The organism is Clostridium sp. K13, from assembly GCF_019734195.1.
GTDB lineage: Bacteria > Bacillota > Clostridia > Clostridiales > Clostridiaceae > Clostridium.
This window is the reverse complement of the sequence record NZ_JAASHM010000016.1, coordinates 1-57,671: the sequence shown is the minus strand read 5'-3', so window position 1 is coordinate 57,671 and position 57,671 is coordinate 1. Positions and strand designations below refer to the sequence as shown.

Below are 57,671 nucleotides of genomic sequence, written 5' to 3'. Positions count from 1 at the left end.
ATTTATTTTGGTAAATACTTATCTCAATTTTTCTATGCACTTTTAGTTCCAGTAACATTATTTATATTTATGAGCTTTATATCATTTAAAGCAGCTTTAGTATTTATACTATGTGTACCACTTATACCAGTATCAATAATTGCAATAATGAAAATTGCAAAAAGAATATTAAAAGATTATTGGAGTTCTTATGCAGATTTAGGTGGAACATTCCTAGAAAATCTTCAAGGATTAACTACTTTAAAGGTATTTAATATCGATGAAGAAAGACATGAAAAAATGAATGTTGAAGCTGAAAAGTTTAGAAAAATAACAATGAAGGTTTTAAGCATGCAGCTTAACTCTATAACAATAATGGATTTAGTAGCTTTTGGTGGAGCAGCGGCAGGAACAATAGTTGCATTAATTCAATTTAAAAATGGACAGATTCCAGTAGGAAGCTTACTTATAATAATATTACTTTCATCTGAATTCTTTATACCACTAAGACTTTTAGGATCTTACTTCCATATTGCTATGAATGGTATGGCTGCAAGTGATAGAATGTTTAGTATTTTAGATGCAGAAGAAAAGCAAAAAGAGGTTATAACTAAGGAAGAAGTTAAATTTGATGATGTAAGAGTTAAATTAAACAATGTAGATTTTAGTTATGATGGAGAAAGACAAGTATTAAAGAATATAAATATGGATCTTACTCCAGGGGGATTAGTTGCAATAGTAGGGGAAAGTGGTTCAGGTAAGAGTACAGTTGCATCACTTATATTGAATAATCATGAAGTGACTAATGGAGAAATAAAAGTTAATGATGTAAATATAGAAAATATATCATTAGATAATATATATGGAAATATAGCTTTAGTTTCTACTAATAGTTATATATTTAATGGAACAATTTTAGATAATCTATTAATGGCTAAGAAGGATGCTACAGAAGAAGAAATAAATAGTGCCTTAAAGACAGCAAGATTATATGACTTTGTTAAGGGATTAAAAGATGGACTATTAACAGATGTTGGTCAAGCAGGTAGTGCATTATCAGGTGGACAAAAACAAAGGTTAGCATTAGCTAGGGTTATTTTAGCTGATAGACCAATGATAATATTTGATGAAGCTACTTCTAATATAGATGTAGAAAGTGAAGAAAGTATTTGGGAAGCTATTTATGAGCTTTCAAAAGATAAGACTATATTAGTAATATCTCATAGATTAGCTAATGTAAAAGATGCTAAAAATATTTACGTTATGAATAAAGGACTTTTAGTTGAAAGTGGAACTCATGAAGAGTTAATGAATAAAGAAAGTCATTATTACAATATGGTTAATAAACAAAATGAATTAGAAATGATTAGGGAGGTTTGCTAATATGAAAAGAAGATCAGGCTTCCAAATAATGAAGAGATTAATAGTTGAATTGAAACCTTTAGCACCAATTATGGCAATAACTATAAGCATGGGGGTTATAGGATTTTTAGCAGCTATAGCAATAGCAAGTTTTGGTGCAATAGCAATTGGTGCAGCAATAGGTGATATTACATTTATTAGTTTTACTGGGGCTATGATAGTTATGGCAGTTAGTGCACTTTTAAGAGGATTTTTAAGATATGCAGAGCAATTATCAGGTCATTATATTGCATTTAAAATTCTTTATATATTAAGAGATAAGATATTTGGAAAATTAAGAAAGTTAGCACCAGCTAAATTAGAAGGACAAGAAAAAGGGAATCTTATTTCTTTAATAACTTCTGATATTGAGCTTTTAGAAGTATTTTATGCTCATACGATAGCGCCAATATCAATTGCAATAATAACAAATACTATAATTTCAATAATTTTATTTATAATAAATCCATGGTTTGGAATTTTATCAGTAATATTTTTCTTAATAGTTGGATTTGTAATACCTTATGCTTCTTCAGGTTTAGGAAAAGCAGCTGGTGTTGAGTATAGAAATATGTTTGGTGAATGTAATAACTATATACTTGATTCTTTAAGGGGACTAAAGGAAGTATTATTATTTAAATCAGGTAATGAAAGAGTAAATGAAATTAATTCAAAATCACATAGAATAAATAAAAGCCTTGATAAGATTAAAGAACATGAGGGTATAATAAGAGCTATTACAGATTTAACAATTATGATTGCTATATTAACTTTTGTTGGAGTAGGATTCTATCAATATTCAATGGGCGATATTTCATTCACTTGGATGCTTGTTGGAATAGTAGTAATTGCATCATCATTTGGTCCAGTTGTTGCATTAAGTAATCTTTCAAATACATTATTACAAACTTTTGCTTGTGCAGAAAGATTATTTGATTTAATTGACGAAGAACCACATGTTGAAGAAGTACTAGAAGGACATGAGGTAAATGGAGAGTCAATAGCATATGATAATGTAACATTCTCTTATCCAAATAGAAAAGAAAAAATCTTTGATAATACATCAGTTCACATAAAAAGAGGGGATAAGGTTGCTCTTATTGGTGAAAGTGGAATTGGTAAAAGTACATTTGTTAAACTAATGATGAGATTTTGGGATGTTAATGAAGGAAAAATAAACCTTGATAATAAAAATATTAAGGAAGTTAATACTGTTTCACTTAGAGGTAGCCAAACTTTAGTTAGTCAAGAAACATATCTGTTTAATGAAAGTATAATGGATAATATAAGAATAGGTAATTCTAAAGCAAGCAAAAATGAAGTAATAGAAGCTGCTAAAATGGCATCTATTCATGAATTTATAGAAACTTTACCTAAAGGATATGAAACTAAGGTTGGAGAACTTGGAGGGAACCTTTCTTCAGGTGAAAAGCAAAGAATAGGACTTGCTAGAGCATTCTTAAGTAAAGGTGATATTTTAATATTAGATGAGCCAACAAGTAATTTAGATACTTTAAATGAAGGTGAAATATTAAAATCAATTAAGGAAAACTGTGAAGATAAGACAATAGTTTTAATATCTCACAGAAAATCAACTACAGCTGTTTGTAATAAAACTTACAAATTAGAAAGAAGTAAAATAGTAGAAGTATAAAAGAAAGGTAATTAAGAGGATTAATGTAGAAATCCTCTTAATTAATAATAATTATTGATAATGATTATCATTAATAAACTTAAGGTGGGAGTTATTTAGATATGGGAAGAATTGAAAGAGAAAAAAAGACTATTACATTAATGATAGATATTTATTGTCAAAAGAAACATGGAAATAAAAAAGGTGAATTATGTGATGAATGTAAAGAATTATTAGAGTATGCACATAAAAGATTAAGTTTTTGTAAGTTTGGTGAGAATAAATCTACTTGTTCAAGATGTCCAATACATTGTTATAAAAAGGATATGAAAGAAAAGGTAAAGGAAGTAATGAAGTTTTCAGGACCAAGATTAATGATTTATAATCCAATTGAATTAGTTAGACATGCATTAAATAAATAAAATGGCTTTAAAACTTATTAGGGAGATATATTTTAATTAAGGGAGATGTAAGTATGAATAAAATAAAGAAGTGTATATATATAACTATTGGATTAATAGCTTTTGCATTAGGAGCTATAGGAGTAGTATTGCCTATATTACCAACAACACCATTTTTATTATTAGCATCAGTATGTTTTGCTAAAGGATCAGATAGATTTAATAATTGGTTTACAAATACAAAAATTTACAAAGAACATTTGGAGAATTTTGTGCAGGAAAGAGCAATGACATTAAAGCAAAAGGTATGTTTATTAGCATTTGCAGATACTATGTTAGCATTTCCGCTAATATTGGTAGATGTACTTGCTATGAGAATAATAATTATACTATTAATGGTATTTAAGTTCTATTATTTTATTTTTAGAATAAAAACAATTTCTGCAGAAGAAAAAGCTGAACTTAATGCAAAAAGAGCAAGATCTAAAATGAATTTAGCATAAAAATATAAATAGAGTTTTACAAAGGAAAAGGTAAAGTATTATGGAAAGAATATCGTCAACACTTTTTATGGTAGCATTAATTTTATATTATGTTCCAAAAGCTTTTAAAATGAAAAAGAAGAAATATTTAAAGGCACATATTATAATTGGGGGAATATCAATAGTAGCCATGATTTTAGCCCTTATTGAAAGAATTGGACAAGTAGATTTTATTAAATATATAGGGTTCACTATTATAATGATTTTAATAGGATTAAGTGGGTATTTGATTAATAAAAATCCAAAGTTATATAGAAAAGTGCATATAGTTTTCACTATATTATTTTTTGTATATTTATTTACTACTATAATGATTTTTTAACATAACAAAGGAAGCAAGATGGAAGATATAGATGAAAAGAAGTTTACTATCATTAATTATAGCATCTAGTAGTATTATTGGATATATCCCAGTAAATGTTGAGGCAGAAACTATAACAAATATTAATTAGAAGTTTCAACAACTATAAATTTAGGCTTTGTTAAAATGAATGTTTCTTTTAGAGTGAAGTTTGATACTACAGAAATACCAACTATATCAGGAGGAAGTTCTGATAATAATCCAACTCCTCCAGAAGAAACACCAGAAGAAGTTCCGCCAACAACAACTCCAGGAGAGGATAATAATACAGGTAATGAAGAAATAGTTAATGATGGTAAATATACTATAGAAAATGATGCTTTACATATAAATAAATATGAAGAATCATTAGCTAGAAAATACTTAGAATCTATTAGTGATGTAGAGTATAAAGATGAAAAAATTTATTTAACATTAAAGTTTACAGGGAAATCAATGATGGCAAATCATATTATTGAAGTTAATGGAACTGCAACTAACTTTGATGTAGTTGATGAAAGTGGAGAAAATTTTTATATTAGATTTGAAATAGGTTCTTTAAGTGATAACACAATAGTAAATACTAAGGTTTTAGGAACTATGGATGTTGAGTTTAGAGTTAAACTTAAGGCTGATACTTTAAAATTATATACTTAAGGTGAGAACGTTCAAAAGCCAAATAACAATAATGGTGGTAATGGAGGGCAACAAGGGCCAACAGAATCTACTGATAAGGAAGAAACACAAACACCAAGTGTTTCAGAAAATGAAAATTCAACTGTATATAAAGTAAAAAATGAAATTATAACTGATAGTGCTATAGGATATACAGCTGCTAGAGCTGCAGTTAATAGTACATCATATATTGAAGATATAGATGGTGTAAAGTATATTACAGTAGGATTATCACAACTTGATGTAATGAGCAATATTAGAGTAGCTGTAAATGGTTCTAATATTAATTATGAAGTTGTTCGTAAGAGTAGTAGTATCAATACTATGGATATTAGATTTAAAGTTCCTAGTGTAAATTCAAGTATTAAAATTACTGCTTTTATAAAAAAAATAATAAATCATATTTAAATTAGAATATGATTTATATAATATAAAATTGGCAAAACTTATTTAATGAGGTGTTGCCTAGGTGAATGTTAGAAGTGATAAAAGTTTTAATAATCCATTAATATATATTTTTATTATATTTATATTATCTTCTTTTATATATGAACTATATAGCAAAAATAAACTACTGGCAATTTTTTATGTCTGTAGTTTTTTTGCTTTTTTATTATATTTTAAAGGAAAATATATAACCTTAATATTAATGTTATTTTTTATTGTAGCTTTAAATAATAATATATGTTTTTATAGATATATTCCTAATGGATTTGAAGAGTTAAGAATAATTGAAGTGAATAATTATTATGGAAAAGGTGATGTTAAAGGAAGAATAGTTAATTTATCTAATGTAGATTCAAATCTAGAAGTTGGAAATAAGTTAATAGTTAAAGGTAAGTTTAGTGAAAATCATAATAAAACTAAAGGGATAATTGGAGATTATAAAATAGAAGAGTATAGAGTTTTAAAATCAGATTTTATTGATAAACTTTATAAAAGAAGAAGGTACATATATGAAAGGATAGAAAATAAGCTAGGGAAAAGAAAAGCAGCATTAATTACATCAGTATCATTTGGCTATAAAAATGATCTAGATAAGGATCATAGAGAGTTGATGAGTAGTCTAGGGATATCCCATGCTATTTCTATTTCAGGATTACATTTAGTTTTAATATATAGTGTATTAAAATTATTATTAGGAAGTAAATTAAGCTTAATTGTAGCATTAATATATGTTATGTTCTCAGGGGCCTCAGCACCCGCTGTAAGAGCTTATATAATGATAGTTATATTAAACCTAGGGAATGTAGTGAAACGTAATTATAATCCATTAGCGGCCTTGTCATTAGCAGGAATAGTGTTATTGCTAATGAAACCTTATTATATTTATAACCTAGGATTTGTTTTATCCTTTTTAGCTACACTAGGAATAATTTTATTTAATAAAAATTTAAATAAAAAGTTATATAGATTTCCGAATCTTATAAGAAGCACTATAGCAATTTCAATAAGCGCTCAAGTGCTTACTTTACCTATAATAATTTTATATTTTAATGAAATATCCTTAAATTTTATAATTGGAAATATTATAATAATTCCGTTTATAAATATTTTAGTGGTTTTAGGAAATGTATTAATATTTATAGTAGATATGACAGGGGTATTTAATTATATTATGTATTTATGTCATTATATTATTAAGTATATAGATATTATTATGTATAAGATAGAATATATGGCATTTGATTTAATATATTTTCATTATACTGTGGCATATTTTTATATAGCTTTATTAACAACATATTATTTTTATAAAAAGGGATTTAAGCAATTTATATATTATCCATTGATTATTGGGATGTATATAATAATTTTAGTGTATTCACCATTTCCTAAGATAAGATATTATAATGAAGGTGCTCTTTTTATAAGTTATAGAGGAGAGAAGTTTATTATTCAAACGAAAGACGTAATTGATAAAGAAAAGATTATGAATATTACATTATCAAATAACTTAATAGATGAGATTAATGAAATTAATATTGGAGCAGAAGTAAAATTAAAAAAAGAAGGTCAAAATTATATCTTACAAACAGCCAATAATCAGTATTTACTGTTTGTAAATTATGAAAAAATTGATAATGAGTATGATATAATAGATTTCAGAAAAGGTGATATAAAAGAAGTTATCGTATTTAATGATAATATAATAAACTATTAGTTAGGAGTGCAGTATAGATTGATTAACATAGATGTGCTAGAAACGGAAATTAAAAAAAATGATATATCAAATGGATATATATTTTGTGGATTAGATGAGGAGCTTATAAAAATAAGTGTTGAAGCTATTATAAATAAGGTTGTTGAAAAAGATTTTTTAGATTTAAATCTTATAAAGTTAGATGGATTAACAACTACATTTGAAGAAATTGAAAATGCATGTGAAACAATGCCCTTCTTTGGAGAAAAAAAAGTTGTTTTAGTATATAGAGCTAATTTTTTAAAAGAAAAGCCAGATAAAGATGGAGTTAAAACTTATAGCGAGATTTCAAAATATATAAAGGATTTGCCATCACATACAGTTCTTATTATGTATTATTTATTTAATGATAAGAGAGATACACCTAAGAAAAATAAAAAGCTAACTACACTTGATAAGTATGTTAAAGTAGTTCATTGTGATAAGCTTAAAAAAGATAGATATTATAAAAAAGTAGATGATTTATTTAAAGAAAAAGGAAGAACAATTGGAAAGATACAACTTAGATATTTTGCAGATAAGGTTCAAAATAATTTTGATATTATAAAAAGAGAAGTTGATAAATTGGATTGTTATGCACTTGGAAGAGAAATAACTAAGGAAGATATTGATAAATTAATTCAAAATAAGAGTGAAGATGATATATTTGATCTTGTAGAATATATTTCTGTAAGAAAGGTTGAAAAGGCTTTAGATTTATTAGATGAATTGTTATTTAAAGCGGATCAGCATATGCTAATAGTATCATCTATAGAGAATCATTTTAAAAGATTATATGAAATTAAGGTATATTTATTAAAGGGAAAAAAAATAGACTTTTTTATGTCTAAATATAGATTACCTCAATTTGTTTGTGAAAAACTAGCAAATCAAGCATCTAAATTTAATGTAAAGCAGTTAAGTGAGCTTATTAGAATTTGTGTGGATACTGAATTAAAATTAAAATCTTCAGCTTCAGAAAAGCAAATGGAGATGGAGCTTATGTTATTTAAAACCTTTATGGTTAAATAAATTGGTTTTAAAAAAAATTTAATTTAATAAAAAAATACTAATAAAATATAAGAAAGTTCATAATTAAAAAAATGTTAAATAATAGCCGGTGATAAAATCACCGGCTTCTTATTTATTACGCCATAGCGTTTAATTTTGCAGCTAATCTTGACTTCTTTCTAGCAGCCATGTTTTGGTGAACTACACCTTTTTGAGCAGCCATGTCTAAAGACTTAGTAGCTTTAACGAATAAAGCCTTAGCTTCTTCAGCGTTGTTAGCAGCTACAGCAGCTTCAAACTTCTTTATAGCAGTTTTTAAAGCTGATTTAACCATTTTGTTTTGTAAAGTTTTCTTTTCAGTAACTTTAATTCTCTTTTTTGCTGATTTAATATTTGCCATTCAATTCACCCCCTTGATATTTTATAGGGCCTCTGCAGTTTTTTGGGGAAATCTGCGTACGAGTTCATTTTCAACAAATCATATTATAACACCTAAAGTTTTTAAGTTCAAGTATGAAATTAAAACTTATTTGGGAAAATAAATTTGATTAGTAATAAAACTTAGGAGGAATATCATGATAAGCGTTAGAACAGACCTTGCAATAGAAGCAAAACAGGCATATACAGAGGAAAATAAAAGAGAACTTGATGGAGTAAAAGTTGATGAAGAAATGGAAGGAGAGGTTAAAATTACTACCGTAACCATTGAAAGTGATGAGGCTGGGAAGGAATTAGGTAAACCAAAAGGACATTATATTACTATAGATTTTCCAGAATTTACACCGTATGATGGCGAATCAATGGATAATTTATCACTAGTTGTAGGAAAAGTTTTAAAAAAACTTGTAGATATTGACGAAAGTAAACTTGTTTTAGTTGTTGGACTTGGAAACTGGAATGTTACTCCAGATGCACTTGGACCAAAGGTAACAGAAAAAATTATGATAACAAGACATTTAAAACAAGTAATGCCTGATGTAATAGATGATTCAGTAAGGCCAGTATGTGCAATAGCCCCAGGTGTTTTAGGTATTACAGGAATAGAAACAGGAGAAGTTATAAAATCATTAGTAGATAAAATAAAACCAGATTTAGTTATATGTGTTGATGCATTAGGTTCTAGAAGATTAGAAAGAGTAAATAGAACTATTCAAATTGGGGATACAGGAATTTCACCAGGAGCTGGAGTAGGAAATCATAGAATGCAAATAAATGAAAAAAGCTTAGGTGTAAAAGTTTTAGCAGTAGGTGTTCCGACTGTTGTTGATGCAGCAACTATAGCAAATGATACTATGGATTTATTATTAGATGATTTATGTAGCAAGGCACAAAAAGGAAAAGAGTTTTATAACATGTTGAAAAGTGTTGATAGAAATGAAAAGAATATGCTTATTAGAGAAATATTAAATCCAGCCTTTGGAGATTTAATGGTTACTCCAAAAGATGTAGATACAATTATAGAATCATTATCAAAAATAATTGCAAATGGAATAAATATTGCAGTTCAACCTAATATGGACATGGAAGAGATTAATAAGTTTATGAACTAGTGAATAATATTGCGAAGGAAAATAAAAGTTAAGATAATTTATAAAACTATTAATAATTATGTAAAACCTCCCATATATATAGAAAGAGTAGGGAGGGATAAAAATGCAGTGGGTTAATAGAAGTAATAATGTTAAGAAGAAAAGACATGGTATTAGTATTGGATATATAGTTCTATTGGCTATTATGATAATTTTTTTTGTAAGAGCTGGTAGTGTTATTAATAGTTATAGAGAACGTGGTGGATTAGCATATGTGCAATTGCTTAATTATTCCATGCCAGTAGTAGAAACGCAAATATATGATAGTACAGCATATAGAGAAAATAAAGTAAGTATTCAAAGAGTAATAGTTGAAGCTTTAGGCCTTAATAAAATAACTACTTATGGAATAGTAGGCAATGAAGTATCTTTTTTTAGTGGTATAAATAGAGCTAATAATCAAGGAAACATAGATAATTCTGCTAAATCAACATTTGGACTTTTTGAACCATATGTTGTTAAAGAAGAGAGTATAGCTAGAGTTACAGAGGAGGATTTAGCAGAACTTAATAAGACTAGTGCAGCTTATGATCCTTCGCTTAAGAAAACCCTAGATGATTCTAATGTGGAAATATTAATTTATCATACACATACTCATGAGGGATATGCAGAAGCAGGATCAGATACAGATCAAGAAGATTTTAGTGTTGTTGGGGTAGGAGATGTATTAGCTCAAGAGTTAGAAGAAGGATATGGAATATCAGTAGTGCACGATAAAACTATACATGATACTAGTCCATATAATCAATCTTATTATAGATCAGAACCTACTGTGCAAAGTTATTTAAATCAATTTCCAAACTTAAAATTAGTAATAGATTTGCATAGAAATAGTGGTCCAAGTAAAGAACAAACAACTACTGTAATAAATGACCAGAGCTTAGCAAGAGTGATGTTTGTAACATCAAAAGCATCGCCTAATTATTCTGAAATGATGAAGGCTGTAAATGAAATGATTGGGATATCTGAAAGTCTTTTTCCAGGATTAATGGCAGATGCTAAAGATGGAATAGGACTACATGAATTTAATCATGGATCAAATAACTTTAATCAGGATTTGAGCCCAGCATGTATATTAACAGAGTTTGGAACGGAACTTAATACAGCTCAAGAATCTAAGTTAAGTGCAAAATATTTAGCAAGAATAATTGCAGAATATTTGAAGGGTAAAGAGTAAATTGAATAAAAGTTTAAAAAGTGAGCATCCTTATAGCTAATAAGCAGGGAGCTCATTTTTTTATTTATATATTAGATATTAAGTTAAAGAGGAGATGTTATTTTGAAAATTATTAAGAATTTTCTTATACCGATATTGGCAGTAATTTTACTTCTTATAGGATGTATAAAAATAAATATAATAAATACTGAGTCTTTATCACCATTAGGAAATACTGATGATAATTTTAAAATAGTAAGCGAAGAGTTTGGTGAGGACTTCCAGGAGTTCATTAAAGACAATAGTGTAGTTAAAATTTATGTTGGAGAAAAAAATGATGGTTTAGCTACAGTAAAGATATACAATAAGGAAATTAAATTAACTAATGATAATTTATTTATGAATTCTATAAAAAAGGTAGGTGGATATTTTAATAGGATTTTTATAAATGTAAAGGATAAAATAAATAAAACAACAAAAACTAATAGTGAATATTATGAAAATAATAAAGTTATAAATGAAGATAGTAAGAGCGAATTTGATAAAAATGTAGATGATTTTATAGAAAACATTAATAATAAATAAAATACTATTAATGTTAATATTATTTCCACGTTAATATTCTTGACACTTACTCTATACTCTATGTTATAATTTAGCTTGATTTAACAATATGGGGGTGAAGAAGCTACTAATATAATTAGTAGTTAAGATATATGCAAAGTAATAGACAATCAAAGATTAGAAACTTTTCAATCGTAGCACATATAGACCACGGTAAGTCAACCCTAGCGGATAGATTATTAGAAATTACAGGGACTCTTACTAAAAGAGAAATGGAAGAGCAAGTTCTTGATAATATGGAAATAGAAAGAGAAAGAGGGATTACAATAAAATCCCAAGCTGCAAGACTTGTTTACAGACGTGATGATGGTGAAGAATATATATTAAATTTAATTGATACACCAGGACACGTAGACTTTACATATGAAGTTTCAAGAAGTTTAGCTGCTTGTGAAGGAGCACTATTAGTAGTAGATGCAACTCAAGGTATTGAAGCCCAAACTTTAGCTAACTGTTATCTTGCTTTAGACAATGACTTAGAAATAGCACCAGTTATTAATAAGATTGATTTGCCATCTGCAAGAGCTGATGAAGTTAAAGAAGAAATTGAAGATGTTATAGGAATTGAAGCAGAAGATGCTCCAATGATATCAGCAAAAACAGGCTTAAATGTTGAGGATGTGCTTGAAACTATAATAGAAAAGATACCAGCACCAAGTGGAGATGAGGAAGCACCGCTTAAAGCTTTAATATTTGATTCATACTATGACAGTTATAAAGGTGTTGTATGTTATGTAAGAATACTTGATGGTAAAGTTAAAGCTGGAACTAAGATAAAGCTTATGAATACAAATAAGGTTTATGATATTGTAGAGGTAGGGGTGTTTACACCAAAGTTATTACCAATAGGTGAACTTATGGCTGGTGATGTTGGATATATAACAGCATCTATAAAAAATGTTGCTGATGCCAGAGTTGGGGATACTATCACAGAAGCTGATAGACCAACAGCAGAAGCTCTTCCAGGATATAAAAAAGCAGTACCTATGGTTTACTCAGGTATTTATCCAGTTGATGGAGCTAAATATGATGAATTAAGAGAAGCATTAGAAAAATTACAAATAAATGATGCTGCATTAGATTTTGAACCAGAAACATCTATAGCATTAGGATTTGGATTTAGATGTGGATTCCTTGGATTACTTCATATGGAAATAATTCAAGAAAGAATAGAAAGAGAATTTAATTTAGATATTATAACAACTGCTCCTTCTGTTATATATAAGGTTACAAAGACTAATGGTGAAACTTTAGATTTAACAAACCCAACTAATTTACCAGAACCAACAGAAATAGAATCTATGGAAGAACCTATAGTTAAAGCATCTGTAATTGCACCAACAGAGTATGTTGGAGCTATAATGGATTTATGTCAAGAAAGAAGAGGCGTATATATAGATATGCAATACTTAGAAGAAACAAGAGTATGCATAAATTATGATATTCCATTAAATGAAATTGTTTATGACTTCTTTGATACTTTAAAGTCAAGAACAAGAGGTTATGCTTCATTTGACTATGAATTCAAAGGATATACGAAGACAGAACTTGTTAAGCTTGATATATTATTAAATGGAGATATAGTTGATGCTTTATCAATGATAGTTCCAAAAGAAAGAGCTTACCATAAAGGAAGAGGAATTGCAGAAAAGCTTAAGGAAATCATTCCAAGACAAATGTTCGAAGTTCCAATTCAAGCAGCAGTAGGATCTAAGGTTATAGCAAGAGAAACAGTTAAGGCTATGAGAAAAGACGTACTTGCTAAGTGTTACGGTGGAGATATTTCAAGAAAGAAGAAGCTTCTTGAAAAGCAAAAAGAAGGTAAGAAGAGAATGAGACAGGTGGGATCTGTAGAAGTACCACAAGAAGCATTCATGGCTGTTCTTAAAGTAGACTAAGAAGCTTAATAAAAAGACATTGCAGTAGCAATGTCTTTTTTCATAATTAAGCTAAATTATAAATATAAAATTTAGAGGAGAAAAATATGAAAGAGATAAGTTTATATATACATATACCATTTTGTAAGCAAAGATGTTTTTATTGTGATTTTCCTACTTTTTCAGGAAAAGAACAATTTAGAGAAGCATATGTTGATGCTTTAATTAAAGAAATAAAAGAAAAATGTACTAATTATTTGATTAGGACAATATTTATTGGTGGTGGAACACCATCACATCTTGAGAAAAAAGAGCTTGAAAAACTTTTAAAATCAGTATCTAAATTAAATTTATCAGAGGATATAGAATATTCTATGGAATGTAATCCTGGAACTGTAAATGAAGAAAAATTAAAGATAATGAAAAAATATGGAATAAATAGAATAAGTTTTGGACTTCAATCATGTAATGACGAATTATTAAAAAAGATTGGGCGTATACATACATTTGAAGAGTTTTTAGAAAATTATAATTTGGCAAGAAAAGTAGGATTTAATAATATAAATGTTGATTTAATGTATGGGCTTCCTAATTTAACTGTAGAATTATGGAGAGATACATTAGAAAAGATATGTGAGTTAAAGCCAGAACATATTTCTGCATATAGTTTAATCATTGAAGAAGGAACTGCTTTTTATAACTTATATGAAAAAGATAAACTTCAACTTCCAAGTGAAGATGAGGAAAGAGTAATGGATAAGTTAACTAAGGATATTTTAAAGGAAAATGGATATCATCAGTATGAGATTTCTAATTTTGCTCTAAATGGGAAAGAATGTAGACATAACAAGGTTTATTGGTCATTAGACGAGTATATAGGAGTTGGTAGTGCAAGCAGTTCTTATATTGATGGATATAGATTTGTAAATACAAGTAATATAAATAACTATATAAAAAATATAAATGATGAAAAAGAAGTAATAGTAGATAAGTATAAGAATTCTATTGAAGATGAAATGGAAGAGTTTATCTTTATGGGATTAAGAATGATTTGTGGTATAGATTTGTTAAAATTTAAGAGAAAATTTGGCGTAGATATAAATAGTATATATAAGAAAGTCATTGAGAAAAATATAAAAGATGGTTTGCTTGTTATAGATGATAAAAGAATGTTTTTAACCTATAAAGGAATGGAATTATCAAATAGTGTAATGTCAGATTTTATACTAGATAAATAGTGAAAATGAAAAGCGAAGGAAAAAGGAGAAATTAAGAGATGCAAAGAGAAAATGGCGAAAGAATTAAATTATATAAAAAAATAGTTGAAAATTTAAAGAAATATGAAATTGACAAAAAAAACAAATAAGAATATATTGATAATGTAGTCATTAGCACTCGACTTTAATGAGTGCTAACAATAGGGGTGATGAAATGGCTATTGATGAAAGAAAAATAAGAATACTTCAAGCCATTATTAATGACTATATAATAACAGGTGAGCCTGTTGGTTCAAGAACAATAGCTAAGAAGTATGATTTAGGTGTGGGATCTGCAACTATAAGAAATGAAATGGCAGATTTAGAGGAAATGGGATACTTAGAACAGCCTCACACATCAGCAGGCAGAATACCATCTAGTAAGGGATATAGATTATATGTTGATAAGTTAATGGAAACACCAAAGCTAAGTAGAGATGAAGAGCTAAGAATTAAAGAATATTTAATTAATTCAGCTATGCATGAAGTTGATACTATATTAAAAGAAGCTTGTGTTTTATTATCAGAATTAACAAATTTAACTTGTATAGTTCAAACACCTTCTATGAAAAGAAGTTATATAAGATCACTACAATTAATAAAAATAGATGAAACAAATTTAATAGCTGTTATAGTAACAGATAGTGGTGTTATAAAAAATCATAGAATTAAAATTAATACTGTACCAAGTAATGAGGAACTTATTAGAATTAATGAGGTATTAAATTCTAAATTAAAGAATTTAACAATTGAAGCTATTAATTTAGAAGTTATTAATGAGCTTAAGAAGGACTTAGTAGGGTTTGATGATTTATTTAATGCAATGCTTCCAGCTTTATATGAAAGTTTAAATAATAGTTCAAAATCAGACTTAGTTGTTGAAGGAACAACAAATCTTTTCAATTATCCAGAGTATAACGATATTGAAAAGGCTAAAGAAGTACTTCAATTAATAAGTAATAAAGATTGTGTAATAGAACTACTTGAAAATAGTGGGGATATATCAATTAAAATTGGTGATGAAAATTATATTCCAGAAGCTAAGGATTGTTCAGTAATAACTGCAGAATATTCCTTAGGAGGAAGACCCATTGGAAGTGTTGGGCTTATTGGTCCACAAAGAATTAATTATTCAAAAGTTATTTCTATAATGGCACAAGTCATGAAAGAATTAAATAAAAGTCTTAAGGATCAAGAGTATTGATTAAAGAGAGATGAGGTGTAAAGATGGAAGAAAACAAAAATTTAAGAGATGAAGAAATCTTAGAAGAAAATGATACAGTTGAAGAAAATACTGAAGCTACAGAAAATGAAGAAGTAGAAGAGATAATAGAAGAATATTCTGAAACTGATGATTTATCTATGATAAGAAAGTTAAAAGATGAAAATAAAAAACTTTCTAATGAATTAGATGCATTAAAGGAAAGATTACTTAGACTTACTGCTGAGTATGATAATTACAGAAAAAGAACAGCAAAAGAAAAAGAAGGTATATATACAGATGCTTGCACAGATGTATTAAAAGAAATACTTCCTGTAGCAGATAACTTAGAAAGAGCTTTAGCTGTAGATGGAAATGTAGAAGATCTTAAAAAAGGTGTTGAGATGACAATAAAAGGACTTCTAAACTCTTTAGAAAAATTAGGTGTAGAAGAAATTGATACAACTAATGGATTTGATCCAAATGTACATCAAGCAATTTCAGTTGTTGAAGATGCTAATTTAAATAGCAACGATGTTGCTCAAGTATATCAAAAAGGATATAAAAAAGGAGAAAAAGTAATCAGATATTCAATGGTTACAGTAGCAAAATAGTAAATAAGGAAAATATTTAAATAGATATGTAAATTTCGAGGAGGAAAAAATTATGGGAAAAATTATAGGTATTGATTTAGGTACAACAAATTCATGTGTAGCAGTTATGGAAGGTGGAGAACCAGTAGTTATCACTAACTCAGAAGGTGCTAGAACTACTCCTTCAGTAGTTTCATTCCAAGCTAACGGAGAAAGATTAGTAGGACAAATTGCTAAAAGACAAGCAATTACAAATCCAGAACACACAATAATTTCAATAAAAAGAGAAATGGGAACAGACCATAAAACTCATATAGATGATAAAACTTATTCACCACAAGAAATATCAGCAATGATACTTCAAAAGATTAAAGCTGATGCAGAAGCTTACTTAGGTGAACCAGTAACTCAAGCAGTTATAACAGTTCCTGCATACTTTAATGATGCTGAAAGACAAGCAACTAAAGATGCTGGTAGAATAGCAGGATTAGAAGTATTAAGAATAATAAACGAACCAACAGCAGCTTCATTAGCTTATGGTTTAGATAAGACTGAGCACAGTGAAAAAATATTCGTTTATGACTTAGGTGGAGGTACATTCGACGTATCTATCCTTGAATTAGGTGATGGAGTATTCGAAGTATTATCAACAAATGGAGATACTCACTTAGGTGGAGATGACTTTGACCAAAAGATCATTGATTATATAGCAAATGACTTTAAAGCTCAATATGGAATTGACTTAAGAAATGATAAGAGTGCAGTTCAAAGATTAAAAGAAGCTGCAGAAAAAGCTAAGATTGAATTATCATCATCAATGCAAACAAACATTAACTTACCATTCATCACTGCAGATGCAACTGGTCCAAAACACATTGATATGAACTTAACTAGAGCAAAATTCAACGAATTAACTCATGATTTAGTTCAAAGATCAATTGAACCAATGAAGAAGGCATTAAGCGATGCTGGATTATCAATTAGCCAAATTGATAAAGTTATATTAGTTGGTGGATCAACAAGAATACCTGCAGTACAAGAAGCTGTTAAAAACTTTACAGGAAAAGAACCTTCAAAGGGAGTTAACCCAGATGAATGTGTAGCTATGGGTGCTGCAATTCAAGCAGGTGTTTTAACTGGAGAAGTTAAAGACGTATTATTACTAGATGTTACTCCATTAACATTAGGTATTGAAACTTTAGGAGGAGTTGCTACTCCATTAATCGAAAGAAATACAACTATACCAGCTAAGAAGAGCCAAGTGTTCTCAACTGCAGCAGATGGTCAAACATCAGTTGAAATACACGTAGTACAAGGTGAAAGACAAATGGCAGCTGACAACAAGACTTTAGGTAGATTTACTTTATCAGGTATTGCTCCAGCTCCAAGAGGAATTCCACAAATCGAAGTTACTTTTGATATAGATGCTAACGGTATTGTTAAGGTATCTGCTATGGATAAAGGAACTGGTAAGGAAGCAAACATCACAATTACTGCTTCAACTAACCTTTCTGACGAAGAAGTAGATAGAGCAGTAAAAGAAGCAGAAAGATTTGCTGAAGAAGATAAGAAGAGAAAAGAATCTATAGAAGTTAAGAACAATGCAGATCAATTAGCATATCAAACAGAAAAGCAATTAGAAGAGCTTGGAGATAAGATATCTGCTGATGATAAAGCTAAGATAACAGCTAAATTAGATGCATTAAAAGCAGTAAAAGATGGAGAAGACTTAGAAGCAATTAAGAAAGCTACTGAAGAATTAACTCAAGAATTCTATGCAATATCTTCAAAGATGTATGCTGATGCTCAAGGTGCAGCAGGAGCTCAAGGTGCTGGATTTGATCCAAACAATATGGGTGGAAATGCTAATGCAGGAGCAGCTCATGATGACAATGTAGTAGATGCTGATTTTGAAGTAAAAGACGAAAAATAATATAAATATATAAATAGGGAAGACAAAAGTCGTCTTCCCTTTTTGAAAGTTTAGGTATTTACGAATATTTTTATAAGTGTTAATATAAATTAGGCAAAATATAAATAGGTGGTGAGTATATAGATGGCAAATAAAGACTATTATGCTGTGCTTGGACTTGAAAAAGGTGCAAGTGATGATGAGATAAAAAAAGCCTTTAGAAAGCTAGCTATTAAATACCATCCTGATAAGAATCAAGGTAATAAGGAAGCAGAAGAAAAGTTTAAAGATATAAATGAAGCATATCAAGTACTTTCTGACCCAGAGAAGAAAGCTAGATATGATCAATTTGGTACTGCTGACTTTGATGGAAGTGGATTTGGAGCAGGTGGATTTGGTGGCTTTGACTTCTCAGATATGGGAGGCTTTGGTGATATATTTGAAAGCTTTTTTGGAGGCGGTGGTGGTTCTTCAAGAAGAAGAAATGGCCCTGTAAAAGGCGCAGATATAGAATATACTTTAAATTTAACTTTTGAAGAGGCTGTATTTGGCGTAGAAAAAGAAATAACTATAAACAGACATGAAAATTGTGAGAAGTGTAGAGGAACTGGTGCTGAACCAGGAACTTCACCAAAAACATGTCCAACATGTAATGGAAGTGGGCAAGTTAGAGTTCAAAGACAAACACCTCTTGGAAGTTTTGTAAGTACTTCTACTTGTGATAGATGTGGAGGTAAAGGAACAATAGTTGAAACGCCATGTTCAAGCTGTAGTGGTAAAGGAAAAGTGAGAAAGACTAGAAAGATTAAAGTAAATGTACCTGCTGGTGTTGACACAGGTAATGTAATGCCACTTAGAGGACAAGGAGAGCATGGTTCTAATGATGGGCCTCCAGGAGATTTATATATCAGAATAAATGTGGCTAAATCTAAACAATTTGATAGAAGAGGAAATGATATTTATATAGAAACTCATATATCAATGGGAAGAGCTGCTTTGGGTGTTGAAATAACAGTTCCAACAGTAGATGGAGATGTTAAGTATAGTATTCCAGCAGGAACTCAATCTGGAACAATGTTTAGATTAAAGGGTAAGGGTGTGCTTAAGGTTCACTCAAGCGCAAGAGGAGATCAATATGTAAAAGTAATAGTTGATATTCCTAAGAACTTAAACTCTAAACAAAAAGAGGCCTTAGAAGCATTTATGGAAGCTTGTGGAGAAAGTGTTGACGGAGAAGTTACACACAAAAAGGGCTTAAAAGATTTATTTAATAAGAAATAAAAAAAAGATGTTGCAGTTGCAACATCTTTTTTAATTTATAAATTCACTTAATACTTTAATAGTTTCTTCATGTCTAGTTGAACTTATAGCTATACATAAAACAGTATTTTCGTTATTAAATCCAGCATCTTTTAATAAATTCAAGTTGTCCACTTTAATCCCATAGTTTTTATCATTTCCAAATTCATCTTTTGATGTTACTAAGTTATCACTAGAGATATTTAATGTATCAAATCCTTCTAAGGAATTTAAATCAAGTAACATATTGTTAGTAGCAAAATATTCAAAGTTATTTTTTTCTGTTAAAAGGATATCGATTTCACTAGCAGCTAACCTAACGGCGAATGCTTGAGTTGCTGTAGGGTCATCTCCATGATTAGAATTTAAGTTTAATAATAGAGTATCTGTAAAAATAGCAGATTTTTTATTATCTCCTAAAATGTTTTCGTTTAATTTATCTTTAATTTTATTGAAATTATCTAAATTAACAGTTGAACCATAGTATGTAATATTACAATAAGTATCTTGCTTAGTGGCAATTGAATATGATATATATCCTATAATTATTATAGCTAGTAGTGTTGTTATTATAGGAAGTTTGTAATAATCATATATGAATTCAAATTTCTTTTTTACTGATAAAGATCTAAATTTTTCTTTAACAGATATTTCAGAGTCTAAAGGTGGTTTGTTTTTTACTGGGACCATATAATCACTCCTTTATTTATTTGTATATTTATGTCTATTTTATAGAAAAAAATGATAAAAATCAATTGATATAAATTTTAAGAATTGGTAAACATTTAAAAAATTTATGGTTACAATTAAATATTTAAATAACTAGATAATAGAAAAGAAATGAGATTATAGATATAATAGAGGGGTGAATATTTGTTATCATAAGTAGGAATATTAAAAATAGTAGCAATAATATGAGGTGATAAGATGAAAAATTTAAAAGAAGTACTTTTGCCGGAGATAGAAGAGTTTAGAAAAGTTGGACATAAGTTTGTTAATGGAGAAATGTCTGTTATGGACTTTAAACATGCATCAGGAGGAATGGGAGCATATGCTCATCGTGGAGGAAAAGAGTTTATGCTAAGACTTAGAATGCCTTCAGGGATAATAACTATGCCACAATTAAAGTTAATATATGATTGGGCAGAAAAATATAAGTTAGGTGGCTTACATTTTACTACACGTCAAGCAATACAATATCATGGATTATCAATAGACGAAGTATGTGATTTAATGAAAGAAGCTTTAGATAAGGATATATATACAAGAGGAGCAGGTGGGAATTTCCCAAGAAATGTTGCTTTATCTCCATTATCAGGTGTGGACAAAGAAGAAGCTTTTGATGTTACACCATATGCAGTAGCTACTGGTGAGTATTTCATGGAAAGGATAATTACTTATAAGTTACCAAGAAAGTTAAAAGTATCTTTCTCTAATGCTTCAAGTGATACAGCGCACTGTACAATTCAAGATTTAGGATTTTTAGCTGTTAATAAAGATGGAAAAGACTATTTTAGAGTGTACTTAGGTGGTGGTTTAGGAAGAAATCCTAAATTAGCATTAATATATCCAGAACTTATTGAACCTAGTGAAGTATTAAATTATGTTGAAGCTATGGTTAGATTATTTAAGGCAGAGGGAAATTATGGAAATAAGGCCAAAGCTCGTGTAAGATACATGGTAGATAAGTTAGGTGAAGAAGGATTTATAGCTGAATACAAGAAGTATGTTGATGAAGTTAAAAAAGAAGAAAACTATAAATTATCAGTAGAAGCTAAAAAATATGATAAAAAAGGTATAGAAACAAATATAACTAATTCTAGATTAGTAGAACAAAAGCAAGCAGGATTATATAGTGTTTATTTACATCCAGTAGGAGGACAAATAAAGCTAAGTGATTTAAAAGCTATAATAGATACACTAGAAAGATTTGATGATCCAGAAATAAGATTATCAATGACTGAAGGAGTATATTTTAGAAACTTAAATGGAAAAGAAGCAGAGGAACTTCTAGAAGTTACAAATAATATGGGAGGATCAACTTCATTTGACTATAGCGTATCTTGTATAGGGGTACCAACATGTCAAATAGGTATATGTGAAAGTCAAGAAGTTTTAAGAGAAACTTTAGATCACGTTAAGAAAAATGTTTCAAATGTTGATTTATTACCTAGATTATATTTCTCTGGATGTGGTAATTCTTGTGGAGTTCATGAAATAGCTGAAATAGGATTTACAGGAAAGAAAAAGAGAATTAATGATGTAATACAAGAAGCATATGAAGTTCATGTTGATGGAAGCTTTGTAGAAGGAGAAGCAAGATTAGGAAAATGCTTTGGAGACATTGCAAGAAAAGATATTCCTATGTTTATTTGCGAATTAGCTGAAAATTTAAATACTGCTAATAAGCCATTTATAGAATATATAAAGAGTAATGAAAATGAGTTTAAAGCTTTAGTAGAAAAATATAATTGTTAGTAAAGAATAATATTAATTAATGTTATCCACAATATACTATCTTTAAAATTAAAGAAGGTATATTGTGGATTTATTATTATATAAAGTTATTACAAAGCTTCATATATAGTTGAAATAAAAGAAATAATCTGTATAATTAATCTATGAACTTAAAGAAATGATTTGGAGTGAACGAAAGTTATGAGAATGAGAAGAAAGCCTTGGGCAAGACCTGAGTTAGAAAGTTGCAAGTTTTTTGTGCAAAAACCAAGTGAATACAAAGGTAAATGGAAAGAATTTTTTGGTAATGATAAACCGATATATATGGAATTAGGATGTGGAAAAGGAACATTTATGGCTGTTCATGGTTCTGAAAATCCTGAAATAAACTATATAACTGTAGACATAAAAGATGAGGTTTTAGTTTTAGCTAAAAGAAATATTGAAGATGACTATAAAAAAGTAGGGCATGAAATAGATAATGTTGCTCTTATGTCTCAAGAAATATTATTAATAGATGATATGTTAGATGAGAATGATGTTATAGAAAGAATATATATAAATTTCTGTAATCCTTGGCCTAAAGAACGTCATAAAAAAAGAAGATTAACTCATACGAGACAGCTTGAAAAATATAAGAAGTTCTTAAATAAAGGTGCAGAAATATGGTTTAAAACAGATGATGATGAATTATTTGAAGAATCTTTAGAGTATTTTAAGGAAAGTAATTTAGAGATAAAGTATATTACATATGATTTACATAACAGCGGATTTGAAGGCAATGTTACAACTGAGCATGAAGACATGTTTACTGCACAAGGAATAAAAACTAAGTTTTTAATTGCCACATATAATTAAAAGTAAGAAAGGTTGCAAATTGCAATCTTTTTGCTTTATGTGTTGATAATAATCCCTTTAGATGAAAAAATAACCAAACTAATATCAAGTAAAAAGAAAAGTTAGAAATATATATAATTTATAACAACATTATTATTAAATATAGAAATGTAAACGTGCTGTTATTAGAAAAATAAAAATATTTATTGGAGATACTAAGTATATATTAAAATGTTTATGTCAAATTTAATAAAAAGATAGTTAAATTCTTTGAATAAAGTTTTCATTGTGTGTATACTAAGGCAGTTACACCTTAAGGTGTAAATAATAAATGTTGGTGGTAAATTATGATATATTTTATTATTATGATTATTTTTTCGCCTTTTACAGCTATTATTCCAGCTATATATACAGTTGGAATGTTGATTAGAAAAAAAATAAAAGTAGAAAAAAATTATTGGAATATAAGTTTATTTTTATTATTTGCATATTCTGTATTTAGCGGTATTGTAAATAGAAATTTATTATCTTTATTAGCATCTCTAGGGCTGTTTTTATATTTTGCTTTAAGTGTGTTTTGTCAAAATTATTTTGTGAAGATAAGTAGAATAAATTTAGTTATTAAATATATAGTATATTTAAGTGTGATTGCAGCTATTGGGGGAGTAATAGAAAAAATAATATTTATTTTATTAGGAGTGCCTCAGCATAGGGTTTTTAGCTCTTTTGGAAATCCTAATATGGCTGGAGCTTGGTTTGGAAATGTAATATTAATGATTTTTTACTTAAAGTGCACAGATAAAGGAAAAAGGGATGATATAATATATAATCTTTCTATTGTATTAATAATCGTAGCATTATTATTAACTGAATCAACAGGAGCATTTATTGCTTTAGTAGGAGCTATATTTGTATATTATATATTAAAAGAAAAAAAGGATATAAAAGGTCTAATAGCTATTTGTATAACGGTAGCAGTAATAACTTTATTATTTATTAGTGTTCAGAATAAAGTGGCTAATACAACGCCTATTGGAGAATTCGTAACATCATTTAATTCAAGATATTGCATCTGGATAGGGGCTATGAATATGATATTTAAGAAGCCTATAACTGGATGGGGAATGTTAGGGATGATGCAAAGTGGATCTAATTTCGTTTATAGTAATGATCCAAGTTTACATAATAAAATCATTACGTTTTTAATTCATCCTCATAATTTATGGTTAACTTTTTTAGTGAGTTTAGGAATTGTAGGGTTTTTAATATACTTATATCTTAAATTTAATATTTATAAAGATATGATAAAGTTATACAAGGGACATAATAAAATATTGCCTTTAATTGCAGCTATAAATGCCATGGTAATTATTCAAGGGATTGTGGATTGTACTTTATATGCACCACAATTAGGGATAATATTTATTTTTTCAGGAGCTATTACTTATAATATAGCTAATAATAAGATAATTAAAAAAGTTAAACTGAAAAAAGAAAATAAAAAAAATAAAGATATAGCAATTTAAAATGTTATTTAAGGATAATTATATGTAAAAATATAGTTATCCTTTTTGTATATAAATTATTCTAGACTTTATGTAAACATACGTGTAAAATATAGTATTAGTCAAAGAGAAAAAGAAGTGAAAGGATGATTCAGTAATGGATGGAACATGGATAGAGGTAAGAGTAATAACTAAGAGTGAGGCTTTAGAACCAATATCAGGAATTTTTTATAGCTTAGATTGCAAGGGTGTTGCAATAGAAGATCCTGAGGATATTTTAGGAAGAGAACAAGGTCCATTAACATGGGATTTTGCAGATATAAATGTTTTAGAACATAAAGGTAAAGTTGCAGTTGTAAAGGCTTATTTTGCAGAAGAAGATAATATTGAAGATGTATTAGCATATGTCAATGAAAGATTAGTAGAGCTTAAAGAAATGGGACTTGATTTAGGTGAAGCTAAAGTTGAGCATGAAAAAATGCATGAAGAAGATTGGGCTAATACATGGAAACAATATTATAAACCATCAAAAGTTGGGGAGAAGATTGTTGTTAAGCCAATATGGGAAGAATATGAAGCTAAAGATAATGAGTTAGTTGTTGATTTAGATCCAGGTATGGCTTTTGGTACAGGTACTCATGAAACTACAAGAATGTGTATTCAAGCCTTAGAAAGATATGTTAAAGAAGAAAGTACAGTGTTTGATGTTGGATGTGGTTCCGGTATTTTAGCTATAGCTGCAGCAAAATTAGGAGCAAAACTAGCTGTAGGTGTAGATTTAGATCCAGTTGCTGTTGAATCTTCAATTGAGAATGTAGGATATAATAATCTAGATAATATAGAAATACTACATGGTAACTTAGTTGAAGTTATAAATGGAAAGGCTGATATAGTTGTTGCTAATATATTAGCAGAGATTATTTGTATACTTGCAGATGATGTTAAGAGAGTCTTAAAAGAAGGTGGAACTTTCATAACATCAGGAATAATACATGATAGAGTTGATATGGTTTGTGAAAAACTTGAAGCTACTGGTTTTGAAGTAGTTGAAAAAAATAGAGATGGTGAATGGAACTGTATAGTTGCAAAATTAAAATAATTTTTAGGAGAGAATAAAGGAATGCATAAGTTTTTTACTCCAAAAGAATTGATTAATGGAGATGTAGCTAAGATAATTGGTGATGATGTAAAGCACATATATAAAGTGCTTAGAATTTCAGAAGGCGAAAAAGTTACATTAAATAATTGTGAAGGTATTGAATATTTAGGAAAAGTTATATCAGTTTCAAAGCAAGAAGTTTTAATTGAAATATTAGAAAAACTTGAGGATAATAATGAAAGTGATATAAAAATATATTTATTTCAAGGATTGCCAAAGTCACAAAAAATGGATTTAATAGTTCAAAAAGGAACAGAACTTGGGATTACTGAGTTTATTCCAACAATAACTCATAGAGTTGATGTTAAATTAAAAGGTGAATTTAAAAAGCTAGATAGATTAAATAGAATAGCTTTAGAAGCTGCAAAGCAGAGTAAAAGAAGTATAATTCCAAAGGTCTCAGAACCAATTGAGTTCAATGCAGTTTTAGAAAGAATAAATTCTTTAGATTTATTAATAGTTCCATATGAAAATGCAAATAATTTTGGTATAAAGACATTAATTAATGAATTAAGAAAAGATAATACTACTAATACGATTAAAAATGTTGGTATATTTGTAGGACCTGAAGGTGGAATTGAAGAAGAAGAAATTGAAAGACTTAAAGATAAAGGTGCTCGTATAGTAACTCTTGGAAAGAGAATATTAAGGACTGAAACAGCAGGATTTGTTGCTACGTCTTTAATACAATATGAGCTTAGTGATTTAGGAGGAAATGATTAATGAAAGTTGCATTTGCTACATTAGGATGTAGAGTTAATGTGTATGAATCAGAAGCGATGGCTGAAAAATTCATTAGAGAAGGCTATGAAGTTGTTGATTTTAATGAGTTTTCTGATGTATATGTAATAAATACTTGCACAGTAACAAATATGGGAGATAAAAAATCTAGACAAATAATAAGTAGAGCAAGAAGAACTAATCCAGATGCTATAATTGCAGCAGTTGGATGTTATTCACAAATGGCACCTAAAGAAGTTTCTGAAATACCAGGAGTAGATGTTGTTTTAGGTACAAGAAATAAAGGTGATGTAGTTTACTATGTTAATAAAGCGAAGGATGAGGGACAGCCACAAGTTCATGTTCAACCAGTTCTTCAAAATAAAAAGTTTGAAGATTTAAAAATAGAGGATTATCAAGATAAAACTAGAGCATTTTTAAAAATTCAAGATGGATGTAATAGATTTTGTACATATTGCACAATACCTTATGCTAGAGGGTCAGTTTGTTCAAAGGATCCAAATAAAGTTTTAGAAGAAGTTAAAGAATTAGCAGCCCATGGATTTAAGGAAGTTATACTTTCAGGTATACATACTGCTTCATATGGATTAGATTTAGAGGGTAATATAAATTTAATAAATATAATAGAAGAAATAGAAAAGATAGACGGAATAGAAAGAATTAGAATAGGATCTATTGAACCAGCATTCTTTACTGAAGAAGTTGTTGAAAAGATTAAAGGCTTTAAAAAGCTATGTCCACACTTCCATTTATCACTTCAAAGTGGTTGTGATGCAACATTAAAGAGAATGAACAGAAGATATACAGCTGAAGAGTATGAAGCATCTGTTAACATGTTAAGAGAAACATTGCCAGATGTATCAATTTCTACAGATGTAATTGTTGGGTTCCCAGGTGAAACGGAAGAAGAGTTTAACGAAACATATGAATACTTAAAAAGAATTCATTTAACAAAGACTCACGTATTTAAATATAGTCCTAGAAAGGGGACTAAGGCTGCAGATATGCCAAATCAGCTTGATGGAACTGTAAAAGATATAAGAAGTAAGGCTTTAATAGAATTAAATGATAAAAATGAGCATGCATTTACTGAAAAGTTCATTGGAAGAGTAATGGATGTTTTAATAGAAAAAGAAATTAAAGATAAGCCTGATTTCTATGAAGGATATACAAGAAATTATATAAAAGTAATAGTACATTGCATGTCAGCAGATATTACTGGTAAAATAGTAGATGTGAAAATTGAAGAAGCAGTAGAAGATTATGCTATAGCAAGCATGGTTTAGAAGTGAATTAAGGCACTTTAGTGAATATTTGAAATAAATTGAGAACTAAAGATTAAGTCTACAATTTAAGCAGAATCCCCCTAAAGTTAACGACTTGTAATACAAATTTGTAGCAGGAGTCGTTAACTATAAGTCGGGAAACTAAGAAAAACAGTGAAGAGAAAAAATGAAATATTAATTTGGAGAGAAGCATTGAAATTAAGCTGTAGAATTTAATAATTGATGTAGTAAAATTTGCGTGAAGAAGTTTTTACTGTTTGACGCGTTAGCTAGTTTAAAAACTTTAGCAAATTTTATGGAATCAATTATATAAATTCAAAGTGAAAATTTCACCGCTTCCCGGAAAAGTAATATTCCATTTTTCGTTCTCACTGTAGTTCGCACTTTATTCATAATGTTCGTGGATGACTTAGTTTTAAGCAATAAAAGGAGGTGAGTTTATGGGAGATTGTATTTTTTGTAAAATAGTAGCTGGGGAAATTCCATCTAAAAAAATATATGAAGATGATAAAGTGCTTGCATTTTATGATATAAGTCCAGAAGCACCAGTTCATTTTTTAGTGGTACCTAAGGAGCATATTGGAAGTGCTAATGAATTAACTGAAGAAAAATGTGAAATAGTTTCACATATATTCATGGTAATAAATAAAATAGTAAGGGAACTTGGTATTGCTGATTCTGGTTACAGGATAGTAAATAACTGCGGTGCTGATGGAGGTCAAACAGTAAATCATATACATTTTCATATATTAGGTGCAAGAGAATTAAAGTGGCCACCAGGTTAATAGAAAAATAGTATAAATAATATTGACATTTTTGTGGCTCGTATTGTATAATACAATATGTGTTATTAAGCCCGTAGCTGATTTAAAGATACTAATTTGAGCTAGCGGAGGGAGGGATAATAGATGTCAGAAATCAAAGTTGGAGAAAACGAAACACTAGAAAGTGCATTAAGAAGATTTAAGAGAAAATGCGCAAGAGCTGGGGTTCTTTCAGAAGTTAGAAAGAGAGAACACTACGAAAAGCCAAGCGTAAAGAGAAAGAAAAAATCAGAAGCTGCAAGAAAGAGAAAATTCAAGTAGTTTTTAATTTTTGAAAGAAGGTATTTAAGTATGCCAACAATAAAAGAAAGACTACAAGAGGACTGGAAGAGTGCATTAAAGTCTAAAGATAAATTTAGAGCTAATGTATTAAGCAGTGCTAAGTCTGCTGTATTGCTAGTAGAAAAAACCGATGGTGTTACGCTTGAGGACGATAAGGTTATAGAAATATTAGCAAAAGAAGTCAAGCAACGTAAAGAAGCGATGCTTGAATTTGAAAAGGGAAATAGACAGGATTTGGTTGAACAGAATAAATCTGAGATTGAAATCTTGCTAGGTTACCTTCCTCAGCAATTAAGTGAAAAAGAAATTTTACAAATTGTAAAAGAAACAGCTACACAAATAGGTGCTGATAACATGAAAGACATGGGTAAGCTTATGTCAGCAGTTAGACCAAAGGTTGTAGGTAAAGCAGACGGAAAACTTGTTAGTCAGGTTGTTAAAGAGTATTTAAATAGTAAATAATTAAAAGAACTCAATTTAGATTGAGTTCTTTTTTTATTTTTGTGATTTTCTTTAAATTAAAATCATAAAGTACATTGAGAGAGTATTATTTAAAGGAGAGAAACTATGGAAAATAAAATTAATAGAGGTAAAGAAATTTTGGTTGAAAAGCTTGATCTCCCTAAAGATGTATTGTTAGATGTACCAAAGATTATTGTTATAGGAAGAAATGAGGTAACTATAGAAAATCATAAAGGGATAATGATATTTGAAAGAGATAAAATAAAAATAAATACCAATATGTCACCTGTAGAAATTAAAGGACATGATTTTGAAATATTATATATAGCGGCATCAACTATAACTATTAAAGGTTATTTTGATTCAATCGAATATGTGAGGTGAATAAAAAATGGCTTTTGATAAGATTAAAAAAGGGAAAATATTGGTTGAAATAAAAATATTAAATACTGAAAGATTATTAAATTTATTTTGGGCGAAAAACATAAGAGTGTATAAAGTAAAGAAAAAAGATGTAGCAACATTAGTACTGGAAATTGATTATTTAGATTATGCAGTAGTAAGAGAACATGTGGAAAAACTAGGTGGCAGAATAAAAATTATAAAAAGTAATGGGTTAGTATTCTTTTTAGGAAATATGAAGAAGAAATTATCTTTAGTTGTTGGTGGAGTCATGTTTCTATGTATTATATATTATTTATCTACTTACATATGGGCAGTAGAAGTAGATGTTCAACAAAATATACCACCATTTGAAATAAGAAAGCAATTAAATAGTATAGGAGTTAGACCAGGAATTTCAAAACAATCTATTGATGTAAAAGAGATAGAAAAGCAATTAGAAAATATAAGCTCAGAAATATTATGGTTAAGGGTAAGGATTGAAGGATCTACATTGAAAGTTGTAGTGGAAGAAAAAATAAATCCACCACAAGAACAAGAATATGAGTATGGAAATTTGGTTGCTACTATGGAAGGGGAAATAAAGAGAGTTTACACATTTGCGGGAAGAGCTAAAGTGAAGAGTGGTCAGCTTATTAAAGCTGGAGATGTTGTAATAGAAGGTATAGATGGAATTGAAGGTGGAGAGTATATTTTGCCACCTAGAGGAATAGTTATAGCAAATACTTTTTATGAAAAATCTATGAATGTAAAAGTTAAAGGTACTACACTTGAGAGAAGTGGAGAAAAGGATAGTGATATTTATATAAGTATCTTTGGTAAAAAAATTTATCTGAAAAAAGCTATAAAAGATTTTGAACATTATGATAAAATAGAATTGAGTGGTAAAATATTTAATAAAGTGTTATATTATGAAAGAGTAGAAAAAGATATAAATCTATCAGAAGATGATGCAATAGAAAATGCTATTGATAGTTTAGAAAAATCTTTGTTAAATGACCTAAGTAGAGATGCAAAGGTAGTAGATAAATTAGTGGATAAAGAAATGAAAGATGAAGAAAACTTATTAGTAAAAGTTGTTTTTGTTGTAGAGCAAAATATAGTAAGTGAGGATACAGTAAGCTATTAGATATTAGGGTAAGATGAGAAGGTGAACAAGATGAAAGATAAAAATGGTGTAAATAAAAAGATACATAAAGATAAGTGGAAAAGAATATTTTTATTTACTGTTACAGCAATATTAATATATTTTATAATAATGACAGTTGTGACACCTAAGAGATATAACTTCATTGAAGGTGATATTGCTAGTGTTGATATAAAGGCACCTAGAGATATTATTGATGAAGAAGCTACTAATGCAAAAGAGCAAGAAGTATCAGCTAAAGTAGAAAAAAAATTTACTCTTAAAAATGAGGTTAAGATCGAAGCGAGTCAGAATATAAAAACATTTTTTGATAAGTTAATTAATCTGAAAAGTAGTGAAATAGAAGAAAAAGATAAAATTAGTGAATTAAAAAAGATAGATACATTTAAACTTGCCGATGCTCAATATAAGACATTATTAGATTTAACTGTTGATAAAGATACGGAATTACAATGGATAGCATTAGCTGCAATTGATAGGGCGTATGAGAATCAAATAGAAGATGGGAATAGTGAGGAAATAGAGTCGGCTAAGGCAACTGTAGAAGATTATTTAAATAGTCAGAATTTGGACTCTAATTTAGAAGAAATTTTAAAGGGAATGTGTGATAGCCAAGTAAAGCCAAATTACTTTTTTGATCAGACAAAGACAGATGAAGCTGTTAAAGAGGCATTAAAAAGTGTTTCTAAGGTTATGATAAAGAAAAATCAAACTATAGTAAAAGAAGGAGAGCCAATTACACAAAGACAAATAACAATCCTTACAGAATTAGGATTAGTAGGTGAGGGTATAAGTAAGGACTATATATATACTTATATAATAATAGCATTTTATGTTTTATTTGTATTAGTTGTACAATACCTATATTTGAAGAAAGAGAAAAAAGAAGTAATTATTAACACTAAGCTTGTGTTTTTAATATTACTATTAAATCTGTTATCATTAGTAACAACTAGAGTTTTTGCTTTTGTATCATTATTTTTAGTTCCAATAGCTTGTTCTCCAATACTTATGACTGTATTTTTAGATTATAAGGTTTCCGTTATAATTAATTCTTTAAATCTGATGCTTATAGCAGTTATAGCTGGATTTGATCCTCAAATTATTTTGGTGGGATTGGTTGGAACTATTGTAGCATCTACATCTTTAAAAAAGGTAAGTCAAAGAAATGATATATTATATTCAACAGCTTATGTTGCAATTTCTGTTTCTATGGTTGTTTTATCAAGTGGAATACTTTTATCAAATAATATAAAAAAAATATTAATCGATATGTCATTAGCAGCATTAGGAGCATTTATTTCAGGTATATTAGCTATAGGGTTATTACCGTTTTTAGAATCAAGTTTTAGTTTGGTTACTAATATGAAATTATTGGAGCTTTCAAATCCAAATAGTCCACTATTAAAGAGATTATTAATGGAGGCACCTGGAACATATCATCATAGTGTTATGGTTGCAAACTTAGCAGAAGTTGCTGCTGAGGAAGTAGGAGCAAATCCAATGTTAGTTAGGGTTGGAGCTTATTATCATGACGCAGGGAAAATAAAGAGACCTTTTTTCTTTGGAGAAAATCAGTTAGGAGGAGTTAATCCTCATGATAAAATTGCACCAAGTTTAAGTGCATCTATAATAATTTCACATGTTAAAGATGGCTTAGAATTGGCTAAAGAATACGATATTCCAAGTGTAGTAAGTGATATGATGATACAACACCATGGAACAACATTGGTAAAGTACTTTTATTATACTTTAAAGAATAGTAGCAATGATCCAGATAGTATAAAAGAAGAAGATTTTAAATATCCAGGACCTAAACCTCAAAGTAAAGAAGCAGCTATAATTATGATGGCAGATAGTGTTGAAGCAGCTGTAAGATCAATTCAAGAACCTACATTAGAAAAGATTGAAAATATGGTTAATAATATCGTAAAGGATAAACTGAATTCAGATCAATTAAACGAATGTGATTTAACCTTTAGAGATCTAGAAATAATAAAAGGTTGTTTCTTAAAGGTATTAAAAGGCATTTATCATCATAGAATAGAGTATCCAAAAGAAAAGGGTAAAGAATAAAAGGGAGGGTTACCTCCCTTTTCAAATAAACTGCGAACTAAAGCTTAAGTCTGCAATTTAAGCCGAATTTTCCTAAAGTTAACGACTTCTGCTATAAATTTGTAGCAGGAGTCGTTAACTATAAGCCGGGGAAATAAGAAAAACAGTGAAGAGAAAAAATGAAATATTAATTTGGAGGGAAGCATTGAAATTAAGCTGTAGAATTTAATAATTGATGTAGTAAAATTTGTGTTAAGAAGTTTTTATTGTTTGAAGCTTTAGCAAGTTTAAAAACTTTAGCAAATTTTACGGAATCAATTATATAAATTCAAAGCGAAAATTTCACCGCTTACCGGAAAAGTAATATTCCATTTTTCATTCTCACTGTAGTTCGCAATTTATTTCGATTGTTAAATTATTAAAAAGGTATTATAATTATAAAACAATAATTTAAAATATACATAATTTAAATTAAGAAAAATGAAAGGAGAACTTATGTTATATACTGATAATAGGCAAAATAAAATGGAAGTAACTGATGAGCTTATTAATATTATAAATGAAGTTTGTGAACAATCGCTAAAGGCAGAAGAAATGAATGTTCCTTATCAGATTTCACTGTTATTTGTGGATAATGAAGAAATAAGAGAGATAAATAGAGATACAAGAGGAATAGATAAAGCAACTGATGTACTATCATTTCCAATGTTAGATTATCCTCAAAATAAAGTTTTTAAAGAGGTTTATAAGGATACTAAGTTTAATGAAATATATTTAGATGGTGATGAACTAGTATTAGGAGATATGGTTTTATCTTTAGAAAGAGCAAAAGAACAGAGTATAGAGTATAATCATTCTTTTAATAGGGAGGTATGTTACTTAGTTGTACATTCCATTCTTCATTTGTTAGGTTATGATCATATGGAAGATGAAGAAAAGAAAGTAATGAGAAAAAGAGAAGAAGAAATATTAGGTAAGTTAAATATAACTAGATAAATTGGGGATAGGGTGAGTAATTTATGGAGATGAAAAAATTATTAGAAAGTTTTAACCATGCAATTAATGGTGTGGTTGATGCTGCTAGAACTCAGAGAAATATGAAGATTCATATAATAGCATCTATTGGGGTTTTGATAGCTTGTTTTTTCTTTGATGTGTCAAAAGCAGAATTTTTAGCATTAGCAATCACAATTACAATGGTTATTAGTGCGGAATTAGTTAATACAGCGGTAGAAGCAGCAGTAGATTTAAATACAAATTATTATCATCCTTTAGCAAAGGTAGCAAAAAATACGGCAGCTGGAGCGGTGCTTGTGACAGCAATAAATGCAATATTAGTAGGATACATTGTATTTTGGGATAAACTTTCTAACTTTTCTTTTGAAGTAGTTTATAAGATTAAGCATTCAGAACCATATATGATATTAATAGCATTAGTTATAGTTGTTTTATCTGTTGTTATAATAAAGGCTATTTTTGGTGAAGGAACACCTTTAAAGGGAGGAATGCCTAGTGGACATAGTGCATTAGCATTCTCAATTTCAACAGCTATAGCGTTAATAACTGAAAAACCTATTTGTATAATATTAGCTTATTTAATGGCTTTTATTACCGCTCAAAGTAGAGTTGATTCAGAAGTTCATACTGTATTTGAAGTTATAGTGGGGGGAATACTAGGAATATTATTGACTTTATTAATTTTTACTATATTTAAATTATAGATTAAGGTTAATAAATAACTTAGATTTGGAATTTTATTTATATGTGATATACTATTTAAATGGAGGAATGAAGAATGAAATATAATGAATTAATAGATAGCGCTTTAGAAGCGAGAGAAAGAGCATATTGTCCATATTCAAACTTTAAGGTTGGAGCAGCTGTATTATTTGAGGATGGAAAAATATATACTGGATCTAATATCGAAAATGCATCTTTCGGAGGAACTAATTGTGCTGAAAGAACAGCAATTTTTAAAGGCGTACATGAAGGAAATAGAGAAATAAAAGCAGTAGCCTTAGTAGGAGATACTAATGCATATACTTATCCATGTGGAATATGCAGACAAGTAATTGCAGAATTTGTAATTGATGAAAAGATTCCAGTAATAATAATAAAAAATAAAAATGACTATATAGTAAAAACTTTTGAAGAAATATTACCAGGTGTTTTTTCAAAGAAGGACTTAAAAGGCTAGGAGGCTAATATGTATAAATCAGGATTTGTAACAATAGTAGGAAGACCAAACGTAGGGAAATCAACATTAACTAATCAAATAATGGGTGAAAAGTTATCAATAGTTTCAAATAAACCACAAACTACAAGAAATAATATACAAACAATATTAACTGGAGATGACTATCAATTAGTATTTGTTGATACACCAGGAATACATAAACCAAAAAATAAACTAGGAGATTATATGGTGAATGCTGCAACTAGTTCTATAAAAGAAGTAGATTTAGTTGTATTTATTATCAATCCTTGTGATGAGATTGGAAGAGGAGATAAGTTTATATTAGAAGCTTTAAAGAAACAAAAAGCACCTGTATTCTTAGTTGTTAACAAGGTAGATGAAAATAGTCATGAAAAAGTAGCTAAGACATTAGATATGTATTCAAAGGAATATGACTTTGCTGAAATAGTACCAATATCAGCATTAAAGGGGAAAAATGTAGATACTCTTGTGAAATTAATGGTAGAAAAAATGCCAGAAGGACCACAGTATTATCCAGAAGACATGATTACAGATGTTAATGAAAGATTTATAGTTGCTGAAATAGTAAGAGAAAAAACATTAAAGAATTTAAGAGATGAGATTCCACATGGAATAGCAGTTGATATTATTCAAATGAAACAAAAAGAGAATGGAACATATCACATTGAAGTAGATTTAATATGTGAAAAGGATTCTCATAAAGGAATAATAATTGGGAAGAATGGAGTATCATTAAAGAAAATTGGTGAAACTGCAAGATATGAAATTGAAAGATTCTTAAAAGCAAAAGTTAATCTAAAAATATGGGTAAAAGTAAGAAAAGAGTGGAGAGATAACGGACTTCTACTTAAAGAATTAGGATATAAAAAGACTAAATAGATAGGAGTTGAGTATTCTGTCTATCGAGAAAACTAAAGCCATAATAATTAAGGCCATAGATTATAAGGAAAATGATAAACTTATATGGGCATACTGTGAAGAGTTAGGTAAGATAACCTTTATAGCTAGAGGGGCAAAGAAAAGTAAAAGTAAAAATTTGAGCTTAACTTTACCCCTATGTTTTGGGGATTATATATTTTTTAAGGGAAGAAATTTGTATAACCTTCAAGAAGGAAGAATTATAAACTCCTTTCAGGGATTGTTAAACAATCTAGATAAGCTTACTTATTCATCATATGTTTGTGAATTAATAGATATATGTGTACAAGATGGAGAAGTAAATAAAGAATTATTTAGAGACTTTATAACTTGTTTATATTTATTAAATACTGATGCAATGGATTATGAATTGTTAATAAGAGCATTTGAGTTAAGATTATTAAATGCAACAGGATATAGATTACAGTTTGATAAATGTTGTATTTGTAAAAAATCAATAGGAACAAGTGATTATATTTCGTTGTCACATTTTGGTGGTGTGTGTGTAGAGTGTAATAAAGAACATGGGCTTTATATATCTAGAGCAGGATATAATGCTTTAAGATTTTTAAATAATACAGCTATGGATAAAATTTATAGATTAAATATAAATAAAGATGTGAAAAAGCAAATAGAAAAAGTAACAACATTCATAATAAATTCAAATTATTCAAGAAAGCCAAAAAGTTTAGAAATGTTAAATTATATAAAGGAGTAGAGAGAAAGATGGATATTACATTGGAAAAGGTTGATCAAGTAAGAGAAAGAACTGGAGCATCTTACAAAAATGCGAAAAAAGCATTAGAAGAATGTAATGGTGATGTATTAGAAGCAATAATTTATTTAGAAGATAAAAGTATTGAAGCGGATTGTTCATCAGATGGAGAGTTTAATGACAATGCTCAGAAAATAGAAACTATAGAAGAGTTAAAAGTTTGGTTAAAGGACTTAATTAACAAAGGAAATGTAACTAGAATTAAAGTTAGTAAAGATGGTAAAAAGTTAGTTGATGTTCCTGTTAATGCTGGAATAGCAGCAGGTGTTATAGCGATTGTAATACCACCAATACTAGCTTTTGTAGTAGTAGCAGCAGTAGTTACTCAAGTTACAATTGAAATAACTAAAGCTGATGGAACAGTAGAGATTGTTAATAAGTATATCTCAGAGGCTGTTAGTGAAGCAAAAGATAAGGCAAGTGACTTTGCAGATAAAGTTAAAGAAAAGGTTCAAGATGTAAATTTAGATGGAATCAAAGTACCGAACAAATTTAAGGAAAAAGAAGATGATGAAAGCAATACTTTTACTTATACTGTGAATTTTGATGATGAAGATGGTAAAAATTAGAAAAACAGAGAAAAACAAGGATATAGTCTAGAAAATTTAAAAATATTTGGAATATTCAGCTAAAATGAGTGATTTTTCAGAAAATTAAGCATAGTCAAAAAATGAGAAAATGTTATAATTATACTGTAAATAAAAAACATTCTTAATTGTCTGAATATTCCTTAAATAGTCGAAAAGAGGGGTAGCATTGAAGTTTACAAAAAGACAAGAGGCAATAATTGAGATAGTTAAAGAGGGGCAGCCTGTTACAAGTGAAGCTATAGCTGAAAAGCTAGGAGTTACAAGAGCTGCTTTACGAGCAGACTTAGCAATACTTACAATGACTGGTACTTTAGATGCTAGACCTAAAGTAGGTTATGTGTATTTAGGGAAAAAGATTGACGGTGAAATATTAGAAAATTTATCTAAAATAAAGGTTGGAGATATAATGTCAAAGCCTGTAACCGTTAACGATGCTACTACTGTATATGATGCAATTGTTCATTTATTCTTACATGATGTAGGAACATTGTTTATTGAAAATAATGGAACTTTAGTTGGAGCAGCTTCAAGAAAGGATTTTCTTAAGATAGCAATCGGTGGAACAGATATACATAAGGTTCCAGTAGGGATTATCATGACAAGAATGCCTAATATAATTTATGGATATCCTGAAGAGAGTGCTTATTCATTAGCTAAAAAAATAATTGAACATGAAATTGATAGTATACCAATAGTAGAAAAATCCTGCGAATCAGACAATGGAAAAGTTAATTTAAAAATAGTTGGTAAAATTTCTAAGACTAACATAACAAAATTATTTGTTAATCTTGGAGAAGCAAATTAAGGGTAATTTTAAGGGTAACTAGGGTAACTACAAGGTAAGACCTTGTTAGTATATATTTATTGTATGAACGGAGGAGTATTGAGATGGAGAAGAAAAAGTATGTTTACCTTTTTAGTGAAGGTGATGGTTCAATGAGAAACCTTCTTGGAGGTAAAGGGGCAAATTTAGCAGAAATGACTAGAATAGGGATCCCAGTTCCGCAAGGATTTATTGTTACAACTGAGGCTTGTAATAAATATTACGAGGACGGAAGAAAAATAACTAGCGAAGTTGTAGAAGAAATCCATGCGAATATCAAAGAATTAGAAAGAATAACAGGAAAAGAATTTGGAAGCAACACAAATCCATTATTAGTTTCAGTAAGATCTGGTGCAAGAGTATCAATGCCAGGTATGATGGATACAATATTAAATCTTGGTTTAAATGATGTTGCAGTAGAAGCTGTTGCATCAGCAACAGGTAATCCAAGATTTGCTTATGATTCATATAGAAGATTTATTCAAATGTTCTCTGATGTTGTTATGGGAATCGAAAAGAGATTATTTGAAAATTTAATAGATGAAGCAAAAGAAGCAAAAGGGGTTAAATTTGACACAGACTTAGATGAAAATGACTTAAAAAATCTAGTTGTAAAGTATAAGGAATTATACAAGAAAGAAAAAGGTGAAGAATTCCCACAAAATCCAACAGTACAATTAACTGAATCTATTACAGCGGTATTTAGATCATGGGATAATCCAAGAGCTATAGTTTATAGAAGATTAAATGATATTCCAGGTGAATGGGGAACTGCTGTTAATGTTCAACAAATGGTATTTGGTAATAAGGGAGAAACTTCAGGAACAGGTGTTGCATTCTCAAGAAATGCTGCAACTGGAGAAAAGGAAATTTACGGAGAATACTTAATGAATGCTCAAGGGGAAGATGTTGTTGCAGGTATTAGAACACCACTTCCAATATCTAAGTTAGAAGAACAAAATCCAGCTATATATAAGCAATTTATGGACATTGTTCATACACTTGAAAATCATTATAGAGATATGCAAGATATGGAGTTTACTATTGAAGAAGGTAAGCTATACTTCTTACAAACTAGAAATGGTAAGAGAACAGCTCAAGCAGCATTGAAAATAGCTGTTGATTTAGTTGAAGAAGGAATGTTAACTAAGGAAGAAGCGATTCTTAAGGTTGAACCTAAACAATTAGATTCTTTATTACACCCAACATTTGATGTTAGTGAAATGAAGAGTGCAAATGTTATTGCAAAGGGACTTCCAGCATCTCCAGGAGCCGCATGTGGTAAAGTAGCATTTACTGCAGAGGAAGCTAAAGAAAGAGCAGAAAAGGGCGAAAAAGTTGTATTAGTTAGACTTGAAACTTCACCAGAAGATATTGAAGGTATGATAGCTGCTGAAGGTATCCTAACAGTTAGAGGAGGTATGACTTCACATGCTGCAGTTGTAGCAAGAGGTATGGGTACTTGTTGTGTAGCTGGGTGTGGAGATTTAAAAGTTAATGAAGAAGATAAGACTTTAGAAGCTAATGGAAAAGTTTATACTGCTGAAGATTATATTTCAATAGATGGTTCTACAGGTAATGTATATGGAGAAGCTATTAAGACAGTTACTCCAGAAATTTCTGGACATTTTGCAACATTTATGGGATGGGCAGATGAAATTAGAAAGCTTAATGTTAGAACTAATGCTGATAATCCAAGGGATACAAAGCAAGCAGTTGAGTTTGGAGCAGAAGGTATAGGACTTTGTAGAACAGAGCATATGTTCTTTGAAGAAGATAGAATAATGGCTGTTAGAGAAATGATAGTAGCTAAAAATGAAGAGGAAAGAAGAGCTGCACTTGAAAAATTACTTCCAATGCAAAGAAAAGATTTTATTGGAATTTATGAAGCACTTCAAGGAATGCCAGCTACAATAAGATTCTTAGATCCACCACTACATGAGTTCTTACCTCATACTGATGATGAGATAGCAGAACTTGCTAATACAATGGGATTAACTTTTGAGGAGCTTAAATCTACAGTTGAAAGCTTACATGAATTTAACCCAATGATGGGTCATAGAGGATGTAGATTAGCGGTTTCTTATCCAGAAATTGCTGAAATGCAAACTAGAGCAGTAATTGAAGCTGCAATAGAAGTTAAAACTGCTAAGGGATATGATATTATTCCAGAAATTATGATTCCATTAGTTGGTGAAATTAAGGAATTAAAATTTGTTAAAGATATAGTTGTTAGAACAGCTGAAGAAGTTATGAATGAAAAAGGAGTTAAATTAAACTACCATGTTGGTACAATGATTGAAATTCCTAGAGCAGCAATAACAGCTGATGAAATAGCTAAAGAAGCAGAATTCTTCTCATTTGGAACTAATGATTTAACTCAAATGACATTTGGATTCTCAAGAGATGATGCTGCTAAGTTCTTGTCAGATTATTATGAAAGAAAGATATATGAACAAGATCCATTTGCTAAATTAGACCAAAAAGGTGTAGGTCAATTAGTTAAGATTGCAGCAGAAAAGGGTAGAGCTACAAGGCCAAATATTAAGCTTGGTATATGTGGAGAACATGGAGGAGATCCATCATCAGTTGAATTCTGTCATAATGTTGGATTAAACTATGTATCTTGTTCACCATTTAGAGTACCAGTTGCAAGACTTGCAGCAGCTCAAGCACAAGTAAAAAATCCAAGATAGTATAAATAAATAAAAAAAGGAACGCGAAAGCGTTCTTTTTTTATTTAAAACTTAACATTATAGTAATGTTCAAAGATTTCAATCATATTATTAATATAATCAAGTTGATCAGCAGACCTATCAAGACCTTTAGTAAATAAGGAGATAAATGCGTTTTTATTGCATTTATTTATATTTTTATAGTAATCTCTAGATATTTTCCAAAATTTTTGTGGAAATGCTAAATAGGCTAAAATATATTTTAAATCAGATTGAGTTAAATTATTAAATTTGTTATAAGTATTAATTATATCAATAGTTAGTGCAGGATTCCAATTGGTAGTTGATCTTTTTAATAATCTTCTTAAAAAATAAGCTAAGTCATGAGCACAATAGTCTATTTTGCATTTATCGAAATCAATTATCCAAACATCGTCATTGTTTATGAGTATATTTTTATTTACGTAGTCGCCATGACATAAAGATACATTTAAGTTAGTATTGTCTATTGAAGAAGCTATTTCTAGAGAAAGTTTAGCTAGGGATAAATTATTATCTAAGTTATCTAAATATAGCCTTGAAAATTTATCTTTATAAGTTGAAGCTAAATTTGCAGTTTCAAGAATATCGTTAAAATGTTTATTTATAGATAAATAATAATCATCTAATCCAGTTCTATTTGTACTTCCTAAGATTGGTTTAAAGTTTTTAGAACATTTATGTAATTTAGCTAGAGTTTTTATTGACAGTCGTATGTCAATAAGTGAATCAAAATTGCATTTTTCACCTTCAACCCAAGGTGTTAATATAAATAACATATCGTCATAGTATATAAATCTATTGTTATCTATAGAAGGTAATAATTTAGGGAGAAGTATATTATTTCTATATAGCCACTCCATTGCAGAGTAAACGAAAAGTAGATTTCCTTCATCATAATAAACTTTTTTTAAACAGTAATTTTTATTATCTGAAGTTACTTTAAAAACAGCCCTTTGTTTTTCGGTATCTTTAAACTTTACCATAGTAATATCAGCATTCTGTAAAAAAAACTTAGGTAATATATTAGTTTTTATATTATCAATATCTATAACCTTATTATCGTTACTCATTGTAAAACTCCTTGTATAAATTTCTTATTATAATAATATTATGAAAAATATATAAATATACATATCATAGAAAGGAATTGGTATATAATAATTTATTTATAGGCTATAAAATAGAGGTTTTTTGAGAAAAATATAGAATAAATTATTTGGAGGTGAGATAAGTGAATATAAGGGAGAGAATAGAAAAAAATGAAGACTTGACATTAATTCCACAGGCTATTCATAGTAATAAAAGTAGTGGAAGATTAATAAATGAGAAAGATGATGATATTAGAACTTGTTTTATGGTTGATAGAGATAGAATAATTCATTGTAAATCTTTCAGAAGACTTAAACATAAAACTCAAGTATACATACGCACTTTCGGAGATCATTATAGAACTAGACTAACTCACACTCTAGAAGTAGCGCAAATAGCAAGGACTATTGGTGCAGGGATAGGATTAAATGATATGCTAATAGAAGCAATAGCTTTAGGACATGATTTAGGACATGTAGCATTTGCACATAATGGAGAAGAAGTACTTGATAGTTTTTTAGATAATGGATTTAGGCATAATGAACAAAGTGTGAGAATTGTTGAGAGATTAGAGAAAAATGGAAAAGGATTAAATTTAACTAAAGAAGTAATTGATGGAATATTGAATCATAGCGGATTAGGAAACAAAGATAATATTGCAAAAACATTAGAAGGTAGAATAGTTAAATATAGTGATAAGATAGCATATTTAAATCATGATATTGATGATTCGATTAGAGCAGGACTTTTAAGGGAAGAAGATTTACCTAAAGAGGCTATTAAAGTTTTAGGAAATAATCATTCTCAAAGAATTCAAGTTTTGGTTACAGATATGGTAAATGAAACACAAAAAAATTTAGCAAATGGTATTTATGATATAAAACAAAGTGATGAAGTTAAAGAAGCTATGATAGAGTTAAGAAGATATATGTTTTCTAATATATATTTAGGTAATGTACTAAAAGAGGAAAGAGATAAGGCTAAATTTATTTTAACTCATGTAATAGAGTATTATTATAAAAATAGTGAACAACTACCAGAGCTATATCAGATAATAGTTAAGGAAGAGGGATTAAAAAGAGGAGTTGCAGATTATATAGCTGGAATGACAGATGATTATTGTATTTCAACATTTAATAAAATTTATGTGCCAAAGTTTGTAATTTATTAGTAAAAAAGTTGTATAATACAAAAAATTTGGGAACAATAAATTTTGTAGAATAAAAAGGATTTTAAGAATAGAAATAGAATAAGTAATATTAGGGTAGAATTAAAATAGAAATCTAATAAGAATGACATACTAAAATAAATTTAATTTAAAAATCAAGAAGGAATTTATAATAATATGTCGAATTGTATAGAATGAATAAATATTATTATAGTAAGGAGGGATCTCCTTGCAGATTTCTGAAGAAATTTTAGAAAAAATAAAATCGCAAAATGATATTGTTGATGTAATTTCAGAAAGGGTTAGGCTAAGGAAGGCAGGAAGAAACTTCACAGGACTATGCCCTTTTCATAATGAAAAGACACCATCTTTTTCAGTTTCACAGGAGAAGCAGATTTATAAATGTTTTGGTTGTGGAGAAGCTGGAAATGTTATTTCATTTGTGATGAAGGAAAAAAATTTACCTTTTATTGAGGCTGTAAAGTATTTAGCAAATAGGGCAAATATTCCTTTAGAAATTGGAAATGGAGAAAAAAGTAAAGTAACAAAGAGAAAAGAGTTGTTGTATAGAGTTAACGTTGAGGCAGCAAAATTTTTCTTTTCAAATCTTATGAATAATCAAAATGCAAAAGAATATTTTTTGAATAGGGGCATTAAAGAAGAAACAATTAAAAAGTTTGGATTAGGCTTTGCTAATGATAGTTGGAATAGTTTAATGTTTTATTTAAGGAAAAAGGGTATTAATGATGTTTTATTAGAAGAAGCTGGACTTATTTCTGTAAATAAAGAAAAAGGAAGAAAATATGATAGGTTTAGAAATAGAGTTATGTTTCCAGTATTTGATTATCAAGGAAAGGTAATTGGATTTGGTGGAAGAGTACTAGATGATTCAAAACCTAAATATTTAAACTCACCTGAAACTTTAGTATTCCAAAAGGGAACTAATTTATATGGATTAAATTTTGCTTTAAAGCACAATATGAATGAAAGGTATTTTGTCATTGTTGAAGGATATATGGATTTAATATCTTTACATCAATATGGGATTACTAATGTAGTAGCATCATTAGGAACAGCACTTACTATCAACCAGGCGAGACTGCTAAAAAGGTATGCTGATAAAGTTATAATTTCATATGATGCAGATATGGCAGGGCAAATGGCTACATTAAGAGGACTGGAAATATTAAGAACAGCTGGGTTTGATGTTAGAGTGTTAAGTATTCCACAAGGAAAAGATCCAGACGAATATGTACGTAGTAATGGAAGAGATGCATTTTTAAAATTAGTTAATTCTGCAGAACCTTTAATTGATTATAGAATAAAAAAGGCAGAAGAGGGAATTAATTTTAAAAATAGTCAATCTTTAATATTATATGCAAAAAGAATTATGGAAATAATTTCGGATTTAGATCCTGTGGAAAAAGATGTTTATATAAAAAAGGCATCGGAAAATACTGGTATAAAAGAACAAACTTTATATGATATTCTCAAAAGTAAGATGAAAGATAATAGAGAAAATAATTTTAGGAATAATAAGGAAGAAGATGGGTCAAAATTATATGTAGAGCCTGGATTTTTAAAGGCAGAAAGAGCAATTTTGAAAATTATGCTAGAAAATAGTGAGTATCTACAGTATATAGAGGAAAGAATATCAGAAAACGACTTTATTTTGCTAGAACATAAAGAAATTTTCACTGTTATTATGTTAGCTAAAGGGGAAAATATAAATAATATAGATTCATTTATAGAGTCAAAGCTAAGTAGTGCAAAAACTATTGGAGAATTGGTTAAAATTAGAGATGAGAATATATTTTTTGCTGATGATGTGAAAGTACAAATTAATGATTTTATTAATGAAATACAATCATATAAATTAAAGCAAAGAATAGATCAACTAAGAAAAGAGCAAAAAGAGCTTGAAAACCAAGGTAAAATTGAAGAATCTATAAAATTAGCCATAGAGTTAGCGAGTGTTACTAAGAAGTTGAAAGAAAGTAAGAGAGTATTATAGTTGGTCAGATAACGAAAGGAGGTAGTCAGCTAGTGGAAGAAAAAACAAAAGTAAATAAGAATAAGCCTAAGGATAGCAATGATAGAAATAATAGAATGAATATCGTTAAGAACCTACTAGACAAAGGTAAAAAGAATGGGGTATTAACATATCAAGAAATATTAGATGAGGTAGAAAACATAGACTTAAGCCCAGAGCAAATAGAAAAGATTTATGAAGTTCTAGAGTCAATGGGTATTGAAGTTCAAGGAGCTGCTAATGATATTGACGTCGTTGAAGAGGAAATAGATTTATCAGTACCAGAGGGGATTGCAATTGATGACCCTGTAAGAATGTACTTAAAAGAAATAGGTAAGGTGCCACTATTATCTTCAGAAGAAGAAATGGAGCTTGCAAAGAAAATTGAAGAAGGTAGTCAGTATGCTAAGAAGAAGCTTGCTGAAGCAAACCTTAGACTTGTTGTAAGTATAGCTAAAAGATATGTTGGTAGAGGAATGTTATTCTTAGACTTAATTCAAGAAGGAAATCTTGGATTAATAAAAGCCGTAGAAAAGTTTGATTTTAGAAAAGGGTTTAAATTCTCGACTTATGCTACATGGTGGATAAGACAAGCGATTACAAGAGCCATAGCTGATCAGGCTAGAACTATTAGAATACCTGTTCATATGGTAGAAACAATAAATAAATTAATAAGAGTACAAAGACAATTATTACAAGAGTTAGGAAGAGATCCATTCCCAGAAGAAATTTCTAAGGTTATGGATTTACCAGTAGAAAAGGTTAGAGAAATTCAAAAAATAGCTCAAGAGCCTGTTTCTTTAGAGACACCTATAGGAGAAGAAGAAGATTCACACTTAGGAGATTTCATTCCTGATGATGATGCACCTGCACCAGCAGAAGCAGCTGCATTTACAATGCTAAAAGAACAATTAATTAATGTCTTAGATACTCTAACTCCAAGAGAAGAAAAAGTACTAAGATTAAGATTTGGTTTAGATGATGGAAGAGCTAGAACTCTTGAAGAAGTTGGTAAAGAATTTAATGTAACAAGAGAAAGAATTAGACAAATTGAAGCTAAAGCATTAAGAAAGCTTAGACACCCATCTAGAAGCAAGAAACTAAAAGATTACTTAGATTAGTGAATTAGCACCAATATTGGTGCTAATTTTTGCATTAGATAGGATATATTAATTAAATAAATTTTATAAAATAACATAAGTTAATAAAGTAAGTATAAATAGAAAAATAATAATTGTTATTAAAATTATAGCGAAGGATTAAATAATTATAATATTAGAGGTAGTTAAAATGGATGTTAGTAAAAGAATTGAGTTTATAATCGAAAATTTAGAAAAGGTTGATACCCTTGCAGATATAGGTACTGATCATGGATATGTTCCTTTAATAGCATTAGAAAGAGAAATTTGTGAAAAAGCAATTGCATGTGATATTAATAAGGACCCATTAGATAAAGCAAGACTTAATGCTATTTTAGAAGGGTTTGGAGATGAGCTTCAATTTAGATTAGGCGGAGGATTTGAACCTCTTAATATAAATGAAGCAAATGAAGTTGTTATAGCTGGAATGGGTGGAAATTTAATAAGAGATATTTTAGAAGCTGATAGAGAAAAAGTAAAATCTATTGATTATTTAATTTTAGTACCAGCTCAAAATCCAGAAGTTTTAAGAGAGTATTTGTATACTAATAATTATGAGATTATAAAAGAAGATTTATGTTTTGATGAAGGAATATATTATGAATTATTTAAAGTAAGAAGTGCTGAAGGAAATGCCACTGAATTAGATAGTATATACTATGAAATAAGTCCTATATTATTAAGAAGTAGAAATCCTTTAATGAAAGATTATCTACAATTTAAATTAGATGAATATAACAGAATATTAGGATTTATTACAGAGGCAACAGTAAGTGCTAATAAAAGAAGAGAAGAAGTAAAAGAAAAAATAAATGTTATTAGTTCTATGTTAAACTATGTATAAGGTGATTTTATGATAATAGTAAATGATATAATTAATAAAATGGAATCTTTAGCACCAACTTATTTAAAGGAAGACTTTGATAATGTTGGATTAATGGTAGGTGACAGAAATAAGATTGTTAATAAAGTTTTATTAGCCTTAGATTGCACATTAAAAGTAATAGAAGAGGCTAAAAAAGAAGAGGTAGATTTAATAATAACACATCATCCTTTAATTTTTAGAAAGCCAAGTAATATAACAACTGATACATTACAAGGGAAAAAGATTATAGAACTTATAAAGAATGATATATCTTTATATTCAAGTCATACTAATTTAGATTCTGTTGAAAATGGATTAAATCACACTATAGTTTCAGTACTAGGTTTTGGTGAATCAACTTTATTAGAAAAGAATAAAAATATAACTAGTGCAGGACTTGGTAGAATTGTAGAATTAGATGAAGAAATTAAATTAGAAGATTTAATAGAACAAGTTAAAAGTAAACTAAATATAAACAACTTAAGAGTGGTTAAAGGAACTGATACAGTTTCTAAAATTGCTATAATAAATGGAAGTGGTCAAGATTTCATAGCTAAGGCTATGAGATTAGGAGTAGACACTGTGATAACTGGAGATACTACATATCATTTTGCATCTGACTATAAGGAAATGGGAATGAATATACTGGATGTTGGTCATTTTGCATCAGAACAAATAATATTCTTTAATGTTATGAAACAAATAGAGAGTAAGTTTAACAATGTAATTTTTATAAAATCAAGTGTTGAAGAAGATCCATTTGAATTTATTTAAGTAAATATAAATATATTATTAAAAAAATAATAGATATTTCTTGAAGAAATATCTATTATTTTTTTATTTTTTTAGAGTTTTTCGATATTTTAAAGAAGATATAGAAATATATTTAATTTTTCCCTATAAAATATCAACTTTTACCTTGTTTATATTTAGGGGAAACATTATAACATGTTTTGGCGTTATAATTCTATATAATAGTAAAAATATTTACATTATAACAAGTTTATATTAAAAAAGCGTTTTTTTAAATAAAAAAAATGTGTTTATGCTTCCTTAGAATAATAAATATATATTAAAAAAGGGTGAGGGAGTTATTTAAAAATTAATCATAGTACTAAATAATTTTGCGCGTAAAAAGGTTATCAAGGGTATGAGAGAAGTTTCTATTATTATTTATAAGGTTAGAGACTCCATATGTAAAAAAGAAAGTATAATTACTAATAAAAATAAGGAGGAATTTAAATGACACGACTAGGAATATCTATATATCCTGAACATTCAACAAAGGAAAGAGATATTGAATATATTCGTTTGGCTGGTAAATATGGATTTAAAAGAGTATTTACATGTTTATTAAGTATAGGAAAAAAAACAAGATCAGAATTAGTGGATGAGTTTAAAGAACTAATTGATGTTGCGCATGAGGAAGGGATGGAAGTAATACTTGATGTTAATCCAGGAGTATTTAAAGAACTTAATGTATCTTATGATGATTTAGCTTTATTTAATGAAATACATGCGGATGGAATAAGATTAGATGAGGGTTTTGATGGATTAAAAGAAAGTCTTATGACATATAACGAATATGGATTAAAAATAGAGATAAATGCAAGTTCAGGAAATGGTTATTTAGATAATGTAATGACTAACTTTCCTAACAGAGATAAAATTATAACTTGTCATAATTTTTATCCACAAAGATATACAGGTTTGAGTTTAGAGCATTTTAATAATTGTAATAAGGCTATGAAAGAATATGCCTTACATACAGCAGCCTTTGTGTCTAGTAATAATAAAAATACTTTTGGACCTTGGCCAGTAAAGGAAGGTTTATGTACTTTAGAAATTCATCGTGATTTACCAATTGATTTACAAGTAAGGCATTTATTCGCTACTAGAATGATTGATGATGTTATTATAGGTAATGCCTATGCCTCAGAAGAGGAATTAAAATCATGTTCTAAAATTACGCCGGGACTTTTAACATTTGGAATTGAATTATATAAAGAGTTAACCCCAGTAGAGCATGATATTTTATATTATAAGCAAAATCATGCAAATCGTGGAGATGCTAGTGAGTATATGGCTCGCTCTAGTGCTCCAAGGGCAAAATATATTGAGGAATCTATTCCAAAATCAAATGCCATTGATATGAAAAGAGGAGATGTCGTTATATTAAATGATGAATATTCAAGGTATAAAGGTGAACTTCATATTGTATTAAAGGATATGCCTAATGATGGAAGAAAAAATGTAATTGGACATATACCTAAGGAAGAGTTATTCTTACTTGATTATATGGAGCCAAGAATGATATTTACTTTTAAAAAATTTTAAAAAATATATTAATTAGTTAAAGATATTATTATAAAGAGAAATTGGAGGAAGTGAAATGAAAAAAATATATTTATTTTGTAGTGCAGGTATGTCAACAAGCATGTTAGCAAATATTATGCAAAAGGTTGCCGATTCCTATAATCTTCCTGTTGAAGTCAAGGCTTTTCCAGATGGAAAAATAGATGAAATTGTTGAGGAAAAGCAGCCAGATGTAATTTTACTTGGACCACAAGTGAAGTATAGATATAAAGAGGTTGCAAGTCGTTATGCTGATAAAAAAATGCCAGTTGAAGTAATTGATTCTGATGATTATGGAATGATGAACGGAGAAAAGGTATTAAAGCATGCAATTAAACTTATAAAGAATAATAAATAGAAGGTAGGTTAATCATTGATGTTGAATAAATTAGAAGCTATTTTTATGCTGCTTGCTGAAAAAATAGGGAAAAATAAGTATTTAATTTCTATTAGAGATGGTTTTTTACTTACAACACCATTATTAATTATTGGATCATTTTTCTTACTTATTGCTAACTTTCCGATTAATAATTGGACGGAATTTTGGGCAAGGTTTTTTGGGGAAAATTGGACTGCTTATATGGCTAAGCCGACAAATGCAACATTTGATATTATGGCTATTTTAGCTGTAGTTGGAATTGCATATTCTTTTGCAAGAGAGCTAAAAGTAGATAAGCTATCAGGAGCTGCAGTTGCATTAGTATCATGGTTTATATTAATGCCATATAAAGTTTCAGATGGTAGTATAACTTTAGCAGGAATTCCATTAAATTGGATTGGTTCTAAGGGGATATTTATAGGTATAATAACTGCATTTGTATCAGTACACATATATGCATGGGTAATAAAAAAGGGCTGGGTAATAAAAATGCCGAATGGAGTTCCACCTGCAGTTACTCAATCATTTGCAGCTTTAGTGCCATCGACAGTAGTAATAGGTATATTCTTTTTAGTTAATAGTTTATTAGCGCTTACACCATATAATAATGCATTTGAGTTAGTATTTAGATTTTTACAAGAGCCATTATTAATACTTGGAAATACGTTAGGTGCAGTGTTAGTAGCTATGGGATTTCAACATTTATTTTGGTTCTTTGGTATAAATGGTGGATCTATTGTTGGAAGTATAATGCAACCCATATTAACACCTTTATCTATGGAAAATTTAGAGGCTTTTAAGTTAGGAGGAGTACTTCCAAATGTAATAAATCAACAGTTCTATGATTTATTTACTACATTTGGTGGAGCAGGTTCAACAATATCTATGCTTATAGCTATGGTAATAATATGTAAATCAAAGCGTATTAAAAATCTAAGTAAGATTTCATTTATACCAGCAATATTTGGAATAAATGAGCCAATTATATTTGGATTACCTATAGTATTAAATCCGATGATTCTGATTCCATTTTTAGTAACTCCACTTATGAATATATTAGTATCATATTTTGCAATGATTAGCGGATTAGTTCCATTTACTAGTGGAATAAGTATACCGTGGACAACCCCTGTTATTATATCTGGATTCTTAACTACAGGATGGAAAGGAGCACTCCTTCAGTTGATTCTTGTAATTATAGGTGTATTTATTTACATGCCATTTGTAAAGATGATGGATAAACAATATCAAAGAGATGAATTAAAAGAAAATGATAATTCAGATGATGATATCTCACTTGATGATTTATCATTTGATGATTTATAGGAGGTATAAGATATATGGAAAATATAGAGATGCTTTGTGTACAGATTATTTCTAATGTAGGATTAGCAAGATCTAGCTATATTGAAGCAATTAACAAGGCAAAATCTGATGATTTTAAAGGTGCAGAGGAATGCATTATAAGCGGAAAGGAAAGATTCTTAAAGGGGCATGAACTTCATTTAGAACTCTTTAAAAGAGAAGGAGATATTACATCTATAGGTAGTTCGGTTTTATTAATGCATGCAGAGGATCAGCTTATGAGTGCAGAAGGTTTTAAAATTATAGCTGAGGAGTTAATAGAAAGTTATAAAAGAATAATTAATTTAGAAAAGAAATTGAAGGTGTAAATTAATATGAAAGTTATAATGATATTAGACCAAGTACAGTCTGGACATGGTACAAAAACTGATGAGATGGTTCCACTTACAGGTGTTAAGGAAGTAATTGGGCCAGGAGTTATGATGAAACCTTATTTAAATGAAATAGATGCTAATATAGTTGCAACACTTTATTGTGGAACAGGGACATATCTTGAAAATCCAAGTGAGGTTAGTCGTAAGTTTTGTGCAATGGTTAAGAAGTTAAAGCCAGATGTTGTTATATGTGGGCCAGCATTAAATTATGCTGAGTACGCATCTATGTGTGCGAAAGTAGCTTATGATATTGTAACAACAACAGATATAAAGGCTTTAGCGGCAATGTCAATAGACAATAATGAAACAATTGAAAAGTATAAAGATAAGATTGCTATTGTTAGAACACCAAGAAAAGGAGAAGGTGGATTAAGGGAATCACTTAAGAATATATGCATTGTTGCTAAAAGTTTAGTAGATTGTATAGAAATAGAAGATATAAAAGATAAAGTTTGTTTTTAAAGGTATAAACATTACAAGTATTGTTAGATATATAGATAATAAAAAAGTATAAAGAAAAACACTAGGTGTTAACCTAGTGTTTTTCATGTTGCGAGATGATCCGTAAGCGGAGTTCTGTATTAAGCAATCATCTATCTAGGCTTACTGTTGCCAGTAAGCTCAAGCGACACACCACATGGCGGGACGGGCAATCCCATAATGCCATTACTCGGTCTTGCTCCAGGTGGGGTTTACATAGCCATGATGTCACCACCATGCTGGTGAGCTCTTACCTCGCCTTTCCACCCTTACCAGTCACAAAAGTGAACTCAGTTAAAATAACTTCTGGCGGTATATCTCTGTTGCACTATCCTTCAAGTCGCCTTGACTGGCCGTTAACCAGCACCCTGCCCTATGGAGCTCCGACTTTCCTCTCCTAGCTAAAAAGCTAGCAGCGATTGCATGTATCACTCGCAGAATTTATAATAACATATATTATTAAATATTACAAATAGTTTTTTTATACAAAAGTTAAAATTAAAAACAACATTATAATTATTATCCAACTATATATACCTATTCCAGAAAATAATAATGTTATTCCAATAAGTATTAATATACAAAGACGAGCTCGAGGATTTGGACAGTTTGGTTGTTTTGGTTTTGCAGAAGGAGATTTAATAGCACAGATTATATCATTAACAGTTTCCCTAAATACTTTTCCCCAATCAGTTTTTTTTGACATTATTTCAACTCCAGAAATTGTTTGTTATTATACTATATGCATTAGTATTAAAATACAGTAATAAAATTTTGGATTATGTAGATATTAAATATATATAGATGAAATTAGCATTAAAATATATAATGAAATATGAACATAATATAGAAAAAAATGGTTAAATCATAAATTTTCTAAAAGTGATTTAGTATATAATAAATGATGTTTAAGAATTAATAAATTATTAATATTATAATATATACAATAAATTGAATTTTAGTTTATAATTTATTAATAAAGAAATTTAGGAATATAGTGTAGGAGTGATATAACTAATGCAATTTAAGAAGTTAATTTATATATTTAGTGCTTGTGTCCTGGCTGTCTTATTAGTTTTAGGAATATCTATGATTGGAAAAGAAGTAAATATAGATTTTAGTTTAGAATCATTAAGAGGTTGGATTGAAGGAAATCCATTATCAGAAGTATTTTTTATAGGCCTATGGAGTATTAGACTTATAGCATTTATTCCAGGTGTAACTTTAATGCTTTTAGGAGGATTAATTTTTGAGCCCAACAAGGCATTTGTATTATCTTTACTAGGAATTGTTATTAGTGATGCTATTGTATTTGCTATAGCAAAAGTAAAAATATTAAGTGGATTGAGAAAAAGAATAGAAAATAAATATCCAGAAGTTATAAGTCTTTTAGAGGCATATAATTATAAGATTCTAGGCATAGGGGTTTTATGTCCAGTTGCACCAACTGATGCAATAGTATTCTTATCATCTTATATGGGAATTAGTTTTTCAAAATTTCTTTTAGTGTTTATTGGAGCTAATTTACCAGCATTATTTTTATATAGCTATTTAGGGCAAAGTTTTGATGGCTCAATATTTAATACAATAATGATAGTTGTAACATTAACAATAACAGGAATATTTTCAGTTAAACTATGGAATGAATTGAAATTCAAATTAGTTCATGAAAATTAAGGGATAAAAAGTGGCAAATTAATTATCTAAAAATTAATTTGCCATTTAATATTTATTCAATAGTAGTTAATGAGTCCATTAATTCTCTAACTTTCCATTCGTCCTTTAGATCAGTCATTGTTAGAAGTGTATCTCCGCCTCTAACAATAGTATTACCTTTTGGTACTATAGAATCTTCACCACGTTTGATGGAAACAATAAGTGTGTTTTCAGGTAAATTAAGAGAACTTATAGTAGTCTTTTCTATTTTTGAACCAAAATGAACTACATTTGTAATAATTAATTTTTTGTTGCTATGACTATGATATTCATTAATATTATTTTTAAGTAAAAGTCCTTCAAGTAATGAATCATATATAGGAACACTCTTTAATAAATCTGCAACTATATATGCAATTATAGAGACTATTGTTAATGATAGTAAATGAGTAAATGAACCAGTCATTTCTGTAATAAGTATTATACCAGTAATAGGTGCTCTAACTATTGCTGTAAAGTATCCTGCCATAGATAGTATTATAAAATTATTAAAAAGGGCAGGGCTAATTCCAAGATAGTTTATAGCTATGTATCCAAATACAGCTCCAAAGGTTCCTCCTATAATAAGAAGTGGGAAGAATATTCCACCAGGTGCACCAGAACCAAAGCTTATTATTGAAAATAAGAACTTAGCAACTAATATTAATAATAAAAGTCCTAATGTAGACGTTAAATTAAGTTCTTCAATAACAGCATGCCCACCACATAAAACTACAGGAAATAATAAACCTAATATACCAGCAAGTAAAAACGGAATCATTAGTTTAATTGAAGTAGAACATTTTATTTTACCATAGATGTCTTGTGTTTTTAATGTAAACCAATTATAAAAAGCACCAAAGGCTCCAAGTAAAATACCTAATAGTAATAATAGCCAATAATCACGTAGTGGGATAGGTATAGTATCAGCAAAATTAAATACAGGGTTCAGACCAAAAAATTGCTTAGAAATAAAATCAGCAGCTACAGCAGAGGTTATAGTTGCTAATAGAACTAATGGAGAAAAATATTTATATATTTCTTCAAGTGAAAATAATACTCCAGATAATGGAGCATTAAAGGCAGCAGCAAGACCTGCAGTAGCACCACTACTTATAAGTAATCTTCTTTCTAATCTAGTACTATTAAATTTTTTGCTTACTATGTCACCTGTACATGCGCCAAGTTGAACAGATGGACCTTCTCTTCCTAATGATAGACCGGATATGATAGATAGTGTACCACCTATAAATTTATTAATAATTATAGAGGTTGGTCTATTTTTTAAATATCCACCCATAATACCTTTAACATGTGGTATACCACTACCACCAATATAAGGTTCTCTATCAATAAGTTTACCAACTATAAAGGCTAAAACTATTAATACGATGAACCATAGAGGTATAAGATATTTATGAGCTTTTATAAAGTTATAAATAAGGAATGCAAAATCTTCAGCATAGGATAAGGCAAAGCGGTATAGAACAACTATAAATGATGTTATTATACCAACTAAAAGTCCCTTCAAAACTAATTTTACATTTCTTTCTTCTGCATGCGTAATTACATCGAAGTTTTTCATTTTATTATCACCTCAAAATATAGTATATAAATAGTATAACTTTTTTATAATATATAGGAAAGTATATGAATAGGAGAAAAAAATGGGAAAAATATTTATAATTATATCAACAGTACTATTATTAATCATTATAGGAACAAGAAATGCTAAAAATAATAGAAGACTTTTTACTTCACTTAAAAGATTAATAAGTGAAATAAATAATGTTTATAAAGATTTATTTAAAGATATGTCCATGGTTAAAAGAATAACTCAAGGTGGCTTAATAATAGGAGCCGAAATATTTATAGCGGTGGCAGTTTCCACAGCTGTTATAAAGCACATAGATACATATGCAAATTTTATTATAGATTTAATAATAAAATTAATTATAATTTTTACAAGTCTAGTAATTATACACTTTTGTATGGGATATATACTTCTTGCAACTGTTAAAATTCATAAATTTATATATGGAGTAGAAAATAAAAATGTAAAGGTAGATTTACTTTTAAGTTATTTTATTATAAGTACATATTTCACTGTGCTATTAGTTTTTCCACAGCAATTTAAAGAATCGTATAAAATTGGACTTTTAGGAGTTGCTATATGTTATTTACTAAATATTAGAGTATTAGTAATGCTAATGACTAATCCACATAATATAAAGAGTAAAAATCAAGAAGGAGCTAGCTTTAGTAGAATTATAATAGCAGCTATACTTATTGTAGTTTTAATAGTACTTAATTTATATTTAGCAGTTTGTTTTGTTAGTGGAAGTGATAAAGAGGCATTTACTAACGCTCCTAATTATTTTGATTTATTTTATTATACTATAATAACATTTACTACTGTTGGATATGGAGATATAGTTCCAACAACTATAGAAGCAAAGTTTGTAAGTGTTTTAATATCACTTACAAATATAATATGTATAACTGTATTTTTAAGTACGATTTTATCATATAGAGATAAAGTTGAAGATGATATATAATTTAATCACTATAAAAATAGAATCTGTTAAGCTGATATGAAAAAATAGCTTGATTTTTCATAGAATTGCTCGCTCTTTGAAAATTATATAAGTTTANTAAGTTTAAAAGTTTTATTGCATGGCTAATAAGCCTGCAATAAAATTGATTTTTTGCAGGTTAAATAAAGGTATTAAATTTAATTAAGCTGCTGAAAACCAAGAGTTTTTAGCTAAGCTATCGCTAGCGAAGCCAGCAACTTCTGCTGGAGTACAGTTATTTAATGAGCCATGTGGTCTAATAAAATTATAGTGAAAGATAAATAAATATATTAAGTTATTCGCCTTTTCAAAAGAGTTAAAACCTTTTTTAGCTTTATACCAAGCCTTAAAAGTCTTATTGAATGACTCAATTAAGTTGTTATTTATATCACTAGACATAGGTGCTACAGGAACGTGTTTGGTATTAGGTAATACCGTAGCGGAAGCTTCGTTATACGAAGGTAGTCTATCGGTTATGAAGTAAGTTGGTTCACCATAATTTTTAGCTTCATTTATTAAGGTATAAGCAGAATCAGAACTTCTAGACTTAGTTAGATGAAATGCTAGAATAAATCTAGTTTCAGAATCAATAGCTAACCATAGATAGTATCTTTCACCATTGATAAATACTACTGTTTCATCAGCGTGCCAATCGTCAGATTGTAAGTTTAAACTAGCTTTGAATTTATTAGCTTTCTGTTTAAAGAAAGGTGCAAATTTATTAGTCCAACTTGCTATAGTAACATGGGATACCTTAATACCAGAGTTAATCATCAAGAATTGAGAAATAGCTCTTGTTGATGAATTATTTAAAAAGTATAGTGTTAATGCAGTTAGTATTACATGTAGCGGAAAACGCATTCCTTTCATTGAAAGGGAACCACTAACTAATTCACTAGAAGCTGTATCAATATTGGTGGTGTGATGTTTTACTATTATGTGATTACACTTCTTGTTATTGCACTTATAGCGATTGTAATGTTTATATGAATGATGTAAGTAAGTTCCCTTACCGCATCTAGGACATTTAGGATTATTTAGTTTAGGACGTCCGTCACCGTCGCCTATGGCGAATTGGCGCTTACACTGCTTACATTGATACTTTTGTTTAGCCTGCTTATTCATACCAAACTTGTATAGTTTATCAGAATTACAGCGTGGGCATTTTATATTAGTTTTGCTCATTGTTCTTCTCTCCTTTTCGAAGGGGGTATTATTTAGTATCGCAAACCTATTGTATTTCCTTGGGCTGAGAAGAGCAATGTTCATATAACTTAACAGATCG

At 28.9% G+C, this 57,671-nt stretch carries 57 protein-coding genes and 1 other RNA gene (1 of these 58 running past the window's edge); 50 read left to right on the top strand and 8 right to left on the bottom strand.

Going from position 1 to position 57,671, the window contains the following annotated elements; genetic code table 11:
• From HCG76_RS10615 to HCG76_RS10590, 6 genes are all read left to right on the top strand, one after another.
• Positions 1–1,362, top strand: partial view of an ABC transporter ATP-binding protein/permease gene (locus tag HCG76_RS10615; RefSeq protein WP_221700741.1) — the 3' portion only. 438 nt of this gene lie to the left of the window's left edge; 1,362 of the gene's 1,800 nt are visible here — the last part of the coding sequence; its start codon lies off the left edge, out of view; its stop codon occupies positions 1,360–1,362.
• Between the two features lies 1 nt (position 1,363).
• Positions 1,364–3,034 carry an amino acid ABC transporter ATP-binding/permease protein gene (locus HCG76_RS10610; protein ID WP_221700742.1) on the top strand — a complete coding sequence of 557 codons (1,671 nt, stop codon included), beginning with the start codon at positions 1,364–1,366 and terminating at the stop codon, positions 3,032–3,034.
• A gap of 101 nt (positions 3,035–3,135) precedes the next feature.
• Entirely contained in the window at positions 3,136–3,435 is a 300-nt protein-coding gene (locus tag HCG76_RS10605; RefSeq protein WP_221700743.1) for a nitrous oxide-stimulated promoter family protein, read from the top strand.
• A gap of 53 nt (positions 3,436–3,488) precedes the next feature.
• Positions 3,489–3,917 (top strand): YbaN family protein, encoded by a 429-nt coding sequence (locus HCG76_RS10600; protein WP_221700744.1) that lies wholly within the window; start codon positions 3,489–3,491, stop codon positions 3,915–3,917.
• A gap of 40 nt (positions 3,918–3,957) precedes the next feature.
• Entirely contained in the window at positions 3,958–4,278 is a 321-nt protein-coding gene (locus tag HCG76_RS10595) for a hypothetical protein (RefSeq protein ID WP_221700745.1), read from the top strand.
• A gap of 165 nt (positions 4,279–4,443) precedes the next feature.
• The gene (locus HCG76_RS10590) at positions 4,444–4,953 is read left to right on the top strand and encodes an NEAT domain-containing protein (RefSeq protein ID WP_221700746.1); all 510 of its coding nucleotides are present in this window, start codon (positions 4,444–4,446) and stop codon (positions 4,951–4,953) included.
• An 11-nt stretch (positions 4,954–4,964) separates the two neighbouring features.
• Here HCG76_RS10590 and HCG76_RS19080 read toward each other — a convergent pair whose 3' ends face one another.
• The gene (locus tag HCG76_RS19080) at positions 4,965–5,225 is read right to left on the bottom strand and encodes a hypothetical protein (protein ID WP_260458130.1); all 261 of its coding nucleotides are present in this window, start codon (positions 5,223–5,225) and stop codon (positions 4,965–4,967) included.
• Here HCG76_RS19080 and HCG76_RS19540 point away from each other — a divergent pair.
• From HCG76_RS19540 to holA, 3 genes are all read left to right on the top strand, one after another.
• Complete coding sequence (locus tag HCG76_RS19540) at positions 5,116–5,379, top strand: NEAT domain-containing protein (protein ID WP_370778833.1); 264 nt, start codon at positions 5,116–5,118, stop codon at positions 5,377–5,379. The genes HCG76_RS19080 and HCG76_RS19540 overlap by 110 nt on opposite strands.
• Before the next feature lie 61 nt (positions 5,380–5,440).
• On the top strand, positions 5,441–7,135 hold the full coding sequence (locus tag HCG76_RS10580) for a ComEC/Rec2 family competence protein (RefSeq protein WP_221700747.1): 1,695 nt from the start codon (positions 5,441–5,443) through the stop codon (positions 7,133–7,135).
• Between the two features lie 18 nt (positions 7,136–7,153).
• Complete coding sequence (holA, locus tag HCG76_RS10575) at positions 7,154–8,185, top strand: DNA polymerase III subunit delta (RefSeq protein ID WP_221700748.1); 1,032 nt, start codon at positions 7,154–7,156, stop codon at positions 8,183–8,185.
• Between the two features lie 115 nt (positions 8,186–8,300).
• On the opposite strand, the gene rpsT is transcribed toward holA, so the two are convergent.
• Entirely contained in the window at positions 8,301–8,564 is a 264-nt protein-coding gene (gene rpsT / locus HCG76_RS10570) for a 30S ribosomal protein S20 (RefSeq protein ID WP_195987076.1), read from the bottom strand.
• 175 nt (positions 8,565–8,739) lie between these two features.
• Between rpsT and gpr the strand changes: the two genes are divergently transcribed.
• The 9 genes from gpr to dnaJ all read left to right on the top strand — a co-directional run bounded on the left by gpr (position 8,740) and on the right by dnaJ (position 19,653).
• Complete coding sequence (gene gpr / locus HCG76_RS10565) at positions 8,740–9,714, top strand: GPR endopeptidase (RefSeq protein ID WP_221700749.1); 975 nt, start codon at positions 8,740–8,742, stop codon at positions 9,712–9,714.
• A gap of 103 nt (positions 9,715–9,817) precedes the next feature.
• Entirely contained in the window at positions 9,818–10,930 is a 1,113-nt protein-coding gene (locus tag HCG76_RS10560; RefSeq protein ID WP_221700750.1) for a stage II sporulation protein P, read from the top strand.
• Between the two features lie 102 nt (positions 10,931–11,032).
• Entirely contained in the window at positions 11,033–11,494 is a 462-nt protein-coding gene (locus HCG76_RS10555; protein WP_221700751.1) for a hypothetical protein, read from the top strand.
• A gap of 131 nt (positions 11,495–11,625) precedes the next feature.
• Positions 11,626–13,431 (top strand): translation elongation factor 4, encoded by a 1,806-nt coding sequence (gene lepA, locus HCG76_RS10550; RefSeq protein WP_221700752.1) that lies wholly within the window; start codon positions 11,626–11,628, stop codon positions 13,429–13,431.
• An 86-nt stretch (positions 13,432–13,517) separates the two neighbouring features.
• On the top strand, positions 13,518–14,648 hold the full coding sequence (gene hemW, locus HCG76_RS10545) for a radical SAM family heme chaperone HemW (RefSeq protein ID WP_221700753.1): 1,131 nt from the start codon (positions 13,518–13,520) through the stop codon (positions 14,646–14,648).
• A gap of 193 nt (positions 14,649–14,841) precedes the next feature.
• The gene (gene hrcA, locus HCG76_RS10540; protein WP_221700754.1) at positions 14,842–15,870 is read left to right on the top strand and encodes a heat-inducible transcriptional repressor HrcA; all 1,029 of its coding nucleotides are present in this window, start codon (positions 14,842–14,844) and stop codon (positions 15,868–15,870) included.
• A gap of 23 nt (positions 15,871–15,893) precedes the next feature.
• Complete coding sequence (gene grpE / locus HCG76_RS10535) at positions 15,894–16,481, top strand: nucleotide exchange factor GrpE (protein WP_221700755.1); 588 nt, start codon at positions 15,894–15,896, stop codon at positions 16,479–16,481.
• 52 nt (positions 16,482–16,533) lie between these two features.
• The gene (dnaK, locus tag HCG76_RS10530) at positions 16,534–18,393 is read left to right on the top strand and encodes a molecular chaperone DnaK (protein WP_221700756.1); all 1,860 of its coding nucleotides are present in this window, start codon (positions 16,534–16,536) and stop codon (positions 18,391–18,393) included.
• A 123-nt stretch (positions 18,394–18,516) separates the two neighbouring features.
• A complete protein-coding gene (dnaJ, locus tag HCG76_RS10525) occupies positions 18,517–19,653 on the top strand; it encodes a molecular chaperone DnaJ (RefSeq protein WP_221700757.1) in 1,137 nt (378 codons plus the stop codon).
• Positions 19,654–19,683: 30 nt separating this feature from the next.
• On the opposite strand, the gene HCG76_RS10520 is transcribed toward dnaJ, so the two are convergent.
• Positions 19,684–20,361 carry a hypothetical protein gene (locus tag HCG76_RS10520; protein ID WP_221700758.1) on the bottom strand — a complete coding sequence of 226 codons (678 nt, stop codon included), beginning with the start codon at positions 20,359–20,361 and terminating at the stop codon, positions 19,684–19,686.
• A gap of 237 nt (positions 20,362–20,598) precedes the next feature.
• On the opposite strand from HCG76_RS10520, the gene HCG76_RS10515 reads away from it, so the two are divergent.
• The 20 genes from HCG76_RS10515 (at position 20,599) to ppdK (ending at position 40,848) form a co-directional block, all read left to right on the top strand.
• A complete protein-coding gene (locus HCG76_RS10515) occupies positions 20,599–22,149 on the top strand; it encodes a nitrite/sulfite reductase (RefSeq protein WP_221700759.1) in 1,551 nt (516 codons plus the stop codon).
• Between the two features lie 180 nt (positions 22,150–22,329).
• Complete coding sequence (gene trmB / locus HCG76_RS10510; protein ID WP_221700760.1) at positions 22,330–22,986, top strand: tRNA (guanosine(46)-N7)-methyltransferase TrmB; 657 nt, start codon at positions 22,330–22,332, stop codon at positions 22,984–22,986.
• Between the two features lie 326 nt (positions 22,987–23,312).
• Positions 23,313–24,491: an O-antigen ligase family protein gene (locus HCG76_RS10505; RefSeq protein ID WP_221700761.1), complete on the top strand. Its 1,179-nt coding sequence runs from the start codon at positions 23,313–23,315 to the stop codon at positions 24,489–24,491.
• Between the two features lie 136 nt (positions 24,492–24,627).
• Positions 24,628–25,569: a 50S ribosomal protein L11 methyltransferase gene (gene prmA, locus HCG76_RS10500; RefSeq protein WP_221700762.1), complete on the top strand. Its 942-nt coding sequence runs from the start codon at positions 24,628–24,630 to the stop codon at positions 25,567–25,569.
• A 21-nt stretch (positions 25,570–25,590) separates the two neighbouring features.
• Positions 25,591–26,352 (top strand): RsmE family RNA methyltransferase, encoded by a 762-nt coding sequence (locus tag HCG76_RS10495; RefSeq protein WP_221700763.1) that lies wholly within the window; start codon positions 25,591–25,593, stop codon positions 26,350–26,352.
• Positions 26,352–27,656 (top strand): tRNA (N(6)-L-threonylcarbamoyladenosine(37)-C(2))-methylthiotransferase MtaB, encoded by a 1,305-nt coding sequence (gene mtaB, locus HCG76_RS10490; protein ID WP_195987060.1) that lies wholly within the window; start codon positions 26,352–26,354, stop codon positions 27,654–27,656. Before HCG76_RS10495 ends, mtaB begins: the two co-directional genes overlap by 1 nt.
• A gap of 440 nt (positions 27,657–28,096) precedes the next feature.
• Positions 28,097–28,441, top strand: coding sequence for a histidine triad nucleotide-binding protein (locus HCG76_RS10485; protein ID WP_221700556.1), 345 nt, complete (start codon positions 28,097–28,099; stop codon positions 28,439–28,441).
• A gap of 123 nt (positions 28,442–28,564) precedes the next feature.
• Positions 28,565–28,741, top strand: a complete 177-nt coding sequence (gene rpsU / locus HCG76_RS10480; protein ID WP_003441547.1) for a 30S ribosomal protein S21 — start codon at positions 28,565–28,567, stop codon at positions 28,739–28,741.
• A gap of 30 nt (positions 28,742–28,771) precedes the next feature.
• On the top strand, positions 28,772–29,224 hold the full coding sequence (locus tag HCG76_RS10475; protein WP_221700555.1) for a GatB/YqeY domain-containing protein: 453 nt from the start codon (positions 28,772–28,774) through the stop codon (positions 29,222–29,224).
• Positions 29,225–29,329: 105 nt separating this feature from the next.
• Complete coding sequence (gene yqfC, locus HCG76_RS10470) at positions 29,330–29,608, top strand: sporulation protein YqfC (protein WP_221700554.1); 279 nt, start codon at positions 29,330–29,332, stop codon at positions 29,606–29,608.
• 7 nt (positions 29,609–29,615) lie between these two features.
• On the top strand, positions 29,616–30,755 hold the full coding sequence (gene yqfD, locus HCG76_RS10465) for a sporulation protein YqfD (protein ID WP_221700553.1): 1,140 nt from the start codon (positions 29,616–29,618) through the stop codon (positions 30,753–30,755).
• Between the two features lie 30 nt (positions 30,756–30,785).
• Positions 30,786–32,849 carry an HD family phosphohydrolase gene (locus HCG76_RS10460; protein WP_221700552.1) on the top strand — a complete coding sequence of 688 codons (2,064 nt, stop codon included), beginning with the start codon at positions 30,786–30,788 and terminating at the stop codon, positions 32,847–32,849.
• 474 nt (positions 32,850–33,323) lie between these two features.
• Entirely contained in the window at positions 33,324–33,824 is a 501-nt protein-coding gene (gene ybeY / locus HCG76_RS10455) for an rRNA maturation RNase YbeY (protein ID WP_221700551.1), read from the top strand.
• Between the two features lie 23 nt (positions 33,825–33,847).
• Positions 33,848–34,549 carry a diacylglycerol kinase gene (locus HCG76_RS10450; protein ID WP_221700550.1) on the top strand — a complete coding sequence of 234 codons (702 nt, stop codon included), beginning with the start codon at positions 33,848–33,850 and terminating at the stop codon, positions 34,547–34,549.
• Between the two features lie 74 nt (positions 34,550–34,623).
• Positions 34,624–35,025: a cytidine deaminase gene (locus tag HCG76_RS10445; RefSeq protein ID WP_221700549.1), complete on the top strand. Its 402-nt coding sequence runs from the start codon at positions 34,624–34,626 to the stop codon at positions 35,023–35,025.
• 9 nt (positions 35,026–35,034) lie between these two features.
• Positions 35,035–35,925 (top strand): GTPase Era, encoded by an 891-nt coding sequence (gene era, locus HCG76_RS10440; RefSeq protein WP_221700548.1) that lies wholly within the window; start codon positions 35,035–35,037, stop codon positions 35,923–35,925.
• A 16-nt stretch (positions 35,926–35,941) separates the two neighbouring features.
• Positions 35,942–36,682 carry a DNA repair protein RecO gene (gene recO / locus HCG76_RS10435; protein WP_370778834.1) on the top strand — a complete coding sequence of 247 codons (741 nt, stop codon included), beginning with the start codon at positions 35,942–35,944 and terminating at the stop codon, positions 36,680–36,682.
• Between the two features lie 8 nt (positions 36,683–36,690).
• Positions 36,691–37,308 (top strand): DUF4342 domain-containing protein, encoded by a 618-nt coding sequence (locus HCG76_RS10430; protein WP_221700546.1) that lies wholly within the window; start codon positions 36,691–36,693, stop codon positions 37,306–37,308.
• 187 nt (positions 37,309–37,495) lie between these two features.
• Positions 37,496–38,134, top strand: a complete 639-nt coding sequence (locus HCG76_RS10425) for a helix-turn-helix transcriptional regulator (protein ID WP_221700545.1) — start codon at positions 37,496–37,498, stop codon at positions 38,132–38,134.
• Positions 38,135–38,217: 83 nt separating this feature from the next.
• Complete coding sequence (ppdK, locus tag HCG76_RS10420; protein ID WP_221700544.1) at positions 38,218–40,848, top strand: pyruvate, phosphate dikinase; 2,631 nt, start codon at positions 38,218–38,220, stop codon at positions 40,846–40,848.
• Positions 40,849–40,892: 44 nt separating this feature from the next.
• Here the strand turns inward: ppdK and HCG76_RS10415 are convergent, their stop codons facing one another.
• Positions 40,893–41,939: a CotS family spore coat protein gene (locus HCG76_RS10415; RefSeq protein WP_221700543.1), complete on the bottom strand. Its 1,047-nt coding sequence runs from the start codon at positions 41,937–41,939 to the stop codon at positions 40,893–40,895.
• Between the two features lie 161 nt (positions 41,940–42,100).
• Between HCG76_RS10415 and HCG76_RS10410 the strand changes: the two genes are divergently transcribed.
• The 10 genes from HCG76_RS10410 to HCG76_RS10365 all read left to right on the top strand — a co-directional run bounded on the left by HCG76_RS10410 (position 42,101) and on the right by HCG76_RS10365 (position 52,097).
• Positions 42,101–43,129: a deoxyguanosinetriphosphate triphosphohydrolase gene (locus HCG76_RS10410; protein ID WP_221700542.1), complete on the top strand. Its 1,029-nt coding sequence runs from the start codon at positions 42,101–42,103 to the stop codon at positions 43,127–43,129.
• Between the two features lie 226 nt (positions 43,130–43,355).
• Positions 43,356–45,140, top strand: coding sequence for a DNA primase (gene dnaG, locus HCG76_RS10405; protein ID WP_221700541.1), 1,785 nt, complete (start codon positions 43,356–43,358; stop codon positions 45,138–45,140).
• Between the two features lie 8 nt (positions 45,141–45,148).
• Positions 45,149–46,279, top strand: coding sequence for an RNA polymerase sigma factor RpoD (gene rpoD / locus HCG76_RS10400; RefSeq protein WP_221700582.1), 1,131 nt, complete (start codon positions 45,149–45,151; stop codon positions 46,277–46,279).
• Positions 46,280–46,448: 169 nt separating this feature from the next.
• Positions 46,449–47,141, top strand: a complete 693-nt coding sequence (locus HCG76_RS10395; protein ID WP_221700540.1) for a tRNA (adenine(22)-N(1))-methyltransferase — start codon at positions 46,449–46,451, stop codon at positions 47,139–47,141.
• Positions 47,142–47,153: 12 nt separating this feature from the next.
• Positions 47,154–47,936, top strand: coding sequence for a Nif3-like dinuclear metal center hexameric protein (locus tag HCG76_RS10390; RefSeq protein WP_221700581.1), 783 nt, complete (start codon positions 47,154–47,156; stop codon positions 47,934–47,936).
• Between the two features lie 468 nt (positions 47,937–48,404).
• A complete protein-coding gene (locus HCG76_RS10385) occupies positions 48,405–49,499 on the top strand; it encodes a DUF871 domain-containing protein (RefSeq protein ID WP_221700539.1) in 1,095 nt (364 codons plus the stop codon).
• A 55-nt stretch (positions 49,500–49,554) separates the two neighbouring features.
• Positions 49,555–49,875, top strand: a complete 321-nt coding sequence (locus HCG76_RS10380) for a PTS sugar transporter subunit IIB (protein ID WP_221700538.1) — start codon at positions 49,555–49,557, stop codon at positions 49,873–49,875.
• Between the two features lie 18 nt (positions 49,876–49,893).
• Positions 49,894–51,222, top strand: a complete 1,329-nt coding sequence (gene celB, locus HCG76_RS10375; protein WP_221700580.1) for a PTS cellobiose transporter subunit IIC — start codon at positions 49,894–49,896, stop codon at positions 51,220–51,222.
• Between the two features lie 14 nt (positions 51,223–51,236).
• Positions 51,237–51,569: a PTS lactose/cellobiose transporter subunit IIA gene (locus tag HCG76_RS10370; RefSeq protein WP_221700537.1), complete on the top strand. Its 333-nt coding sequence runs from the start codon at positions 51,237–51,239 to the stop codon at positions 51,567–51,569.
• A 6-nt stretch (positions 51,570–51,575) separates the two neighbouring features.
• The gene (locus tag HCG76_RS10365) at positions 51,576–52,097 is read left to right on the top strand and encodes a GrdB-related putative oxidoreductase (RefSeq protein WP_221700536.1); all 522 of its coding nucleotides are present in this window, start codon (positions 51,576–51,578) and stop codon (positions 52,095–52,097) included.
• An 87-nt stretch (positions 52,098–52,184) separates the two neighbouring features.
• Here the strand turns inward: HCG76_RS10365 and rnpB are convergent.
• Together rnpB and HCG76_RS10355 are read right to left on the bottom strand one after the other, a co-directional pair.
• Positions 52,185–52,550, bottom strand: an RNA gene (rnpB, locus tag HCG76_RS10360) — RNase P RNA component class A.
• 46 nt (positions 52,551–52,596) lie between these two features.
• Complete coding sequence (locus HCG76_RS10355; RefSeq protein WP_221700535.1) at positions 52,597–52,821, bottom strand: hypothetical protein; 225 nt, start codon at positions 52,819–52,821, stop codon at positions 52,597–52,599.
• A 311-nt stretch (positions 52,822–53,132) separates the two neighbouring features.
• Between HCG76_RS10355 and HCG76_RS10350 the strand changes: the two genes are divergently transcribed.
• Complete coding sequence (locus tag HCG76_RS10350; protein ID WP_221700534.1) at positions 53,133–53,792, top strand: TVP38/TMEM64 family protein; 660 nt, start codon at positions 53,133–53,135, stop codon at positions 53,790–53,792.
• Positions 53,793–53,844: 52 nt separating this feature from the next.
• Here HCG76_RS10350 and HCG76_RS10345 read toward each other — a convergent pair whose 3' ends face one another.
• Positions 53,845–55,395, bottom strand: a complete 1,551-nt coding sequence (locus HCG76_RS10345; RefSeq protein ID WP_221700533.1) for a ClC family H(+)/Cl(-) exchange transporter — start codon at positions 55,393–55,395, stop codon at positions 53,845–53,847.
• Positions 55,396–55,477: 82 nt separating this feature from the next.
• Here HCG76_RS10345 and HCG76_RS10340 point away from each other — a divergent pair, with 82 nt between their 5' ends.
• Entirely contained in the window at positions 55,478–56,368 is an 891-nt protein-coding gene (locus HCG76_RS10340; protein WP_221700532.1) for a potassium channel family protein, read from the top strand.
• Positions 56,369–56,548: 180 nt separating this feature from the next.
• On the opposite strand, the gene HCG76_RS10335 is transcribed toward HCG76_RS10340, so the two are convergent.
• A complete protein-coding gene (locus HCG76_RS10335) occupies positions 56,549–57,571 on the bottom strand; it encodes an IS6 family transposase (RefSeq protein ID WP_177408368.1) in 1,023 nt (340 codons plus the stop codon).
• Positions 57,572–57,671: the final 100 nt, after the last annotated feature.

Coding starts and splice junctions, on each gene's coding strand:
- HCG76_RS10610 (WP_221700742.1), top strand. CDS start 1,364: ATGAAAAGAAGATCAGGCTTCCAAATAATGAAGAGATTAATAGTTGAA.
- HCG76_RS10605 (WP_221700743.1), top strand. CDS start 3,136: ATGGGAAGAATTGAAAGAGAAAAAAAGACTATTACATTAATGATAGAT.
- HCG76_RS10600 (WP_221700744.1), top strand. CDS start 3,489: ATGAATAAAATAAAGAAGTGTATATATATAACTATTGGATTAATAGCT.
- HCG76_RS10595 (WP_221700745.1), top strand. CDS start 3,958: ATGGAAAGAATATCGTCAACACTTTTTATGGTAGCATTAATTTTATAT.
- HCG76_RS10590 (WP_221700746.1), top strand. CDS start 4,444: ATGAATGTTTCTTTTAGAGTGAAGTTTGATACTACAGAAATACCAACT.
- rpsT (WP_195987076.1), bottom strand. CDS start 8,564: ATGGCAAATATTAAATCAGCAAAAAAGAGAATTAAAGTTACTGAAAAG.
- gpr (WP_221700749.1), top strand. CDS start 8,740: ATGATAAGCGTTAGAACAGACCTTGCAATAGAAGCAAAACAGGCATAT.
- HCG76_RS10560 (WP_221700750.1), top strand. CDS start 9,818: ATGCAGTGGGTTAATAGAAGTAATAATGTTAAGAAGAAAAGACATGGT.
- lepA (WP_221700752.1), top strand. CDS start 11,626: ATGCAAAGTAATAGACAATCAAAGATTAGAAACTTTTCAATCGTAGCA.
- hemW (WP_221700753.1), top strand. CDS start 13,518: ATGAAAGAGATAAGTTTATATATACATATACCATTTTGTAAGCAAAGA.
- hrcA (WP_221700754.1), top strand. CDS start 14,842: ATGGCTATTGATGAAAGAAAAATAAGAATACTTCAAGCCATTATTAAT.
- grpE (WP_221700755.1), top strand. CDS start 15,894: ATGGAAGAAAACAAAAATTTAAGAGATGAAGAAATCTTAGAAGAAAAT.
- dnaK (WP_221700756.1), top strand. CDS start 16,534: ATGGGAAAAATTATAGGTATTGATTTAGGTACAACAAATTCATGTGTA.
- dnaJ (WP_221700757.1), top strand. CDS start 18,517: ATGGCAAATAAAGACTATTATGCTGTGCTTGGACTTGAAAAAGGTGCA.
- HCG76_RS10520 (WP_221700758.1), bottom strand. CDS start 20,361: ATGGTCCCAGTAAAAAACAAACCACCTTTAGACTCTGAAATATCTGTT.
- HCG76_RS10515 (WP_221700759.1), top strand. CDS start 20,599: ATGAAAAATTTAAAAGAAGTACTTTTGCCGGAGATAGAAGAGTTTAGA.
- trmB (WP_221700760.1), top strand. CDS start 22,330: ATGAGAATGAGAAGAAAGCCTTGGGCAAGACCTGAGTTAGAAAGTTGC.
- HCG76_RS10505 (WP_221700761.1), top strand. CDS start 23,313: ATGATATATTTTATTATTATGATTATTTTTTCGCCTTTTACAGCTATT.
- prmA (WP_221700762.1), top strand. CDS start 24,628: ATGGATGGAACATGGATAGAGGTAAGAGTAATAACTAAGAGTGAGGCT.
- HCG76_RS10495 (WP_221700763.1), top strand. CDS start 25,591: ATGCATAAGTTTTTTACTCCAAAAGAATTGATTAATGGAGATGTAGCT.
- mtaB (WP_195987060.1), top strand. CDS start 26,352: ATGAAAGTTGCATTTGCTACATTAGGATGTAGAGTTAATGTGTATGAA.
- HCG76_RS10485 (WP_221700556.1), top strand. CDS start 28,097: ATGGGAGATTGTATTTTTTGTAAAATAGTAGCTGGGGAAATTCCATCT.
- rpsU (WP_003441547.1), top strand. CDS start 28,565: ATGTCAGAAATCAAAGTTGGAGAAAACGAAACACTAGAAAGTGCATTA.
- HCG76_RS10475 (WP_221700555.1), top strand. CDS start 28,772: ATGCCAACAATAAAAGAAAGACTACAAGAGGACTGGAAGAGTGCATTA.
- yqfC (WP_221700554.1), top strand. CDS start 29,330: ATGGAAAATAAAATTAATAGAGGTAAAGAAATTTTGGTTGAAAAGCTT.
- yqfD (WP_221700553.1), top strand. CDS start 29,616: ATGGCTTTTGATAAGATTAAAAAAGGGAAAATATTGGTTGAAATAAAA.
- HCG76_RS10460 (WP_221700552.1), top strand. CDS start 30,786: ATGAAAGATAAAAATGGTGTAAATAAAAAGATACATAAAGATAAGTGG.
- ybeY (WP_221700551.1), top strand. CDS start 33,324: ATGTTATATACTGATAATAGGCAAAATAAAATGGAAGTAACTGATGAG.
- HCG76_RS10450 (WP_221700550.1), top strand. CDS start 33,848: ATGGAGATGAAAAAATTATTAGAAAGTTTTAACCATGCAATTAATGGT.
- HCG76_RS10445 (WP_221700549.1), top strand. CDS start 34,624: ATGAAATATAATGAATTAATAGATAGCGCTTTAGAAGCGAGAGAAAGA.
- era (WP_221700548.1), top strand. CDS start 35,035: ATGTATAAATCAGGATTTGTAACAATAGTAGGAAGACCAAACGTAGGG.
- HCG76_RS10430 (WP_221700546.1), top strand. CDS start 36,691: ATGGATATTACATTGGAAAAGGTTGATCAAGTAAGAGAAAGAACTGGA.
- ppdK (WP_221700544.1), top strand. CDS start 38,218: ATGGAGAAGAAAAAGTATGTTTACCTTTTTAGTGAAGGTGATGGTTCA.
- HCG76_RS10415 (WP_221700543.1), bottom strand. CDS start 41,939: ATGAGTAACGATAATAAGGTTATAGATATTGATAATATAAAAACTAAT.
- HCG76_RS10395 (WP_221700540.1), top strand. CDS start 46,449: ATGGATGTTAGTAAAAGAATTGAGTTTATAATCGAAAATTTAGAAAAG.
- HCG76_RS10385 (WP_221700539.1), top strand. CDS start 48,405: ATGACACGACTAGGAATATCTATATATCCTGAACATTCAACAAAGGAA.
- HCG76_RS10380 (WP_221700538.1), top strand. CDS start 49,555: ATGAAAAAAATATATTTATTTTGTAGTGCAGGTATGTCAACAAGCATG.
- celB (WP_221700580.1), top strand. CDS start 49,894: ATGTTGAATAAATTAGAAGCTATTTTTATGCTGCTTGCTGAAAAAATA.
- HCG76_RS10370 (WP_221700537.1), top strand. CDS start 51,237: ATGGAAAATATAGAGATGCTTTGTGTACAGATTATTTCTAATGTAGGA.
- HCG76_RS10365 (WP_221700536.1), top strand. CDS start 51,576: ATGAAAGTTATAATGATATTAGACCAAGTACAGTCTGGACATGGTACA.
- HCG76_RS10355 (WP_221700535.1), bottom strand. CDS start 52,821: ATGTCAAAAAAAACTGATTGGGGAAAAGTATTTAGGGAAACTGTTAAT.
- HCG76_RS10350 (WP_221700534.1), top strand. CDS start 53,133: ATGCAATTTAAGAAGTTAATTTATATATTTAGTGCTTGTGTCCTGGCT.
- HCG76_RS10345 (WP_221700533.1), bottom strand. CDS start 55,395: ATGAAAAACTTCGATGTAATTACGCATGCAGAAGAAAGAAATGTAAAA.
- HCG76_RS10340 (WP_221700532.1), top strand. CDS start 55,478: ATGGGAAAAATATTTATAATTATATCAACAGTACTATTATTAATCATT.
- HCG76_RS10335 (WP_177408368.1), bottom strand. CDS start 57,571: ATGAGCAAAACTAATATAAAATGCCCACGCTGTAATTCTGATAAACTA.